This is a genomic window from Streptomyces sp. NPDC020681, assembly GCF_044334895.1.
In the GTDB taxonomy this organism is placed as follows: domain Bacteria; phylum Actinomycetota; class Actinomycetes; order Streptomycetales; family Streptomycetaceae; genus Streptomyces.
Map to the genome: position 1 here is coordinate 1 of NZ_JBIRTX010000008.1, position 57,148 is coordinate 57,148.

At 70.0% G+C, this 57,148-nt stretch carries 49 protein-coding genes (1 of these 49 cut by a window edge); 16 read left to right on the top strand and 33 right to left on the bottom strand.

Going from position 1 to position 57,148, the window contains the following annotated elements; translation table 11 throughout:
• Positions 1-413 precede the first annotated feature (413 nt).
• A complete protein-coding gene (locus ACH4YL_RS20225; RefSeq protein ID WP_398508756.1) occupies positions 414-1,421 on the bottom strand; it encodes a stage II sporulation protein M in 1,008 nt (335 codons plus the stop codon).
• A 121-nt stretch (positions 1,422-1,542) separates the two neighbouring features.
• On the opposite strand from ACH4YL_RS20225, the gene ACH4YL_RS20230 reads away from it, so the two are divergent.
• Positions 1,543-2,487, top strand: coding sequence for an RDD family protein (locus ACH4YL_RS20230; protein WP_398508757.1), 945 nt, complete (start codon positions 1,543-1,545; stop codon positions 2,485-2,487).
• 72 nt (positions 2,488-2,559) lie between these two features.
• Here ACH4YL_RS20230 and ACH4YL_RS20235 read toward each other — a convergent pair whose 3' ends face one another.
• The gene (locus ACH4YL_RS20235; RefSeq protein WP_398508758.1) at positions 2,560-3,174 is read right to left on the bottom strand and encodes a hypothetical protein; all 615 of its coding nucleotides are present in this window, start codon (positions 3,172-3,174) and stop codon (positions 2,560-2,562) included.
• A 170-nt stretch (positions 3,175-3,344) separates the two neighbouring features.
• Positions 3,345-4,802, bottom strand: coding sequence for an adenosylhomocysteinase (gene ahcY, locus ACH4YL_RS20240; protein WP_398508759.1), 1,458 nt, complete (start codon positions 4,800-4,802; stop codon positions 3,345-3,347).
• A gap of 400 nt (positions 4,803-5,202) precedes the next feature.
• Between ahcY and ACH4YL_RS20245 the strand changes: the two genes are divergently transcribed.
• On the top strand, positions 5,203-7,245 hold the full coding sequence (locus ACH4YL_RS20245) for a fructose-specific PTS transporter subunit EIIC (protein WP_398509085.1): 2,043 nt from the start codon (positions 5,203-5,205) through the stop codon (positions 7,243-7,245).
• 77 nt (positions 7,246-7,322) lie between these two features.
• Here ACH4YL_RS20245 and ACH4YL_RS20250 read toward each other — a convergent pair whose 3' ends face one another.
• The 6 genes from ACH4YL_RS20250 to ACH4YL_RS20275 form a co-directional block, all read right to left on the bottom strand.
• On the bottom strand, positions 7,323-8,300 hold the full coding sequence (locus ACH4YL_RS20250; RefSeq protein ID WP_398508760.1) for a cation diffusion facilitator family transporter: 978 nt from the start codon (positions 8,298-8,300) through the stop codon (positions 7,323-7,325).
• A 153-nt stretch (positions 8,301-8,453) separates the two neighbouring features.
• On the bottom strand, positions 8,454-9,617 hold the full coding sequence (gene manA, locus ACH4YL_RS20255) for a mannose-6-phosphate isomerase, class I (RefSeq protein WP_398508761.1): 1,164 nt from the start codon (positions 9,615-9,617) through the stop codon (positions 8,454-8,456).
• Between the two features lie 59 nt (positions 9,618-9,676).
• Positions 9,677-10,816, bottom strand: a complete 1,140-nt coding sequence (locus ACH4YL_RS20260; protein WP_398508762.1) for an SIS domain-containing protein — start codon at positions 10,814-10,816, stop codon at positions 9,677-9,679.
• Positions 10,817-10,862: 46 nt separating this feature from the next.
• Entirely contained in the window at positions 10,863-11,045 is a 183-nt protein-coding gene (locus tag ACH4YL_RS20265; protein WP_326650288.1) for a Trm112 family protein, read from the bottom strand.
• Positions 11,046-11,244: 199 nt separating this feature from the next.
• Positions 11,245-12,609, bottom strand: coding sequence for a phosphomannomutase/phosphoglucomutase (locus ACH4YL_RS20270; protein ID WP_398508763.1), 1,365 nt, complete (start codon positions 12,607-12,609; stop codon positions 11,245-11,247).
• Between the two features lie 92 nt (positions 12,610-12,701).
• Entirely contained in the window at positions 12,702-13,130 is a 429-nt protein-coding gene (locus tag ACH4YL_RS20275) for a metallopeptidase family protein (protein WP_398508764.1), read from the bottom strand.
• A 274-nt stretch (positions 13,131-13,404) separates the two neighbouring features.
• Between ACH4YL_RS20275 and ACH4YL_RS20280 the strand changes: the two genes are divergently transcribed.
• The gene (locus ACH4YL_RS20280) at positions 13,405-13,830 is read left to right on the top strand and encodes a DUF3499 domain-containing protein (protein WP_398508765.1); all 426 of its coding nucleotides are present in this window, start codon (positions 13,405-13,407) and stop codon (positions 13,828-13,830) included.
• Positions 13,831-13,851: 21 nt separating this feature from the next.
• Here ACH4YL_RS20280 and ACH4YL_RS20285 read toward each other — a convergent pair whose 3' ends face one another.
• From ACH4YL_RS20285 to ACH4YL_RS20295, 3 genes are all read right to left on the bottom strand, one after another.
• Positions 13,852-15,381: a DUF5719 family protein gene (locus tag ACH4YL_RS20285; RefSeq protein WP_398508766.1), complete on the bottom strand. Its 1,530-nt coding sequence runs from the start codon at positions 15,379-15,381 to the stop codon at positions 13,852-13,854.
• Positions 15,378-19,142, bottom strand: a complete 3,765-nt coding sequence (locus ACH4YL_RS20290; RefSeq protein WP_398508767.1) for a glycosyltransferase — start codon at positions 19,140-19,142, stop codon at positions 15,378-15,380. Before ACH4YL_RS20290 ends, ACH4YL_RS20285 begins: the two co-directional genes overlap by 4 nt.
• A gap of 220 nt (positions 19,143-19,362) precedes the next feature.
• The gene (locus ACH4YL_RS20295) at positions 19,363-19,626 is read right to left on the bottom strand and encodes a WhiB family transcriptional regulator (RefSeq protein WP_105871487.1); all 264 of its coding nucleotides are present in this window, start codon (positions 19,624-19,626) and stop codon (positions 19,363-19,365) included.
• 652 nt (positions 19,627-20,278) lie between these two features.
• On the opposite strand from ACH4YL_RS20295, the gene ACH4YL_RS20300 reads away from it, so the two are divergent.
• From ACH4YL_RS20300 to ACH4YL_RS20310, 3 genes are read left to right on the top strand one after another with little or no spacing between them, the layout of a single operon-like run.
• A complete protein-coding gene (locus ACH4YL_RS20300; protein WP_398508768.1) occupies positions 20,279-20,779 on the top strand; it encodes a cysteine dioxygenase in 501 nt (166 codons plus the stop codon).
• Positions 20,780-20,792: 13 nt separating this feature from the next.
• On the top strand, positions 20,793-21,749 hold the full coding sequence (gene cofD, locus ACH4YL_RS20305) for a 2-phospho-L-lactate transferase (protein WP_398508769.1): 957 nt from the start codon (positions 20,793-20,795) through the stop codon (positions 21,747-21,749).
• Positions 21,746-23,041: a coenzyme F420-0:L-glutamate ligase gene (locus ACH4YL_RS20310; RefSeq protein WP_398508770.1), complete on the top strand. Its 1,296-nt coding sequence runs from the start codon at positions 21,746-21,748 to the stop codon at positions 23,039-23,041. The genes cofD and ACH4YL_RS20310 overlap by 4 nt, the downstream gene beginning before the upstream one ends.
• Positions 23,042-23,051: 10 nt before the next feature.
• Here ACH4YL_RS20310 and ACH4YL_RS20315 read toward each other — a convergent pair whose 3' ends face one another.
• The 3 genes from ACH4YL_RS20315 to ACH4YL_RS20325 all read right to left on the bottom strand — a co-directional run bounded on the left by ACH4YL_RS20315 (position 23,052) and on the right by ACH4YL_RS20325 (position 26,581).
• Positions 23,052-24,050, bottom strand: coding sequence for a DNA-3-methyladenine glycosylase family protein (locus tag ACH4YL_RS20315; RefSeq protein ID WP_398508771.1), 999 nt, complete (start codon positions 24,048-24,050; stop codon positions 23,052-23,054).
• Between the two features lie 42 nt (positions 24,051-24,092).
• Positions 24,093-25,175, bottom strand: a complete 1,083-nt coding sequence (locus tag ACH4YL_RS20320; RefSeq protein ID WP_398508772.1) for a sugar phosphate nucleotidyltransferase — start codon at positions 25,173-25,175, stop codon at positions 24,093-24,095.
• Positions 25,176-25,261: 86 nt separating this feature from the next.
• Positions 25,262-26,581 carry a peptidoglycan recognition protein gene (locus tag ACH4YL_RS20325; RefSeq protein ID WP_398508773.1) on the bottom strand — a complete coding sequence of 440 codons (1,320 nt, stop codon included), beginning with the start codon at positions 26,579-26,581 and terminating at the stop codon, positions 25,262-25,264.
• A gap of 137 nt (positions 26,582-26,718) precedes the next feature.
• Here ACH4YL_RS20325 and ACH4YL_RS20330 point away from each other — a divergent pair, with 137 nt between their 5' ends.
• The 4 genes from ACH4YL_RS20330 to ACH4YL_RS20345 all read left to right on the top strand — a co-directional run bounded on the left by ACH4YL_RS20330 (position 26,719) and on the right by ACH4YL_RS20345 (position 32,802).
• The gene (locus ACH4YL_RS20330) at positions 26,719-27,471 is read left to right on the top strand and encodes a TIGR03089 family protein (RefSeq protein ID WP_398508774.1); all 753 of its coding nucleotides are present in this window, start codon (positions 26,719-26,721) and stop codon (positions 27,469-27,471) included.
• Positions 27,472-27,680: 209 nt separating this feature from the next.
• On the top strand, positions 27,681-29,096 hold the full coding sequence (locus ACH4YL_RS20335) for an LCP family protein (protein WP_398508775.1): 1,416 nt from the start codon (positions 27,681-27,683) through the stop codon (positions 29,094-29,096).
• A 220-nt stretch (positions 29,097-29,316) separates the two neighbouring features.
• The gene (locus tag ACH4YL_RS20340) at positions 29,317-31,026 is read left to right on the top strand and encodes an LCP family protein (protein ID WP_398508776.1); all 1,710 of its coding nucleotides are present in this window, start codon (positions 29,317-29,319) and stop codon (positions 31,024-31,026) included.
• A gap of 57 nt (positions 31,027-31,083) precedes the next feature.
• Positions 31,084-32,802 (top strand): LCP family protein, encoded by a 1,719-nt coding sequence (locus ACH4YL_RS20345; protein WP_398508777.1) that lies wholly within the window; start codon positions 31,084-31,086, stop codon positions 32,800-32,802.
• A gap of 255 nt (positions 32,803-33,057) precedes the next feature.
• Here ACH4YL_RS20345 and ACH4YL_RS20350 read toward each other — a convergent pair whose 3' ends face one another.
• Complete coding sequence (locus tag ACH4YL_RS20350; protein WP_398508778.1) at positions 33,058-34,101, bottom strand: glycosyltransferase family 2 protein; 1,044 nt, start codon at positions 34,099-34,101, stop codon at positions 33,058-33,060.
• A 206-nt stretch (positions 34,102-34,307) separates the two neighbouring features.
• Between ACH4YL_RS20350 and ACH4YL_RS20355 the strand changes: the two genes are divergently transcribed.
• Positions 34,308-35,678, top strand: a complete 1,371-nt coding sequence (locus ACH4YL_RS20355; RefSeq protein ID WP_398509086.1) for an LCP family protein — start codon at positions 34,308-34,310, stop codon at positions 35,676-35,678.
• A 16-nt stretch (positions 35,679-35,694) separates the two neighbouring features.
• On the opposite strand, the gene ACH4YL_RS20360 is transcribed toward ACH4YL_RS20355, so the two are convergent.
• Positions 35,695-36,243, bottom strand: coding sequence for an acyl-CoA thioesterase (locus tag ACH4YL_RS20360; protein ID WP_398508779.1), 549 nt, complete (start codon positions 36,241-36,243; stop codon positions 35,695-35,697).
• A gap of 118 nt (positions 36,244-36,361) precedes the next feature.
• Between ACH4YL_RS20360 and ACH4YL_RS20365 the strand changes: the two genes are divergently transcribed.
• Entirely contained in the window at positions 36,362-37,579 is a 1,218-nt protein-coding gene (locus ACH4YL_RS20365) for an LCP family protein (RefSeq protein ID WP_398508780.1), read from the top strand.
• A 55-nt stretch (positions 37,580-37,634) separates the two neighbouring features.
• Here ACH4YL_RS20365 and ACH4YL_RS20370 read toward each other — a convergent pair whose 3' ends face one another.
• Positions 37,635-38,792 (bottom strand): acyl-CoA dehydrogenase family protein, encoded by a 1,158-nt coding sequence (locus ACH4YL_RS20370; protein ID WP_398508781.1) that lies wholly within the window; start codon positions 38,790-38,792, stop codon positions 37,635-37,637.
• A gap of 163 nt (positions 38,793-38,955) precedes the next feature.
• Between ACH4YL_RS20370 and ACH4YL_RS20375 the strand changes: the two genes are divergently transcribed.
• A complete protein-coding gene (locus ACH4YL_RS20375) occupies positions 38,956-40,293 on the top strand; it encodes a UDP-glucose dehydrogenase family protein (protein ID WP_398508782.1) in 1,338 nt (445 codons plus the stop codon).
• An 18-nt stretch (positions 40,294-40,311) separates the two neighbouring features.
• Here the strand turns inward: ACH4YL_RS20375 and ACH4YL_RS20380 are convergent, their stop codons facing one another.
• From ACH4YL_RS20380 to ACH4YL_RS20395, 4 genes are all read right to left on the bottom strand, one after another.
• Positions 40,312-41,520: an HTTM domain-containing protein gene (locus tag ACH4YL_RS20380; RefSeq protein WP_398508783.1), complete on the bottom strand. Its 1,209-nt coding sequence runs from the start codon at positions 41,518-41,520 to the stop codon at positions 40,312-40,314.
• On the bottom strand, positions 41,517-42,191 hold the full coding sequence (locus ACH4YL_RS20385; protein ID WP_398508784.1) for a DUF5819 family protein: 675 nt from the start codon (positions 42,189-42,191) through the stop codon (positions 41,517-41,519). The genes ACH4YL_RS20380 and ACH4YL_RS20385 overlap by 4 nt, the downstream gene beginning before the upstream one ends.
• A gap of 85 nt (positions 42,192-42,276) precedes the next feature.
• The gene (locus ACH4YL_RS20390) at positions 42,277-42,624 is read right to left on the bottom strand and encodes a hypothetical protein (protein WP_398508785.1); all 348 of its coding nucleotides are present in this window, start codon (positions 42,622-42,624) and stop codon (positions 42,277-42,279) included.
• A gap of 111 nt (positions 42,625-42,735) precedes the next feature.
• Positions 42,736-43,248 (bottom strand): CGNR zinc finger domain-containing protein, encoded by a 513-nt coding sequence (locus tag ACH4YL_RS20395; protein ID WP_398508786.1) that lies wholly within the window; start codon positions 43,246-43,248, stop codon positions 42,736-42,738.
• Between the two features lie 94 nt (positions 43,249-43,342).
• Between ACH4YL_RS20395 and ACH4YL_RS20400 the strand changes: the two genes are divergently transcribed.
• Positions 43,343-43,705: a VOC family protein gene (locus ACH4YL_RS20400; RefSeq protein ID WP_398508787.1), complete on the top strand. Its 363-nt coding sequence runs from the start codon at positions 43,343-43,345 to the stop codon at positions 43,703-43,705.
• A 27-nt stretch (positions 43,706-43,732) separates the two neighbouring features.
• On the opposite strand, the gene ACH4YL_RS20405 is transcribed toward ACH4YL_RS20400, so the two are convergent.
• The 4 genes from ACH4YL_RS20405 to ACH4YL_RS20420 form a co-directional block, all read right to left on the bottom strand.
• A complete protein-coding gene (locus ACH4YL_RS20405) occupies positions 43,733-44,815 on the bottom strand; it encodes a dipeptidase (protein WP_398508788.1) in 1,083 nt (360 codons plus the stop codon).
• Positions 44,816-44,934: 119 nt separating this feature from the next.
• On the bottom strand, positions 44,935-46,131 hold the full coding sequence (locus ACH4YL_RS20410) for a dipeptidase (protein ID WP_398508789.1): 1,197 nt from the start codon (positions 46,129-46,131) through the stop codon (positions 44,935-44,937).
• 6 nt (positions 46,132-46,137) lie between these two features.
• Complete coding sequence (gene purE, locus ACH4YL_RS20415; protein ID WP_398508790.1) at positions 46,138-46,659, bottom strand: 5-(carboxyamino)imidazole ribonucleotide mutase; 522 nt, start codon at positions 46,657-46,659, stop codon at positions 46,138-46,140.
• A complete protein-coding gene (locus ACH4YL_RS20420; protein WP_398508791.1) occupies positions 46,656-47,807 on the bottom strand; it encodes a 5-(carboxyamino)imidazole ribonucleotide synthase in 1,152 nt (383 codons plus the stop codon). Before ACH4YL_RS20420 ends, purE begins: the two co-directional genes overlap by 4 nt.
• Before the next feature lie 160 nt (positions 47,808-47,967).
• Here ACH4YL_RS20420 and ACH4YL_RS20425 point away from each other — a divergent pair, with 160 nt between their 5' ends.
• Positions 47,968-48,480, top strand: a complete 513-nt coding sequence (locus ACH4YL_RS20425) for a GtrA family protein (RefSeq protein WP_398508792.1) — start codon at positions 47,968-47,970, stop codon at positions 48,478-48,480.
• A 9-nt stretch (positions 48,481-48,489) separates the two neighbouring features.
• On the opposite strand, the gene ACH4YL_RS20430 is transcribed toward ACH4YL_RS20425, so the two are convergent.
• Both ACH4YL_RS20430 and ACH4YL_RS20435 read right to left on the bottom strand, forming a co-directional pair.
• Positions 48,490-49,755, bottom strand: coding sequence for an ATP-binding protein (locus ACH4YL_RS20430; RefSeq protein ID WP_398508793.1), 1,266 nt, complete (start codon positions 49,753-49,755; stop codon positions 48,490-48,492).
• A gap of 266 nt (positions 49,756-50,021) precedes the next feature.
• Entirely contained in the window at positions 50,022-50,699 is a 678-nt protein-coding gene (locus ACH4YL_RS20435; RefSeq protein ID WP_398508794.1) for a response regulator transcription factor, read from the bottom strand.
• Positions 50,700-51,163: 464 nt separating this feature from the next.
• Here ACH4YL_RS20435 and ACH4YL_RS20440 point away from each other — a divergent pair, with 464 nt between their 5' ends.
• Positions 51,164-52,684, top strand: coding sequence for a peptide MFS transporter (locus ACH4YL_RS20440; RefSeq protein ID WP_398508795.1), 1,521 nt, complete (start codon positions 51,164-51,166; stop codon positions 52,682-52,684).
• Positions 52,685-52,748: 64 nt separating this feature from the next.
• Here ACH4YL_RS20440 and ACH4YL_RS20445 read toward each other — a convergent pair whose 3' ends face one another.
• From ACH4YL_RS20445 to ACH4YL_RS20465, 5 genes are all read right to left on the bottom strand, one after another.
• Positions 52,749-54,074, bottom strand: coding sequence for a hypothetical protein (locus tag ACH4YL_RS20445; protein ID WP_398508796.1), 1,326 nt, complete (start codon positions 54,072-54,074; stop codon positions 52,749-52,751).
• A 14-nt stretch (positions 54,075-54,088) separates the two neighbouring features.
• Complete coding sequence (locus ACH4YL_RS20450) at positions 54,089-55,165, bottom strand: hypothetical protein (RefSeq protein ID WP_398508797.1); 1,077 nt, start codon at positions 55,163-55,165, stop codon at positions 54,089-54,091.
• A complete protein-coding gene (locus ACH4YL_RS20455) occupies positions 55,162-56,076 on the bottom strand; it encodes a hypothetical protein (RefSeq protein WP_398508798.1) in 915 nt (304 codons plus the stop codon). The genes ACH4YL_RS20450 and ACH4YL_RS20455 overlap by 4 nt, the downstream gene beginning before the upstream one ends.
• A gap of 10 nt (positions 56,077-56,086) precedes the next feature.
• The gene (locus ACH4YL_RS20460; protein ID WP_398508799.1) at positions 56,087-56,752 is read right to left on the bottom strand and encodes a peptidase; all 666 of its coding nucleotides are present in this window, start codon (positions 56,750-56,752) and stop codon (positions 56,087-56,089) included.
• A gap of 222 nt (positions 56,753-56,974) precedes the next feature.
• Positions 56,975-57,148: the final stretch of an ATP-binding protein gene (locus tag ACH4YL_RS20465; protein ID WP_398508800.1), read on the bottom strand. It continues 339 nt past the right edge of the window; the window shows 174 of its 513 coding nt (coding positions 340-513); the start codon falls outside the window, past its right edge; its stop codon occupies positions 56,975-56,977.

Consider the following 57,148-nt stretch of genomic DNA (forward strand, 5'->3'; position numbering starts at 1 on the left):
TTGGCACGCTGTTGAGTTCTCAAGGAACGGACGCTTCCTTCGTACTCACCCTCACGGGCTTTCCTCCGGGCGCTTCCCTTCGGTCTTGCGTTTCCAACCTTACCAGACCGTTTTCCCTACCGTTTCCGGTTCGGAATTCAATCCAATGGCCGTTGGAGAAGCCATTTGCCTTTCGGCGAACCCGACTTTATCAGACCTTTTGGGCTGAGCTAATCAGCCTGCGAGATCCGGATAAGGGGTCAAATTGGCTCTGCGGAAATTGAATTTCCGTTGTGAGCGAGAGAGACACTAACCGTCACACTCGGACATGTCCAGTCCGAGGCAACCGTTCAAATCTACCTCCCCACACATGCCGTGTCAACGGTTTTTGTGGGCGGAGAGGAGACTAGCAGGTCAGATCGGGGCCTCGCACATCAGGCAGCGGCCGGGACTTCGGCGCTGCGGTCGGCAGTCTCGACGTCGCCCGTGTCGCCTGTTCGGGCCGCTCGGCCTCCTAGGACGTAGACGTACGCGAGGAAGGCCAGCTCGGCTGCGATGCCGATGGTGATGCGCGCCCAGGTGGGCAGTCCGGACGGCGTCACGAAGCCTTCGATGACGCCTGAGACAAAGAGGACGAGTGCCAGCCCGATGGCCATGCCGATCGCCGCGCGGCCCTGCTGGGCGAGGGCTGTGCGGCGGGACAGTGGGCCGGGGTCGATGACCGTCCAGCCGAGGCGCAGGCCCGTACCCGCTGCTACAAAGACCGCGGTCAGTTCCAGCAGGCCGTGCGGGAGGATCAGGCCGAGGAACACGTCGAGGCGGCCGGCCGAGGACATCAGGCCGATTCCGACGCCGACGTTCAGCACATTGACGAACAGGATCAGGATCACCGGGATGCACAGGAACGCGCCCAGGGTCAGGCACATGGCGGCGGCCTGGGCATTGTTCGTCCAGACCTGGGCCGCGAACGAGGCCGCGGGGTGGCTGGAGTAGTACGTCTCGTACTCGCCACCGGGGCGGGTCAGCTGGCGGAGCTCCTCCGGGGCGGCGATCGACGACTGGACCTCGGGGTGGGTGCCGATCCACCAGCCGATGATGGCGGCGAGGAGTGTGGACAGTACGGCTGTCGGTATCCACCAGTTGCGGGAGCGGTAGACGGCCGCGGGGAAACCGGCTGTGAGGAAGCGGACCGCGTCGCGCCAAGTGGAGCGGCGGGTGCCGGTGACAGTCGAGCGGGCGCGCGCTACGAGCTGGGTGAGCCGGGCAGTGAGGATCGGGTCCGGCGTACTGGACTGGATGAGCGAGAGGTGGGTCGCCGTGCGCTGGTAAAGAGCGACGAGTTCGTCGGCCTCGGCACCGGTGAGGCTGCGTCCCCGGCGCAGTAGGTGGTCCAGGCGGTCCCACTCCGGACGGTGGGCGGTGACGAAGACGTCGAGGTCCATGGTCGGCTGCTGCTCCAGGCACTGGGTGCGTACGGTTCGTACTACTGCGGCGCGCTGCGGGCCAGCTTGGCAGACTGAGGAACCAAGGGGCAGGGAAGGTCTAGGGCGAAGGGCGGCAGCGGTGAGTGCGCTTGTGACGGGGGATGCGGTCGTACTGGGGCTGCAGGCGGCGAAACTGCCGAGTCGGGCACTCGCCATAGTGATCGATCTTGTCGTCGTGTGGGCCGTGTATCTCCTGATCTCCATAGGCCTTGGGGTGGCGACTGCCTCGCTGGACGAGGCGGCTGTCACGGCTGTGGCGATCGCGACATTTCTGCTGGTGCTGGTGGGTGGGCCGATAGCCGTGGAGACCCTCAGTAATGGGCGCTCGCTCGGGAAGCTCGCGTGCGGGCTGCGGGTGGTGCGGGACGACGGAGGGCCGATTCGGTTCCGGCATGCGCTGGTGCGTGGGGCGATGGGGGTCGTGGAGATCCTGATGACGTTCGGTGTCATCGCGTGTATCGCTTCGTTGGTGTCGGCGCGGGGGCGGCGGATCGGCGATGTGTTCGCGGGGACGTTGGTCGTACGGGAGCGGATTCCGGCCGCGCGCGGGATGGTCGCTGTGCCGCCTCCGCCGCCGTGGCTGGTCGGACGGTTCTCGGAATTGGATCTGTCCGGTGTGCCGGACCATCTGTGGCTTGCGATACGTCAGTACCTGACGCGAATGAGGCAGCTGGATCCGGCGGTGAGCTGGTCGATGGCGGAACGCCTGGCCGGTGATCTGGCGGGGCGCACGGGAGCGCCGATGCCGCCGGGAGTCCCGCCGGCCGCGTATTTGGCGGCCGTCGTGAATGAGCGGCAGGCGAGGGACGCGCGGCGCGCTTTCGGAACGCGGGCTGCGGCTGGGGCCGGCGCCGTGGCCGGGATGCCCTCGACAGCGGGAGTTCCCGGGCTCGCCGCGCAGGTCGAGCCGGTACGGCCGTCAGTGGTCAGGGACCCGGCACGAGAGCCGGTCTCGGATACGCCGGTTGTCTCGGATGCGCCGGTTGAGGCGCCGCACACGACGGGATTCGCGCCGCCCGCGTAGAAGTGCCGGCCGCGTAGGAGTACCGACGAGCTGCTCGGGGCGCCCCGCAACGTGGTCCGAGAAGGTTAGGCGTCAGGGAAAGACAGACGGCGGCGACTCGAGGTGTTCGAGTTCGATGCCCGGTGCCGCGAGAACCACGTCGCCGGCGATGTGGACGGCGTGCTGTTCGCCCGTGTCCAGGGCGCTGACCTGGTACTCGTCCACGGTCAGCAGGCCATTGTCAGTGGCGTGCGCTTCACTCTTCATCAGGGCCCAGGACTGGTCGAGGGTGCGGGGAGCGAGGACGGGATCCGTGAAGGCGACAAGGCGTACGCGCGTCGCGGGGGAATCGGGGGTGAGGCGCAGCAGACGTGCGGTGGCGATGAGAAACGCGGGGGATGTGCCGGTGAAGGCGTGGGCGCGGACATTGCCTTCGGTGGCATGACTGCCGGTGGGGTCGGTGCGGACCCAGGTGACGCCGTCGATGGCGGCACCGCGGACCTGCCAGCTCGCGGCGTGGAGTTCGAGACGGATGGGGCGGCCGAGTTCGTCGAGGGCGAGGTCGACAGAGCCGGCGTGGTCGCCGGAGGGAGTGGTGATCTGGGAGACGTAGCGCCAGCCGGAGGGGCCGGGGGCGCAGTGGAAGTGTTCTTCGCCGAGGGGGGTGTGATCGTGCGGATCGTGGAGCGAATAACGGCCGCGGGGCATGGGGGCGTGGGTGTCCTTGTGCGGTGAGGCGGTCCGGTGGGCAGTGCCGTGAGGCTCTGCCGTGGAGCCGGAGCCGTGCGAGGACGGTACGGGGCAGGCCCCCGACACGGGGGTGCGGGGGCCTGCCTGGTACCGCGGGTACCTACTGCTGTCGGTGTGTCAGTAGCCGATCAGTAGCGGTAGTGGTCGGGCTTGTACGGGCCCTCGACTTCGACGCCGATGTACGCGGCCTGCTCGGGACGGAGCGTGGTCAGCTTCACGCCGAGCGCGTCCAGGTGCAGCCGGGCCACCTTCTCGTCCAGGTGCTTCGGCAGCACATACACGTCGGTCGGGTACTCCTGCGGCTTCGTGAACAGCTCGATCTGCGCCAGCGTCTGGTCCGCGAAGCTGTTGGACATCACGAACGACGGGTGCCCGGTCGCGTTGCCCAGGTTCAGCAGACGACCCTCGGACAGCACGATGATCACCTTGCCGTCCGCGAACGTCCACGTGTGGACCTGCGGCTTGACCTCGTCCTTCACGATGCCCGGAATCTTCGCCAGGCCCGCCATGTCGATCTCGTTGTCGAAGTGACCGATGTTCCCCACGATCGCCTGGTGCTTCATCTTGGCCATGTCGGCGGCCATGATGATGTCCTTGTTGCCGGTCGTGGTGATGAACAGGTCGGCCGTGTCGATGACCGCGTCCAGCGTGGTCACCTGGTAGCCGTCCATCGCCGCCTGCAGTGCGCAGATCGGGTCGATCTCCGTGATGATCACTCGCGCGCCCTGGCCGCGGAGCGACTCCGCGCAGCCCTTGCCCACGTCGCCGTAACCGCAGATCACGGCGACCTTGCCGCCGATCAGCACATCGGTGGCGCGGTTGATGCCGTCGACCAGCGAGTGCCGGCAGCCGTACTTGTTGTCGAACTTCGACTTGGTGACGGCGTCATTGACGTTGATCGCCGGGAACAGGAGGGTGCCGTCGCGGTGCATCTCGTACAGACGGTGAACACCGGTCGTGGTCTCCTCCGTCACACCGCGGATCTCGGACGCCAGGCGGGTCCACTTCTGCGGGGTCTCGGAGAGGGTGCGGTTGAGCAGCGTGAGGATGTAGCTGTACTCCTCGCTGTCCGCGGTCGACGGGTCCGGGGCCTTGCCGGCCTTCTCGAACTCGACACCCTTGTGGACGAGCAGGGTGGCGTCACCGCCGTCGTCGAGGATCATGTTCGGGCCGCCGGTGGGCGAGTTCGGCCAGGTGAGGGCCTGCTCGGTGCACCACCAGTACTCCTCCAGCGTCTCGCCCTTCCAGGCGAAGACCGGGATGCCCTGGGGGTTGTCCGGGGTGCCGTTCGGGCCGACGGCGATGGCGGCGGCGGCGTGGTCCTGGGTCGAGAAGATGTTGCAGGACGCCCAGCGGACGTCCGCGCCCAGCGCGGCCAGGGTCTCGATCAGGACCGCGGTCTGCACCGTCATGTGCAGCGAGCCGGTGATCCGCGCGCCGGCGAGCGGCTGCGTCGAGGCGTACTCCCTGCGGATCGACATCAGACCGGGCATCTCGTGCTCGGCGAGAGTGATCTCCTTGCGGCCGAAGGCGGCGAGGGAAAGGTCGGCGACCTTGAAGTCCTGACCGGTGGCGACAGTCGTCATTACGAGCTGCTCCTCGTGGTGGTTGGTCGAGGGTGGGTACGGCTGGCTCTGCGGCGGCGGGCACAAGAATGCCCGGGCACTCGCAGCGCAGTCCGTCGGAGGCCCTCTCTCCCTCGGTGGGTCCGCAGAACGGACCGCCCGACCGCCATCAGCAGCGACGTCTGACTCTGGTCACGAATCTACACCGATCGGTGCAGCGGGCCCCAGCCCGCCTGGGGTCGGGATCCGGACACATCGAGGGCCCGGGCCCGAAGAAGCAGGGTTACCAGGGCTTTTGATGTGGCGCATACGTGTTGCACGATGCTGGTCGATCGGGAGATCTGCTCGATCTGCGCCACAGCGTTAGGAGAAACACGTGACCAGTCCGGGAAGCGAGCGGCGGACGGTGAAGCTGCTCGCCGTGACCGCCTGTCCGACGGGCATCGCCCACACCTATATGGCGGCGGAGAAGCTGGCGCAGGCCGCGGACGCGCTCGGCATCGAGATGAAGGTGGAGACGCAGGGCTCCATCGGCGCCGAGAACGTTCTGACTGACAACGATGTCAGAGAGGCCGACGGCATCATCATCGCGGCCGACAAGGATGTCGACCGGAGTCGATTCGTGGGCAAGAAGGTGCTGTCCGTCGGAGTCGCCGAAGGGATTCGTCATCCGGAGAGGCTGATCGAGCAGGTGCAGAACGCGCCGGTGCACGCTCCGGGCGGCGGCAGCGGTGACGGTCCGGCATCCGGCGGAGCCGGAGCGGGCGGGGGCGGCAAGGAGCGCAGCATCGTCTACAAGGCGCTGATGAACGGCGTCTCGTACATGATCCCGTTCGTGGTCGTCGGCGGTCTGCTGATCGCCATCTCGCTGGCGCTCGGCGGCGACGCCACCGCCAAGGGCTACGCCATCCCCAAGGGGAGCTTCTGGGCAGATGTGTTCGAGATCGGCGTCATCGGCTTCACGCTGATGATCCCGATCCTGTCCGGCTACATCGCCTACGCGATAGCCGACCGGCCCGCGCTGGTTCCGGGCATGATCGGCGGCTGGATCGCCAACACCGGCTCGCTCTACGACTCCGAGGCGGGCGCGGGCTTCATCGGGGCCATCGTCACCGGGTTCCTGGCCGGGTATCTGGTGTTGTGGATCAAGAAGGTCAAGGTCCCCAAGTTCGCGCGGCCGATCATGCCGATCATCGTGATCCCGATCGTGGCGACGACGGCGCTGGGGCTCTTCTTCATCTATGTCATCGGCAAGCCGATCTCCTGGGTCTTCACGCACCTCACCGACTGGCTCAGCGGGATGACCGGGACCAGCGCGATTCTGCTGGGCGCAATACTCGGTCTCATGATCGCGTTCGACATGGGCGGGCCGGTCAACAAGACCGCGTTCCTCTTCGGGGCCGGCCTCATCGCCACCGGTAATCAGACCGTGATGGGTATGTGCGCCGCCGCGATTCCGGTCATGCCGCTCGGGCAGGGACTCGCCACGCTGCTGCGCCGGCGGCTCTACTCGGAGCAGGAGCGGGAGACCGGTATGGCCGCGCTGTTCATGGGCATGTTCGGGATCTCCGAAGGCGCGATTCCGTTCGCCGCGGCCAGGCCCGCGCAGGTGATTCCGGCGAACATGCTCGGCGGCGCGGTGGCCGGTGCGATCGCCGGTCTGGCGAGTGTCGAGGACGCGGTTCCGCACGGTGGGCCGATTGTGGCCGTGCTCGGTGCGGTCGGTGGAGTCCCGATGTTCTTCCTCGCCGTCGCCATCGGCACCGTCGTCACCGCGCTCACCACGAATGCGCTGATCGACATCAAGGGTCGGGCGGATCGCGGATCGGCGGCGCTTGCGCCTGCCGGTGGGGGTGGCGTTCCGGAGGCTGCTCTCGTTGGCGTCGGTGCAGCGGGCTCAGGAAGCGTAAGCACCGAGAAGGCCGTCGCTCCCCCGGCGCCCCCGGCCCCCGACCTGGACGCGGACCCTGACCCCGACCTGGCCCCCGACCCGGAGCCGGACGAGAACGAGGTGCTGTCCGGGTATCTCACCGCGCAGACCGTGAAGGTCCGGCTGGAGGCCGACACCAAGGACGCGGCCATCCGCGAACTGGCCTCGATGCTCGCGACCACCGGAAAGGTGACCGATCAGGACGCGCTCGTGGCGGCCGCGTTCGCCCGCGAGGAGCAGGGCACCACCGGGCTCGGCGAGGAGATCGCCATCCCGCACGCCAAGACCGACGCGGTCACCGCGCCGATCGTCGGCTTCGCGCGGTCCGCGGACGGCGTGGAGTGGGGTTCGCTCGACGGCACGAAGGCCAAGCTGATCTTCATGATCACCGTGCCTGAGGCGGCCGCCGGTGATGAGCATCTGCGCATTCTGGCCATGCTGTCCCGCAAGCTCATGGACAACGCCTTCCGCGACCGGCTGTCGGCCGCTCCGGACGAGGCGACGATCCTGAAAGTGCTGGGCGAGATCCAGTAGCCGGCAGGCATCAGCGGCCATGCGAAAGGCCCCCGGACCGACAACTCGGTCCGGGGGCCTTCGTCTGCGTGCCGACGTCAGTGAGCCGCGTCCGGGGACGGGCCGCCCGGGGCCTTGGCCGGATTCACACCCGCCGCGGCCGCCGACTCGCTGTAGATGTCCGGCTCGAGGTAGATCACGCGGGCGATCGGCACGGCCGCGCGGATCCGGTCCTCGGCCGCGTTGATCGCCGCGGCGACCTCCGCCGCCGTGTCGTCGCTCTGCACCGCGACCTTCGCCGCGACCAGCAGTTCCTCCGGGCCGAGGTGGAGCGTACGCATGTGGATGATGCCGGTGACCGTCTCACCGTCGACGATCGAGTCCTCGATCTTCTTCAACTCGTCGGTGCCCGCGGACTCGCCCAGCAGCAGCGACTTCGTCTCGGCCGCCAGGACGAGTGCGATGAGGATGAGCAGGATGCCGATGCAGAGCGTGCCGATGCCGTCCCAGACTCCGTCGCCGGTGGCCAGCGCGATGCCCACGCCACCCAGCGCCAGGACCAGACCGACCAACGCGCCGAGGTCCTCCAGGAGTACGACGGGGAGTTCGGGAGCCTTGGCGTGGCGCACGAACTCCTTCCAGGAGAGATTGCCGCGGATCTGGTTGGACTCCTTGATGGCCGTACGGAAGGAGAAGCACTCGGCGATGATCGCGAAGACAAGGACACCGATCGGCCAGTACCAGGCCTCGATCTCGTGCGGGTGCTTGATCTTCTCGTAGCCCTCGTAGATCGCGAACATGCCGCCGACCGAGAAGAGCACGATGGAGACGAGGAAGGCGTAGATATAGCGCTCGCGGCCGTAGCCGAAGGGGTGCAGCTTGGTCGCTTCGCGCTTGGCCTTCTTGCCGCCGAGGAGCAGCAGTCCCTGGTTGCCGGAGTCGGCGAGCGAGTGGACGCTTTCCGCGAGCATCGACGAAGAGCCGCTGAACAGGAACGCAACGAACTTCGCTACCGCGATTGCGAGGTTGGCGGCGAGTGCCGCGACGATCGCCTTGGTTCCGCCTGACGCGCTCATGAGTGCCGGATGTCCCTTCGTACCTGCTGTACCTGCTGTACCTGGCGTACCTGCTGTGCCTGGCGTACCTGCTGTGCCTGCCGTACCTGGCGTCCGGGCTTTGCCCGGCCTTTACGGTGCGCCATTGTTGCAGCCCGCCGCGGTGGCGCTGCGTCAGGCCACCACAGTTGCCCGGAAGAGGGTGCCGGCGCCGTCCGAAGCGCCCGAGATCTCCGCCTTGTCCCCGGCCGGAACGAACACCGACTCGCCCGGTCCGAGCGCCAGCTCACCGACCGTCGCACTGCCCGCGGTGCAGAGCAGGATCTGCGGAGTGAGGGCCGTGAGGTCGCGCGGCGCCGCGCCCGGCGCCAGCACGAAGCGCGAGAGCCGGAATTCGTCGATCGGAGTCGCGTAGACCTCCTCGCCCGACGGCGACGCCTCCGGGCGCAGCACGCCCGTGTCGGTCGCCTCGAAGCGGACGATACGCAGCAGTTCGGGGACGTCGACGTGCTTGGGGGTCAGTCCGCAGCGCAGCACGTTGTCGGAGTTGGCCATGATCTCGACGCCGAGGCCGTTGAGATACGCGTGCGGGACGCCTGCGCCGAGGAACAGGGCCTCGCCGGGCTGCAGTTGGACGTAGTTGAGCAGCATCGCGGCGATCACGCCCGGGTCGCCCGGGTAGTGGTGCGCGATCGCGGCGTACGGGGCGTAGTCACCGCCGAGCCGGTCCGCGGCTGCCGCGGCCTCGGTGACCGTGGCCGCCATCTCCTGCGGATCGGCGGTCAGCACCGCCGTCAGAACCTCGCGGAGCGCGGCCTCTTCCGGGTGGGCGTGCAGCAGGTCGACGTACGGCTTGAGCGAGTCCACGTCGAGTGCGGCGATCAGATCGGCGGCCGCGTCCGGTGCACGGAATCCGCAGAGGCCGTCGAACGGCGTGAGCGCGCAGATCAGTTCGGGCTTGTGGTTGGCGTCCTTGTAGTTGCGGTGCGGGGCGTCGATGGGGACGCCCGCGCTCTCCTCGGCGGCGTAACCCTCCTTCGCCTGGGCGAGGTTGGGGTGGACCTGGAGGGAGAGCGGCGCGCCCGCGGCGAGAATCTTGAACAGGAAGGGGAGGCGCGGACCGAACTTCTCGACGGCAGCGGCGCCGAGTTCGCGTACGGGGTCGGCGGCGACGACGTCGTTGAGCGCGCCGCGGCCGGTCCGGGACGGCGCTCCCGGGTGCGCGCCCATCCACATCTCGGCCTGGGGCTCGCCGGTGGGGGCGACGCCGAGCAGTTCCGGGATGGCGGTCGTGGAACCCCAGGCGTAGGGGCGCACGGTGTTGGAGAGCCGGTCCATGGTCTTCCTGGTTCTACGAGGGCGTACGGCGAGGGCGGGCTGCGGGGCGCTTGCGCGGGCTACGAAGGCGGGTTGACGGCGGACGCCAGCGACAGATACACGGCGGCGAAGTCGGTGACGGCGAGCAGTTCGGCGATCGACTCCAGCTCGGTGCCCTCCTCCGGCTCGAGCTCGCTGATCGCGGTGTCATGGCTGAGCGCAAGCTCGCGGGCGGCGGGCGCGGCCGTGAGACCGCCGATCGGACGGTCGCGCAGCAGGACGACGCGGGCGCGCAGCGCCTGCTGCTCCTCCACGCGGTCACGGAAGAAGTCCTCCGGGTCCGCGCCGGCGGCGAAGTCGCCGGCGAGCAGCACGCCGTGCGCGGGCAGCGCCTCCGGCAGTTCGGCGGCGAGAGCGGGGCGGCCGGCCAGCTCGGCCAGTACGGCGGCGAAGCGGCGGCCCGCCGGGGCCGCGCCGGTGCCCTCCGTCCAGATCAGCGGGAGGCTGTCGGCGAGCTCGGCGGCGAGTGTCTTGGCGGGATTGCTGTACGTGGCGATGGCCGGGCCGCAGCGTTCGGCGGTCTGGTCGAGGCGGTCGGCGACCTTGGCGAGCGTCTCCGGCGGCGCTTCCAGCAGGCCGACACGGTCGAGGAGCACGAGCAGCGGGGTGAACAGGGCCCACAGCGCGCCCGGGCTCGCCGTCACCGTCTCGTCGTACAGCTCGTGCGGGGCGGTGGCCATGGGGACGACGATGCCGTGCTGGTCGTCGACGGCCTCGGAGAGCGGGGAGCGCTGTGGGGCGACGGCGACGACGGTGCAGCCGCGGCGGTACGCCTGCTCGGCGAGGAGGGCGAGGCCGGGCTCGGAACCGTCCGTCGTCGCGACGAGCAGCAGGTCCACGGAGCCCGCCCAGCCCGGGAGGGCCCAGCGCAGTGCGCCGGCGGCGGGTGCGACGCCGGTGGGGTGGAGCCGGGCGACGGGGGCGCCCGCGCCGGCGAGCGCCTCGATCAGGTCGGCGACGCCGGTGGCGGCGGTGCCGGAGCCCGCGACGAGGACGGCGCGCGGCCGGCCCTCGGGCTTCAGCTCGGCGATGCCGGCCTCGGCGGCGTGCCGGGCGGCGGTGCGTACGCGCGCCCCGGCCTCGGCTGCGCCTCGGAGCAGACCACGACTATCGGCACGGGCCAGGGATTCCGGGGCGTCGAGGAGCGACTCGTCGAGCATGGGGTTGGGCCTCCTGGGGGTCAGGGCCTTTCGTCTGGGACAGGCCCTAGGCGGGTCGGCGTGCCTCGTCGACGAGGAGGACGGGGATGGCGTCCCGTACCGGGTAGGCCAGGCCGCAGTCCTTGCCGGTGCAGATCAGCTCGGGGGTGTCGGCTGCCGTGCGGTCGCTGAGCGGGGCGTGGCAGGCCGGGCAGGCGAGGATCTCCAGGAGACCGGCTTCGAGCGGCATGTGGTGGGGTGTCCCTTCGGGGCGGATCGCATGTCGAACATGCGGTCGCGGGCATGCGGATTGGGCCACGTCAGCGTACCGCCGGGGACAGGGGTGCGGCGCGTTCTGGGGTGCGCGGGAGGTTCCTCCGTACATCCCCTCGGGCGGGGGAACCGGCCCGAAGGAGGTGGGGGTACGGGGTACACCCACCTCCCCGGACTCACGCCCCGCGCACCAGCCCCAGTACCTCGTCCCGCACCTTCGCCATCGTCGGCTCGTCCCTCGCCTCCACGTTCAGGCGGAGCAGGGGTTCCGTGTTGGACGGGCGGAGGTTGAACCACCAGTCCTCGGTGGAGACCGTCAGGCCGTCGAGTTCGTCGATCGTGACGTCCTTGCGGGAGCCGTACGCCGACTTGACCGCGGCCGTGCGGGCCGACTGGTCGTCGACCGTGGAGTTGATCTCGCCGGAGCCCGCGTAGCGGTCGTACTGGGCCACCAGGGCGGACAGCGGGCCGTCCTGGGAGCCGAGGGCCGCCAGGACGTGGAGGGCCGCGAGCATTCCCGTGTCAGCGTTCCAGAAGTCGCGGAAGTAGTAGTGGGCCGAGTGCTCGCCACCGAAGATCGCGCCCGTGCTGGCCATCTCCTGCTTGATGAAGGAGTGGCCGACCCGTGTCCGTACCGGCTCGCCGCCGTTCTCGCGGACCACCTCGGGGACCGACCACGACGTGATCAGGTTGTGGATCACCGTGCCGCCGGGGTGCTTCGCCAGTTCCCGCGCCGCGACGAGTGCCGTGATCGCGGACGGCGAGATGCCCTCGCCCCGCTCGTCGACGACGAAGCAGCGGTCCGCGTCGCCGTCGAAGGCGATGCCCAGGTCCGCACCCTCGGAGCGGACGCGTGCCTGCAGGTCGACGATGTTCGCTGGGTCCAGCGGGTTCGCCTCGTGGTTCGGGAACGTGCCGTCCAGCTCGAAGTACATCGGTACGAGAGTCAGCGGCAGGGAGGAGAACACCGTGGGGACCGTGTGGCCGCCCATGCCGTTGCCGGCGTCCACGACCACCTTCAGCGGACGCATCGCCGACAGGTCGACCAGCGACAGCAGATGCGCCGCGTAGTCCTCGAGCGTGTCGCGCTCGGACACCGTGCCGGTCGTCGCGGCCGGGGCGGGCGCGCCCTCCTCCGACCAGGTCTCGACCAGCGCGCGGATGTCCGCGAGGCCGGTGTCCTGGCCGACCGGCGCCGCGCCAGCGCGGCACATCTTGATGCCGTTGTACTGCGCCGGGTTGTGCGAGGCCGTGAACATCGCGCCCGGCAGGCCGAAGCTGCCCGAAGCGAAGTACAGCTGGTCCGTCGAGCAGAGCCCGATCAGTGTGACGTCCGCTCCCCGCGCCGCCGCGCCCCGCGCGAACGCGCCCGAAAGACCCGGCGACGACGGCCGCATGTCATGGCCGACGACGATCGCCGACGCCTGCGTCACCTGGACGAACGCCGCTCCGAACAGTTCGGCCAGCGCCTCGTCCCACTGATCCGGCACCACCCCGCGAACGTCGTACGCCTTCACGATCTGCGACAGATCAGCAGCCACGGCCCAACCCTCCTGAAGTCTCTGCGGTCACCTCGGAACCTCAACGTACCCGCCCGGACCAAGGGATCATCCAGCCCGGTGAGTTGGGTCGCTCAGTCCTGGCCGTACCGCGGGTCCACCGACTCCGGAGCCAGCCCCAGCAGCTCCGCCACCTGCTCCACGACCACCTCGTGCACCAGCAGCGCCCGCTCGTCGCGGTTCTTGGTACGGATCTCCACCGGCCGCCGGTAGACCACGATCCTGGCCGGCCGTCCCTTGTCCGCGGGCAGCGAGCTGCCCAGCGGCACCGACTCGTCCGGCGCTCCCGGCACGTCCAGGACGAGGAAGTCGACGTCGGCCAGCTGCGGCCAGCGCCGTTCCAGCCGTTCGACCGAGTCCTGCACCAGGTCACGGAAGGACTCGGCCCGGCTCGCCGCGAGGGGCACCTGGGGCGGGGCGACCGGCCCGCGCATGCCGCGGCCGTGGCGGTCGCGACGGCGCGGCCGTGGATCGGTCGGTGGGGGCGGTACAGGACTGTCCATCACTGACGCAGGGTAGCTCTCCGGGGCGTGCATCCATCGCGCGCTCACGCCCGGGAGGCAGCATGTCGCTATTTGAACATTCCGGTCACGCTTGGGCCCGGTTGCCGACCCTCCAGCGATCGCACCTCGGACGGCGAATGACCTCATTTACGCCAAGTCATGACCGGATCACGGTTGGTCGCCGCCCGTGATCTTCTCTCCCCCTGCAGGTCAGGGCAGTTGCCCGGGGGAACGTTATGCCGGACCTCGCAGCACGACACGGTGGAGTGACCTGGTGGAGAGTCGTCGCAGCCCGCTCAAGAGTGCGGTACCGTCCAACGTCGTGAGCCCTGTACGTCGCTGTTCGCGCACCGCGTGCGGCCGCCCTGCCGTCGCGACACTGACGTACGTCTATGCCGATTCGACTGCGGTCCTCGGCCCGCTCGCCACCTACGCCGAGCCCCACTGCTACGACCTGTGCGCCGAGCACAGCGAGCGGCTGACCGCGCCACGCGGCTGGGAGGTCGTACGGCTCACGGACGGGTCCGCGCCCTCCCGTCCGAGCGGCGACGATCTTGAGGCGCTCGCCAATGCCGTGCGTGAGGCAGCTCGCCCACAGGGCAGGGCTGCGGAGGCCGCCGGACAGAACGGGCGGCGGACGGCGGACCCGATGGAGGTCGCGCGCCGCGGCCATCTGCGGGTGCTGCGTTCCCCCGACTAGTAGCAGCGACCCCGGCCGGCGTCAGTCGTCGAGCACCGACAGGTCCTGCTCCGCCGCCGGCACCGCCACCGTTCCGCGGTCGTCCGGCAGCGCCTGCACCGTGAACATCGGGATGCCGTCCAGCGGCAGTGCCAGCGTCCGCGAGGCGTGCACCGGGCCGCCCGACACCGTCTCCACCGTCAGCGCGTACGAGCCCTTCAGACCGGCCGGCACCGGCAGGTCGGTGATCGCCAGCGTCGTGCCCGCCTTGACCGTGTACGTCTTGACGGCCTGGCTGCCGCCCTCCGTGCCGGCCGACGCGGTGACCTTGACCTGAGCCGCGGTTCCCGGCGCGGTCAGCGAGAGCGTCGAGCCCTTGGCGCGGTTGTCGGCCACGGACGCCCGCTCCCCCACCGCGGCGGTCGCCGGGATGAAGGCGACCTCCTGCTTGTCGCCCTTGCCGCGGACGACCCGCAGCGCGGCCACCACCGGTGTCGCGCTGCTGCTCTGGGAGGGGCTGAGGATCAGCGAACCGGCCTCGCCCTTGGTCACGTCCAGCAGGTCGACGCTCGCCGTCATCCCGGACTTCACGTGCAGCGTCTCGTGCCCGGCCGGTGTGATCCGGCCGTCCGGCGTGGCGAGTTGGACCTTGAGGTCGGCATCGTCGTCGCCGGGCGCGAAGGCCACCAGGCGCACCGACGTCGCGTCCGCGGGAATGCCGGGCAGGACGGCGGTGCCTGACGGGTCGGCCGATGCCGTCAGCCAGTCGCTGCCGACCTTTTCGTCGGCGGCCCGTACGACGGCTCCGACCCTCCCCGTACGAGTGCTGACGTGGACCGTGACGTCCTCGGCGCGGTCGGCGGTCAGGGTGGAGAGCAGCACCGGCACGCTGGCTCCCGCCGGGACCGGAATGCCCTCGGTGAGCGTGGTCTTGAGCGCGCCGTCCTTGCCGTAGAGCTCGATGTCGGCGACGGCCGGGGTGTCGTCCGGGTTGGTGAGGTGGACGTAGTCCTGCCGGCTCTCCGCGATGGACGCGGCCGGGAACCAGAAGTCGGTGTCGGGCGCGGTACAGCTGACGCCGAGAAGGCCGCGTGCTCCGCCGACGGTGACCGTGGTGGTCTGCTGGGCGGTCCAGCCGGGCGCGAGGCGGCCGGTGGCGGTGCCGACGAGCGCGGGGGCGTCGCCGCCGCTCGCCTTGGCGGCGACGGGCTTGCCGGGCTCCTTCAGCGCGAGCACGGGCTTGTCCGCGCCCGGCTTCTTCACCGCACCCTCTTTCGTCTCGTCCTTCTTGGGCTCGGTGTCCACCAACACCGCCGCGGACGGCTTCAGTTCGGCCGCGCCGTCCTTCGCGCCGGCGGTCTTGCCCGCCGGAGTGAAGGAGGTGTACGCGGTCTCGGCGAGCTCGGAGCTGCTCGGCGCGGGGCAGAGCAGGCTGGAGCGTTCGACCGGGAGCCGCGCCGGAGCCGTCGCCTCGCTCGCGCCGGAGCTGTCGGGCGCCATGAGCGCGGCGAATCCGGTGACCGCGGCGAGAGCGGTGGCGGCGGCGAGCAGGGAGATGGTTGTGCGGTTCACTCTGAGTCGCCTCGGGTCGCGTTGCCGGGGTTGGCGTTCGGGTCGGGGGGCTGTTCGGTGTCGCCGTACGCGTAGGGGTCGTACTGCCCCTCCTGGTACTGACCCTGCTGGTACTGACCGTCCTGGTACTGACCCTCCTGGAACTGGCCGTCCTGGAACTGGCCGTCCTGGAACTGCCCCTCCTGGAACTGGCCCTCGTACGCCTGCGTTTGAGCCTGCGCCTGGTACTGATCGGCCTGATACGGCTGCTCGTACTGCTCGTTGCCGTAGTTCTGCTCGGTTCCGTACTGGTACTGGTCGTTGCCGTATCCGGCGTTGGTGTATCCGGTATCCGCGTACGTCTGCGCGTCCCACTCGCCGTACTGCTGTTGCTGCGGCTGCTGCTCCGGCACGGCCGCGTACGGCGCCTGCTGCTGCGCGAAGACGTCCTGGCCGGCGGAGACCTGGGCGTACGGATCGGCGTACCCGGCCGTCTCCTCAGGCTGCTCGGCCTGCTCGCCGGACGGCTCGGCCTCCGCCTCGGCCTGGGCGCGGAGCCTGCGTGCCCGGCGGCCCTCGCCGTCGACGGGCTGCGCCGGTACGGCGATGGCCTCCTCCGGCAGGTCGTCGTCGATCTGCACCCGCCGGCCTGGCAGTGCGAGCACCAGCAGGACGAGCGCGAGGAAGCCCTGCGCCCAGATCCAGGCGGTGTGACCGGTCGAGTTCTCGTACGTGAGGTCCAACCGGCCGCCCTCGGCCGGGAGTTGGAAGCCCTGTGCCCAGCCGTCCACCGTCGTCTTCGTCAGTGCGCGGCCGTCCAGAGTGGCCTGCCAGCCCTCGTCCGCGCGGTCGGCGATGCGCAGCACACGTCCATCCGCGCCCGCCGGGATCTTGGCGTGCGCCTCGACGGCGTCCGAGGCGACGGGCAGCGGATCGCCCTTGCCGCCGACGATGGTGGCGCGGGCGACCTGCCGGTCGACGCTCCAGAGCGCACTGCCGTCGAGCTGGCTGAGGCGGTTGAGTCCGGGGGTGGCGTCGAGGACGCGGCTGGTCTGGCGCGGCGCCTCGTCGCGTACCAGCACATAGCGGATCGCGAAGCCGCTGAGCTGGCTGGTCTGGTCGGCGCCGGAGCCCGCGACGAGATTGGCGACGATCTTGTCGAGACGGGCGTCGCTGCCGCCCGCCTCGGCCAGTTCGGCGTCGCCGAGGCGGCCGCCGGAGCCGCGTACGAGCGTGTACGAGACCTTGGCGGCCGAGCTGCCGCCGAGTACGAGCGTGCGCGGCTGGTCGCGGGTGTCGCTCTCTTCGGCGACGAACGCGGGCACCTGGACCGGGTCGCGGCGCGAGAGCGGGCCCGCGGCGCCGTCGAGCATCCAGCCGGCGGCGGCGAAAAGCGGTGCGAGTCCGGCGGCGAGCGCGATGATCGCCGCGACGGGCTGACGCCAGCCGAAGCTCTGGGCGGCGACGCGGCTGCGGCCGCCTTCCGCGCCGAGCACTGCGGCGGTGAGAAGCGCGACTCCGTAGACGAGCGTGGCGGGTCCGGCCCAGCCGGAGCCGTTGGCGATGGCCGCGAAGATCAGCGCGGTGAGCGCGACGGCCCAGGCGGTGCGGATGGCGAACTGCCGCTCCTCGCGCAGCAGAGCGGCCAGCGCGGCGAGCACGATGCCGATGAGGAGGAGTCCGCCGGCCGCCTTGGGGCCGCCGGGGCTCATGCCGAGGAGGTCGAGCGCGGAAGCGGCTCCGGAGCCGAAGTCCAGTCCGGCTTCGCGGAAGAAGCCGCTCGGGCCGGCCAGCAATGACAGCGACCAGGGCGCGAGGACGAGCAGCGGCGTGCCAATCGCGGCGAGGAAGCGCAGCCCGTGCGCGGTGATGTCGTCGCGGCGCAGCACGAGGACGGCTATGCCGATGACGAGCGCGAGCAGCCACACGATGGGCGTGAACGCCATCGCGAAGGTGAGCAGCAGCGTGTAGGCCCAGGTGGCCCGCCAGCTGCCGCGACCGGTCCCGCCGAGGCCGTGGGCCGCGACGCCCGCGCGGGCGATCAGCGGCAGCACGACGGCGAGCACGGCGGTGCCGAGCCGTCCGGTGGCGAGCGCGCCGGTGGCCGCGGGCAGGAAGGCGTACGCGATGCTCGCCCAGGCCCGCAGCAGCCGGGATTCGACGAGCGGGCGGGAGGCGAAGTACGCGCTGAGTCCGGCGAGCGGGACCGAGCAGACGAGCAGCACGGTGAGCGCGAAGCCGGTGGAGCCGAGGAAGACCGTGGACAGAACGGCCAGGATGGCCAGATAGGGCGGCGCGGTCTGGGTGCCGCCGGTGCCGAGCGGGTGCCAGCTCATCGCGTAGCGCGACCAGAGGTCGGAGACGTCGGCGGGTGCGGGCAGCAGTGCGCCGCCGGCCAGTGATCCGCCGCCGAAGAGTCCGCGGCAGGCGATGACGGAGATCAGCAGGAGGAGCGCGAAGAGTACGGGTCCGGGCTTGCGCGCGATCTTCTTCAGCCGGGCGAACTGCTCGATCTCCAGAAAGTCGGCGTCGTCGCCACCGGGTCCGGACTCGACGGCGCCGTGCCGGGAGCCGCCGGAGTCGGCTTCCTTTCCGGCGCCGAGGTGGCCCGCGACCTGTTCGACGGTGGCGCGTACGGTCGCGCCGGGCGGCGGGAAGAGCGGACGCAGTTCGCCCGCTTCGACGCCGCCGCCCTGTCTGGCCCGTCGGCGGCGGCCGGCGATGATCCGCTCCGGGCGCAGCAGGGTGCCGAAGAGCCCCATGACCTCGTCGACTGCCTGGCCGGGCACCTTGCCGACGAGATAGGCGAGGGTGCGCAGCAGGGTGCCGAACACGATGCGCAGCAGTACATAAGGCAGTGCGCGGCCGCGAGCGTTGGTGAGCAGCGTGTAGGCGGCGCCCGCCTTGTCGACGCGGTGCGGACTGGCGACCGACCGGCCCGCGCAGTCGACGGTGCGGCGTTCGCGGGCCGCGGCCTCGGCGTGCCGCAGGACGGCGTCGGGTGCGACGAGCACCCGGTGTCCTGCGGCGTGTGCGCGCCAGCACAGATCGACGTCGTCGCGCATCAGCGGCAGCCGGCGGTCGAAGCCGCCGAGCTGCTCGTAGACATCGCGGCGGATGAGCATGCCGGCGGAGGAGACGGACAGCACCGAGCGGATCTGGTCGTGCTGTCCCTGGTCCTGTTCGCGCCGGTCGAGTCCGGTCCAGCGGCGTCCGCTGTTGGCGATGGAGACGCCGGCTTCGAGGAGTTGCTTGCGGTCGTACCAGCCGCGGAGCTTGGGGCCGATGATCGCGGCGTACTCGTCCGAGTCGGCGACGCGCAGCAGTTCGGCGAGCGCGGTGGGCTCGGGCGCGCAGTCGTCGTGCAGCAGCCACAGCCACTGCACGGGCTCCCCGTAGGGCAGTTCGGGCATGTCGTACGCGTCGTCGCGCCAGGTCCTGGTGACCGGGTCCCAGCCGCTGGGCCGCTTCAGATACGGCAGGTCGTCCGGCGTGAGCACGCCGGCGGTACGGGCCGCTTCCTCGACGGCCGTTCCGAAGCCGGTACGGCGGGCGAGGTGGAGGACGCGTTCGGCGCCGAGTGCTTCGGTGATCAGCCGCGCGGAGTCGTCGGCGCTGCCGGTGTCGGCGGCGATGACGTTCTGTACGGGCCGTTCCTGGCCGATGAGTCCGGCGAGGGCGTCGGGCAGCCAGCGTGCGCCGTCGTGGGAGACGAGCACGGCGGTGACGACATGCCGCGCGAACTCGGGCGGCTGTGCAGGGGCGAACGCGGTGGCGGACATTGAGGTAACGGGCCCTCCGGCCGGGGGGGGGTCGCCCCGAAGGGGCGTGGGAGCGTCTCGGACGGGGCCCCACACTAACGGTAGGAAAAAGCGCCGGGGCGCGAAGCCTTGAGGCAGCGGCTGCGGCCGGACGCAGAACGGTCCGCCGGCTGCGGTGATGCCGCAGGCGGCGGACCGTTGTTCACGCTGTGTGGTCCTGCTGGGGATATGCGGTCGGTGTTCAGACGGCGGCCTTCTTCAGCCGGCGGCGTTCACGTTCGGACAGGCCGCCCCAGATGCCGAATCGCTCGTCGTTGGCGAGGGCGTACTCGAGGCATTCGGAACGGACTTCACAGGCAAGGCAGACTTTCTTCGCCTCTCGGGTGGATCCGCCCTTTTCGGGGAAGAAGGACTCGGGATCGGTCTGGGCGCACAACGCGCGCTCCTGCCAGCCGAGTTCCTCATCCGCGTCCTCGACCAACAGTTCTTCGAACAGCTCGGTCATGTGCGCCCCTCGTCTGTCTTTTACGTCCCCGTGATGTATGCCGTGATCGATTTCGGCCGAACGACACGAGTGAAATTACAAGTGCGTGGATCCGGGCCAGTCAAGCCGGGATCTGCTATTGGGCCTCGTATTCACTCTGCGGAACCAAGGCTATGCGGAAAGTGTTCAAATCACCAAAAACCTGACACATGCCAGTGGCCTGCCCCACACCCTCCCTCCCCGGACCCGTGCAGGCCTTGTCAGAAGGGAAGACGTCGCGGGGTTCGATCTTGTTGCGATCCAGCCAAACAAGCGATCCGGATCACAGTCCGATCACAGGACCGGCGCGACGTTTGCGAGCGCGGTTGGTGCGCCATGTCTCCGCGGCCACGACTGCACAAACCTTTCTCCGGACTCCGTAACCGGATGAGGTGAAACATTGCCGCCAAATCGGTCATCAAGTTGACAGTGGAGAGGCCGAACCGTCACCTTTGATGACATGCCAGCGACCTCAGCGCTCCTTGCGACCCACGTCCGTGGGTTCCGCAGCGCTGTCCAGGCGCGCTGTTGCTGTTCCAGCTGTTGATGCCGTAGTGCTCCAGCTCTTTCACCGCATGACCTGCGACACCCTCCCCCAGCACTGCACAGTCTCTGCCGAGGAATCACCGCACCCATGAACAGCGACAGCGACCTCCAGATCGCCGGCGACATCCTCGCCGTACAGCACCTTCTCCAGCCCGCCCGCGAGCACCCGGCCACCGTCGCCGACTTCGTCGGTCTGGCCCGCTCCATCGCCGCCGACCGCGCGCAGTGGGCCCATCTCGTCCAATACGACGCCGCCTCCCGCTGGTACCACCGGCTGCGCACCGGCCCCGGCTACGAGGTGTGGCTGCTGTCCTGGGTGCCCGGCCAGGGCAGCGGGCTGCACGACCACGGCGGCTCCTCGGGCGTGCTGACCGTCCTCGACGGTGAGCTCACCGAGCGCACCGAGCAGACGTCCCGATCCATCGGCGCGGGAGCGCAGCGGGTGTTCGCGCCCGGTTATGTGCACGAAGTCGTCAATGACTCGCTCGAACCGGCCGTCTCTCTGCACGTCTACTACCCGGGTCTGACCGAGATGCCGATGCACGCCAAGTGCTCGGCCCCGGCCGTCCGCGAGGTCCCCGTCGCCTGACAAACTGGGCCGCATGCGCATTGTGGTTCTGGCCGGCGGCATCGGCGGCGCCCGTTTTCTCCGCGGCCTCAAGAAGGCCGCGCCCGAAGCGGACGTCACGGTGATCGGCAACACCGGTGACGACATCCATCTGTTCGGGCTCAAGGTCTGCCCCGACCTCGACACCGTGATGTACACCCTCGGCGGTGGCATCAACGAGGAGCAGGGCTGGGGGCGCGAGGAAGAGACGTTCCAGGTCAAGGCCGAGCTCGCGGCGTACGGAGTGGGGCCGGAGTGGTTCGGCCTCGGCGACCGTGACTTCGCGACGCACATCGTCCGTACGCAGATGCTCGCCGCCGGCTATCCGCTCAGCGATGTCACCGAGGCCCTCTGTGCCCGCTGGAAGCCCGGCGTACGACTGCTGCCGATGTCCGACGACCGCGTCGAGACCCATGTCGCCGTCGAGGTCGACGGCGAGCGGAAGGTCATCCACTTCCAGGAGTACTGGGTGAAGCTGCGGGCGTCCGTGCCCGCGGAGGCCGTCGTGCCGGTCGGCGCGGACCAGGCGAAGCCGGCGCCTGGCGTGCTGGAGGCGATCGCCTCCGCCGACGTGATCCTCTTTCCGCCGTCGAACCCGGTGGTCAGCGTCGGCACGATCCTCGCGGTGCCCGGCATCCGGGAGGCCATCGCCGAGGCGGGCGTGCCGGTGGTGGGCCTGTCGCCGATCGTCGGCGACGCGCCCGTGCGCGGGATGGCCGACAAGGTGCTGGCCGCGGTCGGCGTCGAGGCGACCGCGGCGGCCGTCGCGCGGCACTACGGCTCCGGGCTGCTGGACGGCTGGCTCGTCGACACCGTCGACGCGGGAACTGTCGCCGAGGTGGAGAGCGCGGGAATCCGCTGCCGGGCCGTGCCGCTGCTGATGACGGACGTGGACGCGACCGCGGAGATGGCGCGGCAGGCGCTGGCGCTGGCCACGGAGGTACGGGCGTGACCGGGCCCTCGTACCGGGTGTGGGCGCTGCCCGGGCTCGGCGAGGTCCGGCCCGGCGACGACCTCGCCAAGCTGATCGCCGCCACGGAGCCGGGGCTGGTGGACGGCGACGTCCTGCTCGTCACGTCCAAGATCGTGAGCAAGGCGGAGGGCCGGATCGTCGCCGCGGCGGACCGCGAGGAGGCCATCGACGCGGAGACGGTACGGGTCGTGGCGCGCCGCGGCACGCTGCGTATCGTCGAGAACCGGCAGGGCCTGGTGATGGCCGCCGCCGGTGTCGACGCCTCCAACACGCCTGCCGGGACAGTCCTGTTGCTGCCCGCCGACCCGGACGCCTCGGCGCGGGCGATCCGCGAAGGGCTGCGGGAGACGCTCGGCGTGGACATCGGCGTCGTGGTCACCGACACCTTCGGCCGGCCCTGGCGCAACGGGCTGACGGATGTCGCGATCGGCGCGGCCGGCGTGCAGGTCCTGGACGATCTGCGCGGCGGCACCGACGCGCACGGCAATCCGCTGAGCGCGACCGTCGTCGCCACCGCGGACGAACTGGCCGCCGCCGGAGACCTGGTGAAGGGCAAGGCCGACGGCCTGCCGGTCGCCGTGGTGCGCGGTCTCGGGCATCTGATGGGCGGCGAGGCCGACGCTCGCGCGCTGGTGCGCGTCGCGGCCGACGACATGTTCCGGCTCGGCACGTCGGAGGCGGTACGGGAGGCGGTCACCCAGCGCCGCACGGTGCGGGAGTTCACGGACGAGCCGGTGGACCCGGGCGCGGTACGGCGAGCGGTGGCCGCGGCGGTGACGGCGCCCGCGCCGCACCACACGACGCCATGGCGGTTCGTCCTGCTCGAATCGCCCGCCGCGCGTACCGAGTTGCTCGACGCGATGCGGGACGCCTGGATCGCGGACCTGCGGCGGGACGGCAAGTCCGAGGAGTCGGTCGCCAAGCGCGTGCGACGCGGCGATGTGCTGCGGCGCGCGCCGTATCTCGTGGTGCCGTGCCTGGTCATGGACGGCTCGCACCACTACGGCGATCCGCGCCGGGACACCGCCGAACGCGAGATGTTCGTGGTCGCGACGGGCGCGGGCGTGCAGAACTTCCTGGTGGCACTGGCCGGTGAGCGGCTCGGCTCGGCGTGGGTGTCGTCGACGATGTTCTGCCGCGATGTCGTACGGGACGTACTGCGGCTGCCGGCCGAGTGGGACCCGATGGGCGCGGTGGCGATCGGTCACGCGGCCGAGGCGCCTCGGCCGCGGCCGGCGCGTGAGGCTTCGGCCTTCATCGAGGTCAGGTAGCCGGCAAGGCTCAGAGCTGCGCGATGTCCGCGCGGGGCATCTTCGGCTTGCGGCGGGGCGGGGTGCGGCCGCTGAGGAGGATGAGGCGGGCGGCGCGGTGGCGCTGGCCCGCGTAGGGCTCCAGAAGCTCCAGCATCGCCGCGTCGTCGGCGTTGCGGTCGCCGGCGAGCGCGAAGCCGACGATGCCCGGCAGGTGGAGGTCGCCGACGGTGACGGCGTCGGGTGCGCCATTGCTGCGCTGGACGGTCTCGGCGGAGGTCCACGGGCCGATGCCGGGGATCAACTCCAGCCGTTCCTGGGCCTGTTGGGGCTCCATCGCCGCCGCCTCCTCCATCCGGCGGGCCACCCGGACCACGCGCAGGATCGTGGAGGCGCGCTTGTTGTCGACGCCGGCCCGGTGCCATTCCCAGGACGGGATCAGCGACCAGGTGCGCGGGTCGGGCATCACACACAGCCGCGTTTCCGGGCCGGGCGCGGGCTCGCCGTACTTGCGCACCAGTAGCCGCCAGGCGCGGTAGGCCTCGTCTGTTGTGACCTTCTGCTCCAGGACCGACGGGATCAGCGACTCCAGGACCAGTCCCGTCCGGGTCAGGCGCAGGCCCGGGCGGCGGTGCTGCGCGAGCGCGACGAGGCGGTGGCGGGGTGCGAAGGCGTCGGGTTCGTCGGCGTCGCCGAGCAGTGCGGGCAGCCGGTCGAGCAGCCACTCGGCGCCCGGGCCCCATGCCTCGGCCTCCGCGGCGCCGCCGCGCAGACAGACGCGGACGGTGCCGGGTCCGGCGGGCGTACGGCAGGCGCGCCAGACGGATCCGTCCGGGGTGGTGCGGAAGGTGGGATCGGCCGGGCCTCGGCGCAGCGGCCCGAGAACCAGGCCGAGGTCGAGAGGGCCGGGAGGTGTGTAGCGGCGGGTCCGGGCCGCGGTGGCCTGCCGGGGGACGGCGTTGGGCACGGGCGTGTGACCACCGCGCACGGTGGTGCGGGTGGGTCGGTCGGGTGCGAAGCGTCCTGCCACGTGACGAGACTACGGGGCGGCGTCGCCTGCGGCGGGCTTTGCCTACTGGTCCGAGGAGAAGCGCACACAGCCGGCCGGGAGCACCGCGTCGCACCAGACCCGCGCGCCGTCGCGGAGTTCGTTGTCCGGGCCGACCGTCGCGCCGTCGCCGATCACCGCGCCCGCCAGGACCGTTCGCGCGCCGACGCGCGCGCCCGTGCCGATCAGCGAGGCGGAGACCACCGCGCCCTCCTCGACCGTCGCGCCCGCCAGGATCACGCTGCCGTCGATCCGCGCGCCGGAGTGGACCGTCGCGCCCTGGCCGACGACCGTGCCGCCGGTGAGCTTCGCGTCCGGGGCCACCGACGCGCCCTGGAGGACCAGCCGGTCGCCGCAGCGGCCGGGGACCGCCGGGGACGGGGCGCGGCCGAGGACCAGGTCGGCCGAGCCGCGGACGAATGCCTGCGGAGTGCCGAGGTCCAGCCAGTACGTCGAGTCGACCATGCCCTGCAGATGCGCGCCCGACGACAGCAGGTCGGGGAAGGTCTCGCGTTCGACGGAGACCGGGCGGCCCGCCGGGATCGCGTCGATGACCGAGCGGCGGAACACATACGCGCCCGCGTTGATCTGGTCGGTGACGATCTCCTCCGGCGTCTGCGGCTTCTCCAGGAAGGCCGTGACCCGGCCGTCCGGATCCGTCGGCACCAGGCCGAACGCCCGCGGGTCCTCGACCCGCGTCAGATGGAGCGAGACGTCCGCGCCCGACGACCGGTGGACATCGACCAGAGCGCCGATGTCCAGGCCGGTCAGGATGTCGCCGTTGAAGATCAGCACCGGCTCGTCCGGGCCCGATCGCAGCCGGGACGCGACATTTCGGATCGCGCCGCCGGTGCCGAGCGGCTCGTCCTCGGTGACGTACTCAAGGTGCAGACCGAGCGAGGACCCGTCGCCGAAGTACGGCTCGAAGACCTCCGCCAGGTAGGACGTCGCCAGCACGATGTGCTCGACGCCCGCGGCCTGAGCCCGCGCCAACTGGTGGGTGAGGAACGGGACGCCCGCCGCCGGAACCATGGGCTTCGGCGTGTTGACGGTGAGCGGACGCAGCCGGGTGCCCTTGCCGCCGACCAGCAGGATCGCTTCTGTCACCTTGTCGTCCCTGCTTCCTGTCCGGGCCGGAGTGGTCACTCGTTCGAGACCGGCCAGTGTATGCAGTGGGTGCGGTGCCCTCTCGGTCAGCCGCGTCCCTGGTACGAGGCCGAAGCGGTCCGGGCGGTGCCGAGCTTCGAGTAGAGCTTGCTTCCGGGGCAGTCGGTGAATACCCCGTCCCTGTGCCCGGAGATGACGTTGAAGCTGATCTTCTTGCCCTTCGCGTACTTTCCGCTGCCGCCGGACGTGAGCGTCGCCTTGCCCTTCGGGTTGGCGCCGAAGAGCCCGAGCTTCCATGCCGTCAGCTTGGCGACCGCGGTCACCGCCGCCGGCGGCGGAGTGGACGAACTGTACGTGCCGAGCACGGCGATGCCCATGCTGTTGGTGTTGAAACCCAGGGTGTGGGCGCCTTGCACCGCCTTGGCCACGCCTCCCGCGCGGCCTTCGTAGATGTTTCCGCACTTGTCGACGGCGAAGTTGTAGCCGAAGTCGCGCCAGCCGCTGCTCACCACGTGGTAGCGGTAGATACCACGGAGGACTGAGGGCGCCTGCGCACACGTATAGCTGTTGCCGGTGGCGCTGTGGTGCACGAAGGCGACATTCACCGACGAGGTGTAGACGAAGCCGCTCTCGCGCAGAGACTCGTCCGCGCCCCATCCCTTGCGCGTGATGATGGCCGGCCGGGGGCCGATGTACGGCGCTGCCGCGGCCGCGGCCGGGATCGCCAGGGCATCCGACTGCCCGTCGGCGTTCTCCTCCTCGGTGGTCCGGTCGTCGTCCTCGACCGGGTCCACGGCCACCGTCTCCGCCCGGGACAGAGCCGGGACCACGGTGCCGTCCGCCGGCAGCAGCGCGCCGCCCGAGCGGTCCACGGCGGGGGGTTCCGCGCCGGGGTCGACCAGTTCGAGACGCATGCCTGCCGGCAGTGGAAGCGGTTCACCCGCTTCGGACCGGACGCGTATCTCGACGCCGTCCGACGCCCCCACCCACAGCGGCGCGGTGGAGCCACGCGCCTTCGCCGACTTGCCTTCAGCGGTGCCCGGATCGGGCCCGTGGTCCTCGTTGTGCGTCTGCACGTCCTGCCAGGAGGACCAGGTGCGGGAGCCGATGGGGCGGGTCCGGACCTGGACGGTGCCGTGCAGTTCGGTACTCGCGTTGTCCCAGACCACGCCGACCAGAGAGAACGGCTTGACGTCCGGGTCGAGCAGTCCTTGTTCTTTCGCCGGTCCGAGCGAGCGGTCCTTCGGACCGATCGGTTGAAGGGGCAGCGACTGGGTCGAGCCGGGCAGGTCCGGTGTCGGTGGCGCCTCGGGTGGCGCGGCAGCCGCGCCGGCGGCCAGTGAGAGCGGGAGCAGGAGCGCGGCTGAGCACGCCACGCTTATCGAAGAAGCCAGGAATCCACGCATGAAGACGATGCTGAGCCGGGGCCGCCGACTCCGCCGCCCGGGAACGCGCCGGGAAACTGACGGCCCATCGGTCCGACCGGTGGACCCCGTCACCGGTACGGCGGTCCCGGCGACGCCCGCCGCGTACGCTTGCGCGGATGAACACCAGCGACCGCACCCCCGCCGACCTGCTGCGATCCGCGCTCGCCGCGGATCCCGCGCGCCCCTTGGTCACTTTTTACGACGACGCCACCGGTGAACGCGTCGAATTGTCCGTGGCCACCTTCGCCAATTGGGTGGCGAAGACGGCGAATCTGCTCCAGAACGATCTTGCCGCCGGGCCCGGTGACCGGCTCGCGCTGCTGCTGCCCGCGCACTGGCAGAGCGCGGTGTGGCTGCTCGCCTGTTCGTCCGTCGGCGTGACCGTTGAGGTCGGCGGAGACGCGGCGGACGCGGATCTCGTCGTCAGCGGCCCGGACACGCTGGAGGAGGCGCGCGCCTGTTCCGGCGAGCGCGTGGCGCTGGCGCTGCGGCCGCTGGGCGGTCGGTTCCCGCAGCCGCCGGCGGGCTTCGCCGACTACGCGGTCGAGGTGCCGAGCCAGGGCGACCGTTTCGCACCGTATGCGCCGGTTGACCCGGCTGCGCCCGCGCTCTCGGTCGAGGGCGAGGAGCTGACCGGTCTCCAGCTGGTTCAGCGCGGCCGTACGGACGCGGCGGAACTCGGCCTGGTGGGCGGGTCGCGACTGCTGACCGGGCACGGCTTCGACAGCTGGGAGGGACTGTCGGCCGGTCTGTACGCGCCGCTGGCGGCGGGCGCGTCAGTGGTGCTGTGCCGGAACCTCGGCGAGCTGTCCCCGGAGGGGCTCCAGAAGCGGATCGAGAGCGAGCGCGTCACCAATACCGCGGTGTGAGCGGCCCGCTCGGGCCGAGCAGGCCGAGTGGTACGACAAGCCTCTGAGGGCCACTCGTGTGGCGCACACCGTTGGCCGAGCCCCCCGGCTCAGGTCGGGCCTCCGGTGGATGATCGGCGATGACATGTGCTTCAACGCACAACCAAGCGCCAGGCTCAGCCGTCTAGTCCTGCGATCGGCGGCCCAGCGCGCCGCCGACGCCGTGAAGGATGGACTCAGACGTGACGGACAGCGCGCGGGGAGCCGGCTCACCGGCCGAACCGGACGGCCCGGACGGCCAGACCGGGGACGAGCCGGTGCCTCCGGAGAGCGCTCCCGAACCGCCCGAGCCGACCGCGCCCGAGCCCGCACCCGCCGCTGACCATGAGCCCGCCGCCGAGCCCGCATCCGTCGCGGAGCCGGAGGCCAAGAACGAGCCCGGGCTCAAGACCGAGCCGGAGCCCGCAACGGCGGCGACGGCCGACGGCGGCAGACCCACAGGCTGGGCCGCGCGTCCCGAGCTCCCCAACCGCAAGCGCCACTGGCTGCGTTGGGCCGCTCTCGGCACCGCCTTCGTCGTGCTGGCCGCGGCCGGTGTCGGGTGGTGGTTCTACCGGAAGCTCGACGGCAACATCACCACCGACACCACCGCCGCCTCCGAGCTCGAGACATACGAGAAGGAGCGGCCGACGCCCATCGCGCTCGATGCGCAGAACATCCTGCTCCTCGGCTCCGACACCCGCTCCGGCGAGGGCAACGACCAGTACGGCCGGGACGGTGGCAGCCAGCGGTCCGACACCACGATCCTGCTGCACATCGCCGCGGACCGGCAGAGCGCGACCGCGATGTCCGTGCCGCGCGATCTGATGGTGTCCATCCCGAGCTGCCGCAAGCCCGACGGCACCCGCACGCGGGAGCAGTTCGCACAGTTCAACTGGGCCTTCCAGTTCGGCGGCGCGGCCTGCACCATCCGTACCGTCGAGCGGTTCACCGGCGTCCGGATCGATCACCACATGGTCGTGGACTTCAGCGGCTTCAAGGACATGGTCGACGCGGTGCGCGGCGTCGAGGTCTGCCTCAAGGAGCCGATCGACGACGCCGACGCGCATCTCAAGCTGCCGGCCGGCAAGCAGACCCTCAACGGCGAGCAGGCCCTCGGCTACGTACGCGCCCGCAAGTCCATCGGAAACGGCAGCGACACCGAACGTATGGACCGCCAGCAGCAGTTCCTCGGCGCGCTGGTCAAGAAGGTGCAGAGCAATGGCGTACTGCTCAATCCGACACGGCTCTATCCGGTGCTGGACGCGGCGACCAAGTCGCTGACAACCGACCCGGGACTCGACTCGCTGAGGGACCTGTACGACCTGACGCGGTCGGTCCGCAGCATCCCGACGGAGAAAGTGCAGTTCCTCACAGTGCCGCGGCAGCCCTATTCCGCCGATCCGAACCGTGACGAGCTCGTCGAACCGGATGCCACGGAGCTCTTCAAGCGGCTCAGAGAAGACATCCCCATCAAGGTCGTCCCGGCGAAGGAGAAGACCAAGAACCAGGAGGCTGAGGGGAACCCGGACGGCACCGGTTCCGCGAGCCCGACTCCTTCGCCGACTTTCTCCGGCACGAATGCGGCCGAAGGCATGTGCGAGTAAAGCGATGACCAAGCTGAAGTACACAGCCCATACGGATTGGGCAGATTGCCCGGTTGTAAGGGCCGAGGAATTTGTCACGGACGTCGCCTCACGTTGAACTGGGCGGATAGTGTGACGCGATCCGGTGTTCAGACTTCGGGTCTCGCACTAGTGGATCGAAAGACCGAGCGCCCTTCGGGGGAGGCGCTTCGCGTGGCACCGACGGAGGATTCAGGCAACCGTGGATGCGCAAAGCCGTGGACGGGCGGACGAGATCGACCCCGCCGACCAGTGGGTACTCAACCCGCAGACCGGCAATTACGAATTGCGACTGAACCAATCCGCAGCGCAGTCGTCGCCGTCGGGATCCGCGGTTCCGAGAACGCCGTCTCCGAGAAATCCACAGCGGCGCAGGACCGAGGCTCCGGGCCGCGAAGTACCTCCGCAGCGTTCGCGCCGCGGGGGCGACGCCTCCGGCGGCAGTCCGGTCAATGCGGGCCGCCGCAAGCGCAAACAGCCCAAGTCGGGCAAGAAGAAGGCGCTGATGTGGACGGGCGGTGTGCTGGCGTTCGTATTGGTCGCCGCCTCCGCGGCCACGTACCTCTACTACCGGCACCTCGAGGGGAATCTGAACACCGTCGACGTCACGGGCGCGGGCACTGGTGGCTTCAAGAAGGACCAGGCCGTCAACATCCTGGTCATCGGCACCGACAAGCGCTCCGGCGAGGGCAACGAGTCCTACGGCGACAAGAACAGCGTCGGGCACGCCGACACCACGATCCTCTTCCATGTCTCCAAGGACCGGACGAACGCGACCGCGCTGTCCATCCCGCGCGACCTGATCACCGACATCCCGAGCTGCGAGACGAAGCAGCCGGACGGCTCGACGAAGGACATCAGGGGTACGAACAAGACCCGGTTCAACGAGAGCCTCGGCCAGTCGGGCCGCGACCCGGGCTGCACCATGCGGACGGTCAAGGAGCTCACCGGAGTCACCGTCGACCACTTCATGATGGCCGACTTCAACGCGGTGAAGACGATGACGACCGCGGTCGGCGGCGTCGAGGTCTGTCTCGCCAAGGACATCAACGACAAGGACTCCAAGCTCAATCTCCCGGCGGGCAAGCACACCATCAAGGGCGAGGAGGCGCTGGCCTTCGTCCGTACGCGCCACTCGGTGGGCTTCGGCGGCGACTTGAGCCGTATCGAGATCCAGCAGCAGTTCCTCAGCTCGCTGATCCGCAAGATGAAGTCGAGCGAGACGCTGTCCAGCCCGTCCAAGATGCTGGACCTGGCGGAGGCGGCCACCAAGGCGCTCACCGTCGATTCCGGCATAGGAAAGATCTCCAGGCTGCGTGATCTCGGCATGGAGCTGTCCAAGGTGAATCCGAAGAACATCACCTTCGCCACCGTGCCGGTCGTCGACAACACCGACGGCGCCACGGTGCTGCTGAACGAGAGCAAGGCCAAGCCGCTGTTCTCGATGATCCAGAGCGACACCTCGCTCACCGAGGTGGAGAAGAAGGCGCAGGACGCCAAGAACAAGCAGCAGGGTCTGCTGTCCGGGCCGCGGGCGGCCGCATCCGATGTACGGGTGGCGGTCTTCAACGGCGGCGACACTCCGGGGGCGGCGCTTGCGACGCTGACCTGGCTGCAGAACGAGGAAGGCGTACTGAAGTCGAGCAACGAGGGCAACGCGCCGCAGAAGCTCGCCAAGACGACGCTGGTGTACGCGCCGAACCAGGCGGATCAGGCCCGCAAGCTCGCGGACCTGATGGGCCTGCCGGCCACCGCGCTGAAGCCGGGCACCGCGGACGCCGCGGCACGTGAGGCGATGACGCTGACTCTCGGCGCCGATTACAAGGGCGCGGGAGTGCCCATCACCGGTCCGGCGAAGGCGCCGGAGGGTGTGCAGAAGGTCGAAGCGGACAAACAGGTGTGTGCCAAGTGACGCGGGAGCTCCGGGTCACACGGCAAGCCTGAACGACGGGCGACAGGGGGACCCGGGGTGGGGCAGAACAGCGTGCGGGGGAAAGGGACGCGGGAGAGCGTCCCGAACCCCCGCGAACTGGGGTGGGACGACGGACTGTACGGCGAGGGTGGCGGGGAGGCCGCCCAGGGCCGTACGGCTGTGGCGGTCGACGACGGCGAACAGCCGGCGACGTCGGCCAAGGATGGGGGCCGCCGGGCCGACCGGCGGCACAACGGCACGCGGCGGCGCGGAAAACGCGGCAAGCGCCGGATACTGCGCTGGGTCGCCTCCATACTGTCGCTGCTGATACTCGCCACGGCCGGGGCCGGTTACCTCTACTACGAGCACCTCAACAGCAAGCTCAAGAAGGACGATCTGACGCTCGGCGACAAGATGGCCGACCACAAGGCCAACGCCGCCGGGCAGACTCCGCTGAACATCCTGCTGATCGGCTCGGACGCGCGGGACTCCAAGGAGAACCAGGACCTGGGCGGCGCGAAGTCGACCTTCGGAGGAACGCCGCTCGCGGACGTACAGATGCTGGTGCACGTCTCCGCGGACCGCAGCAACATCTCGGTGATCAGCATGCCGCGCGACACGGTGCTCAAGATCCCCGAGTGCAAGGACCCGGACACCGGCGACACGTTCCCCGCGACCGGCTGGAAGCTCACCAATGAGTCGCTCGGCCGCGGCGGGCCCGGCTGCACGGTGGCGACCTGGTACGAACTCACCGGCATCACCATCGACCACTTCATGATGATCGACTTCGCCGGTGTGGTGTCCATGGCCGACGCCATCGGCGGCGTCCCGGTCTGTGTCGAGCAGAACATCCACTCGCGCAACCGGCAGGGCCAGGGCTCCGGCCTCAAGATGAAGGCCGGCACCCACCCGGTCAAGGGCGAGCAGGCGTTGCAGTGGCTGCGTACGCGCTACGGCTTCGACGACGGCACCGACCTCGCCCGGACGCGCGCACAGCACATGTACATGAACTCGATGGTCCGCGAGCTCCGCAAGAACACCAAGCTCACCGACCCCAACAAGCTGCGCAAGCTGGCCGAGGCGGCCATCGGCGCGCTCACCGTCGACAAGGGCATCGACTCGGTCAAGCAGCTCTTCGACCTGGGCGAGGAGCTCAAGAGCGTCCCGACCGGCCGGATCACGATGACCACCATGCCGAACTTCTACACACAGCGTCAGGGCTTCGCCGGCAAGGTCGAGCCCAAGCCGGGCGACGCCGAGCAGCTGTTCCGGATGGTCCGCGAGGACATTCCGCTGGACGGCAAGGCGTCGGCGAAGAAGAAGCCGGCCACCGCTCCGGTCGTGTCCAAGGACCCGGCGGCCGCGCCCGGCGAGATCGCTGTGCTGGTGCAGAACGGCACCGACGGCGACGGCCAGTTCGCCGAGCGGGGACGGGCGAATGCGGTCAAGGAGATCCTCACCGGGAAGGGCTTCGCCCAGGCCAAGGCGGACGCCACCAAGAACCCGCAGGAGAAGACGGTGATCCGCTTCTCCAACGCGGAGCTGGAGGGCGACGCGCAGGCCGTCGCCAAGTCCCTCGGGATTCCGCTGACTTCGGTGAAGAAGTCGACGGATGTCACCGGCATCAGCCTGATCGTGGGCGCGGACTGGCGTGAGGGCGACGCCTATCCGAAGTCGGCGGGGCAGCAGGACAACAAGACGCCGGTGTCGGCGAAGCCCCTTCGCGGCGACAACGAGGAGGCGTGCATGCCGGTGCAGGCCGGCTTCACCTTCTAGGGAGTGTCCGCAAAGTATCGCCGTCCGCCCGGAGGGCGGGGCATGCGGCGTCCGGTGCGTGCGATCGCAAGGCGCCGGTGCGCCCTCGTAGCGGAGCTACTTGGGCGTATCGGCAACGCAGCGAGCGTGCGTGCAGGGCGTCGCATGCCAGGCGAGACTTTGCGGACACGACCTAGCGCGTACGTGAAAGGGCCCCGGGTGCGCGTGCACCCGGGGCCCTTCGCGTATCAGGCGGTCAGGCCGGCAGGCCGGCGGTCAGGCCGACGCGGTCTTCACTGCGGGACGGCGGCTCGCGATGACCTTCTTCGCCAGCGCGCGCGGGCTGGTGAGGAAGCCGTATCCCCACGACATGTGCATGGTGGCGAGCGCGACCGGGATCTGCAGCCGGGCCTTCAGCGGAAGGCCCTTGCCGGCCGGGACGGATCCGGCGGCGATCGCGGCCAGATAGCCGGCCGGGACGACCAGGCCCCACGGCGTGAGCGCCACACCGGCCACGAGGCCCGCGGCGATGGCGCAGACCGCGGTCGGCGGCGCGAGGTAGCGCAGGTTGATGGAGCCCTGGTGGTAGCGGGCGACGACATGGCGCCAGCGGCCGTAGTCCTTGTACTGCTTGGCGAGCGCCTTGACCGAAGGCCGCGGGCGGTACTGCACCTTCAGCTCCGGCGAGAACCAGATCAGGCCGCCGGCCTCGCGGATGCGGAAGTTCAGCTCCCAGTCCTGGGCCCGGACGAACTCCTCGTTGTAGCCGCCCTGTTGCTCCAGCGCCGCGCGCCGGAAGACACCCAGATACACGGTTTCCGCGGAGCCTGCCGTGCCGCCCGTGTGGAAGGCCGCGTTGCCGACGCCGATCTTGGAGGTCATCGCCGCGGCGACGGCGTGCTCCCAGTCGTTCTCGCCCTCGGCGTGCATGATGCCGCCGACGTTCTGCGCGCCGGTCTCCTCCAGGAGGCGGACGGCGGTGGCGATGTAGTTCGCCGACAGCATCCCGTGGCCGTCGACCCGTACCACGATCGGATGGCTGGACGCCTTGATCGCGGCGTTCAGCGCGGCCGGCGTGCGGCCGGTCGGGTTCGGCACGGTGTGGACGCGCTTGCGCGGATCGGATGCGGTCTCGGCGACCAGCTCGGCGGCGATCTCGTCGGTGCGGTCCGTGGACGGGCCGAGCGCGATCACCACCTCCATCTCGCCGCCGTACTCCTGCTCGAGGATGTGACGGACCGAGTTGCGCAGATGCCGTTCCTCATTGAGGACCGGCATGATCACGGAGACGGGCGGCTGGGCGGCGGGAGTGGCGTTCATCGGTCGCCACGTTACCGCGAACGGGGGACACCGACGCGCGGCGGCCGGTCGGTGCGGGTGGCCGCAGATCGTATCGGCCTACGGTGTGCACGACCCCCTGTCGCCCGCGGAGGTACCTCCTCGTGCCCATGCCGCCCCGCTCACCCCGTCGCCGGCCGCACCCCAGGCCACGGACCAGACGGCCGGTCGAGCGTCCGCGCTGGGGCCTGCGGGTGGCCACCACGCTCTCGGTCCTCGTGCTGGGCGCCGGCGCCATCGGTCACGCGGTGATGACGAGCCTGGACACCGGGATCAGCCGGGTGGATCCGTTCCGCGACATGAAGAACCGGCCCGAAGACAGCCACGGCATGAATCTGCTGGTCGTCGGCACCGACAGCCGCGACAAGATCTCGCGCGAGCAGAAGCGGAAGTACAAGCTCGGCGGCGCGCCGTGCCGCTGCACCGACACGATCATGCTGGTGCACATCTCCCGCGACCGGGAACGGGCCAGCGTGGTCAGCCTGCCGCGGGACAGCTACGCCGAGATCCCGGAGCACACCGACGCGGCCACCGGCAAGCACTACCGCAAGCATGCGGTGAAGCTGAACGCCACGTACTCGGAGGGCGGTCCCGGGCTCACGGTGCGCACCGTCGAGCGCATGACCAAGGTGAAGATCGACCACTATCTGGAGGTCGACTTCACCAGCTTCATGAGGACGGTGGACGCGCTCGGCGGGGTCGAGGTCTGCACGCCTCGCCCGATGAAGGACAGTTACTCGGGCCTGGATCTCGCTGTCGGCACACACAAGCTGAACGGCGGTGAGGCGCTGCAGTATGTGCGCTCGCGCCATGTCGACGGCGCGGCGGACCTGGGCCGGATGCAGCGCCAGCAGCGCTTTCTGGCGGGCCTGATCCATCAGGGGACCAGCACCGGAGTGCTGCTGAATCCGGTGAAGTTCCGCCAGGTCGCCTCGACGATGCTCAATTCCGTACGGGCCGACAAAGGCTTCGGCGCCGACGAGATGGTCGCGCTCGGCAGGGCGATGCGGGGCTTCTCGGCGGCGTCGTCGGAGTTCACGTCCGTGCCGCTCGGCAAGATCGGCTCGGTCAAGGGCCTCGGTTCCACGGTGAAGTGGGACGAGGCGAAGGCGGCGAAGCTGTTCCGGATGATCCGCGAGGACCGGCCGCTCGCGCCGCTCCGCCCGAAGCGGCCGAGGGCGACGCTGGTGGATGTGTCGCCGCAGCAGATCCGCGTACAGGTCTACAACGGGACGCGCGGCGACGGCCTCGGCAGAAAGGTCGACTCGGCGCTGCGGGCCACCGGTTTCAACACCACGCGCGCACCACTGAACGCCGTCGGCCCCGAACTGCGCCGCACCCTTGTGACGTACGACCCACGGTGGGACCGCTCGGCGCGGTCGCTGGCGGCGGCACTGAAGGGGTGCGAGCTGCGGGCCGTCAAGGGACAGGGCGCGACGCTGCGGGTGACGGCGGGCACGGACTACAAGGGTGTGACGGCGGTACGGGCCGAGGACGCGTACCAGGGCGAGTTCGGCGCGGTGACGGGCGACCAGGTCGTCTGCAACTCCGGAACCTAGTCCCCAATGTCATGACTTAGTCGCCCATACCCTCCGCCGCGCGCTTCTCCCGAAGCTCCTTGATCGCCCGGCGGCGCGCCAGCCGGTGCGTACGCCGGATCTGCGCCTCCTGGTAGCGGCGCTGGTCCCGCTCGGTCTCCGGTATCACCGGCGGCACCCTGCGCGGCTTGCCGTCCGCGTCGACCGCGGCGAAGACCAGATACGCGCTGCCGACCTGCGTCGCCGGCGTCGACTCGTTCCAGCGCTCGGCCAGCACCCGCACGCCGACCTCCATCGAGGACCGGCCGGTCCAGTTCACCTGGGCCTTCACATGCACCAGATCGCCGACCCTGACCGGCTCCAGGAAGACCATCTCGTCCATGGAGGCGGTGACCGCCGGCCCACCGGAGTGGCGGCCCGCGACCGCGCCCGCCGCGTCGTCCACCAGTTTCATGATCACGCCGCCGTGCACCGTGCCGAGGAGATTGGTGTCACTGCCGGTCATGATGTGACTGAGGGTGGTACGGGACGCCGAAGTGGGCTTGCCCGGAATCTCGGACTCCGGACGCTGGGCCTGATCTGTCATGCGCTCCACCATATGCGGGGGCTCCACGGCGGTCGCATTGCATCAGCTTGGCAACAGCACCGGTCCTATTTACCACCCGGCCTGTGAGGCCGAGGGGCGCGCCTGCACACTGGTCGGCATGAACGATTGGCCCGAAGGATACGGACGCGGCAGCCAGGGCTCGCAGCCCGAAGGCGCTCGCGCGATGCGCCATGTGCAGCGACGACCGGTCCCGCAGCAGCAGTCGCAGGGGTACGACGACTATGCCTCCCCTGGCTATGACAGCGGCTACAACACGGGCCAGGTCTACGGCCAGCAGCCCGGCGACGGCCAGGGCGGCCCTCCCTACGGGTCGGACCCGGCGTACGGCCGCCCGGCCCCGAACTGGCGGCGGCGGATCAAGATAGGTTCGCTGACGCTGGTGGTCGTGCTGCTCGCCGTGACCATAGGCACGTACTTCTGGGCCGACTCCAAGCTCCAACGCGAGGTCGACCTCTCCAAGGTCATCGAGCGGCCGGGCGAGGGCGACGGCACGAACTACCTGATCGTCGGCTCCGACAGCCGTGAAGGCATGTCGGACGAGGAGAAGAAGAAGCTGCACACGGGCTCGGCCGACGGCAAGCGGACCGACTCGATGATGATCCTGCACGACGGCTCCAACGGCCCGACGCTGATCTCGCTGCCGCGCGACTCGGACGTGGAGATCCCGTCCTTCAAGGGTTCGGAGTCCGGCAAGCTTTTCCCGGCCGAGGGCCGCCGGGTCAAGCTGAACGCGGCGTACGCGGAGGACGGCCCGGAGCTGCTGGTCCGCACGGTCGAGCACAACACCGGCCTGCGCATCGACCACTACGTCGAGATCGGCTTCGCCGGGTTCGCGAACATCGTGGACTCCATCGGCGGCGTCGAGATGGACATCCCGAAGGCCTTCAAGGACAAGAAGTCGGGCGCGGACTTCCAGGCGGGCAAGCAGACGCTGGACGGCGAGCAGGCGCTGGCGTTCGTACGGACCCGGTACGCCTTCGCGGGCAGTGACCTGGACCGTACGAAGAACCAGCAGAAGTTCCTCGCGGCGCTGGCGAGCCAGACGGCTACGCCCGGCACGATCCTGAACCCCTTCAAGTTCTATCCGACGATGGGCGCCGGCCTGGACACGCTGATCGTGGACAAGGACATGTCGCTGTGGTCGCTGGGCAACATGTTCTTCGCGATGAAGGGCGTCACGGGCGGCGAGGGCACGTCGATGAACATCCCGATCTCGGGCAGCCGGGGCGGGAACCTGGTCTGGGACAAGGCGAAGGTGAAGCAGCTCGTGGAGCAGCTGAAGAACGACGAGAAGGTCACGGTCACGGAGAAGTGAGCACAGCGTTGGGGCCCGCACCGGAATCCGGTGCGGGCCCCAACGCATGTCTGTCCTACGGCAGGTTGCGCGCCATCACGATGCGCTGGACCTGGTTCGTGCCCTCGTAGATCTGCGTGATCTTGGCGTCGCGCATCATGCGCTCCACCGGGTAGTCGCGCGTGTAGCCGTAGCCGCCGAGCAGCTGCACCGCGTCCGTCGTGATCTCCATCGCGGCGTCCGAGGCGTAGCACTTCGCCGCCGCGCCGAAGAACGTCAGGTCGGCGTCGACGCGCTGCGACTTGGCCGCCGCGGCGTACGTGAGCTGACGTGCGGCCTCCAGCTTCATCGCCATGTCGGCGAGCATGAACTGCACGCCCTGGAAGTCCCCGATCGGCTTGCCGAACTGCTTGCGCTCCTGGACGTAGCCCTTCGCGTAGTCCAGCGCGCCCTGGGCGATGCCGAGCGCCTGCGCCGCGATGGTGATGCGGGTGTGGTCCAGCGTCTTCATCGCGGTGGCGAAGCCCGTGCCCTCCTCGCCGATCATGCGGTCGGCGGGGATGCGGACGTTGTCCAGGTAGACCTCGCGGGTCGGCGAGCCCTTGATGCCGAGCTTCTTCTCCGGGGCGCCGAAGGACACGCCCTCGTCCGACTTCTCGACGACGAAGGCCGAGATGCCCTTGGAGCGCTTCTCCGGGTCCGTGACCGCCATCACCGTGTAGTACTCGGAGACGCCCGCGTTCGTGATCCAGCGCTTCACGCCGTTCAGGACCCAGAAGTCGCCGTCGCGGACGGCCTTCGTCTTCATGCCCGCCGCGTCCGAGCCCGCGTCCGGCTCGGAGAGGCAGTACGAGAACATTCCGTCGCCCTTGGCCAGCAGGCTCAGGTACTTCTTCTTCAGGTCCTCGGACCCGGAGAGGATCACCGGGAGCGAGCCCAGCTTGTTCACCGCCGGGATCAGCGAGGACGAGGCGCAGACCCGGGCGACCTCCTCGATCACGATGACCGTGGCCAGCGCGTCGGCGCCGGCGCCGCCGTACTCCTCGGGGACGTGGACCGCGTGCAGGTCGTTGGCGACCAGCGCGTCCAGCGCCTCCTGCGGGAAGCGGGCCTGCTCATCGACCTCTGCGGCGTACGGACCGATCTTCGCCTCGGAGAGCGAGCGAATCGCGTCACGGAGCATGTCGTGCTCTTCGGACGGGCGGTACAGGTCGAAATCAGCCGATCCGGCCAAGGTTTCTCACTCCCCAAGACGCTAACTACCGTTAAGTAACCTAATTTTAGAGGCCGCTCACCTCCAGGCATACGTGACCTTGGCGACAGGGGCAAACGTGCCTCTGCGAACGCGCGGCTATGCTCGGGTCGCATTCCCAGCCCGTACTTCTCTGGAGCACCGCATGGCCCTCAAGATCACCGTGATCGGCACCGGCTACCTCGGCGCAACGCACGCCGCGGCCATGGCCGAGCTGGGCTTCGAAGTGCTCGGCCTCGACGTCGTGCCCGAGAAGATCGAGATGCTCTCGGCCGGCAAGGTCCCGATGTACGAGCCGGGGCTGGAGGAGCTGCTCGCCAAGCACGTCCAGGGCATCGAGGGCTCCAGCGGCCGGCTGCGCTTCACCACCTCCTGGGAGGAGGTCGGCGAGTTCGGCGACATCCACTTCGTCTGCGTGAACACCCCGCAGAAGCACGGCGAGTACGCCTGCGACATGAGCTACGTCGACGCCGCCTTCACCTCGCTGGCGGCCCAGCTGAAGCGGCCCGCGCTGGTCGTCGGCAAGTCGACCGTGCCGGTCGGCTCAGCCGCGGGGCTGGCCCGGCTGCTCGCGGAGCAGGCGCCGGGCGAGGTCGAGCTCGCCTGGAACCCTGAGTTCCTGCGCGAGGGCTTCGCCGTGCAGGACACGCTGCACCCGGACCGGATCGTGGTCGGCGTGGAGAGCGAGCGCGCCGAGAAGCTGCTGCGCGAGGTGTATGCGACGCCGGTCGGTGAGGGCTCGCCGTTCGTGGTGATGGACTTCCCGACCGCCGAGCTGGTGAAGACGTCCGCCAACTCGTTCCTCGCGACGAAGATCTCCTTCATCAACGCGATGGCCGAGGTGTGCGAGGCAGCCGACGGTGACGTGGTGAAGCTCGCCGAGGCGATCGGCTACGACGAGCGCATCGGCTCCAAGTTCCTGCGGGCCGGGATCGGCTTCGGCGGCGGCTGTCTGCCGAAGGACATTCGCGCCTTCATGGCGCGGGCCGGCGAGCTGGGCGCGGACCAGGCGCTGACCTTCCTGCGGGAGGTCGACTCGATCAACATGCGACGCCGCGGCCACATGGTGGAGCTGGCGCGTGAGGCGCTCGGCGGCGGCGGGTTCCTGGGCAAGCGGGTCGCCGTGCTGGGTGCGTCGTTCAAGCCGGACTCGGACGATGTGCGGGACTCGCCCGCGCTGAACGTCGCCGGGCAGATCCACCTCCAGGGCGGCCAGGTCACGGTGTACGACCCCAAGGGCATGGACAACGCGCGGCGGCTCTTCCCGACGCTCGGCTACGCGGACACGGCGCTCGACGCGGTGCGCGGCGCGGATGTGGTGCTGCATCTGACGGAGTGGCGCGAGTTCCGCGAGCTGGACCCGGCGGTGCTGGGCTCGGTCGCGTCGAGCCGGATCATCCTGGACGGACGGAACGCGCTGGACGCGGCGACGTGGCGCGAGGCCGGCTGGACGTACCGCGCGATGGGCCGCCCGCGGGCCTGAGGCCGGCGGCGGGCGGTGTCAGCGCCCGGGTCCGCCGGACGGTGCCGGTGCCCGCGCGGGCTCGGGACTCCTGCTGTCCGGGATGGCAGGAACGGCCGCCGGGACCTCCGCTGCGCCCCCGGGCCGAAGAACCCTGCGCCTGACCCGGGCGTCGATCCCGAGCAGCAGCGCGGTCGGCAGGAACAGGGCGTCGCAGACGATCATCGCCGCGGACAGGAACGGCAGCCCGAGGACGATCGCGATGCCGGCATGCTCGGCCATCATCACCGCGAGCAGGACGTTCTTGATCTTCCGGGAGGCGAGCGTGAAGGGGAAGGCGACCTGGACCACGACCGTCGCGTAGGCGAGCAGGACGACCGGAATCATCCCGGCCGCCAGCAGGTCGGAAAGCGCCGGCCACGGCCGGAAGTGGTCGAGGTGCAGCGCGAAGTGCAGGGCGCTGCCGTCCTGCCAGCGCGAGCCCTGGATCTTGTACCAGCCGGCCGTGGCATAGATGAAGCAGATCTGTACGGCGATGACGAGCATTCCCGCGTTGTGCAGCATGGCCGCCAGACCGTCCAGCACGGTCCGTGCCTCGTGCCGGGGGAACCAGCGGTCGGCCGCGAACCGCAGACCGGATGCTGCCCACAGCGCCCAGAGCAGCCCGGTCCATCCCAGGTCGGGAAGACCGAGCACCAACCCCAGCAGTACGCCCGCCAGTTGCCACAGCAACGGACCGGACCGGTCGGCGGCCCCGGTGCGCCGACGGCGCGCGTCCAGTGACCAGACCTGGCCGCAGCGGGTGAGGACCAGATAGATCGCCATGGTGATGAAGACGCTGTCGCCGCCGTCCCCCAGATAGGGGGCGCGGAACTCCAGGGACAGCACGCCGACCATGAAGAACGCAGACGTGGCGCGGGTACGCCAGCCGACCATGAGCAGCAGGGCCGCCACGAGAGTGCCGTGGTAAACGGTCTCGAACCACCAGTGACCGGGCCACCAGGCCAGCGCGGTGAAGGCCTGGTCCTCGCCGATGACGCGCAGAGCCATCTCCTGTGACCAGGGGTTGTGGTCTCCGTAGAGGGTCCGGCGATGAGGCCATTCCCGAAGCAGGAAGGCCGCGAAGACCAGGGAGAAGCCGATCCGGACTGTGGCGGCCTGGTACGGGAACCGGGTCCGGGTGGCGAGGTCGGTGAGGCGCGTGATGCTCTCGGTGAGATCGGTGAGATCGGTGAGGCGCTTGGTCACAGCCCCAGCCCTTCGTAGTCGTGCTCCCTCACCGGCCACCAGGGCTGCGTCGCGGGAGCGACCGCGCGGACCCTGCCGTCGGTGCCCGCGTCGCGCGTGTCCCAGCGGGGTGGCTGCACGGGTGACAGCTGTTGCCGGAACTGGATGGCGACGGTTTGTGTGCCGCTGCTGTCCCCGCGGCCGAAGCGCTGGAGCGCGATCCGCTTCAGGTACTGCTCCGACAGGTCACCTCGCCGGTCCACGCGGCGTCCGTCGCGCAGGTCGTGCGTCTTCGCGTAGAAGTCCCAGGCCCGGCGGAGCAGGTTCTGATGGACGTGGCTCGGGAGCGGGTTGCCTCTGATGGCCGCGACGTCCTGCCCGGTGAGGTCGACCCAACTGCCGATCTGGCGACGGCCGTCGGGGGACTGCGACTCGACGCGCGCGGAGACCAGAGTGTTCTCCTGGAGGGGGTTGGGGGCGAACAGTTTCCAGTCCCTGGCGAATGCGGGTCTGGCGTATTCGTCGATCTGTTCTTTGTATCTCTGCGAGATCCCGTTCTCGGGCGCGAGAGAAAGGAAGACCGCCGCTGCGTGCCAGGCCACGGCTCCCAGCATGATCACGGCGGCCGAGACCAGTACCGCCGTGGCCGGTCCGGACCGGACCCGGGAAGAATTGCTCTGAGTGCCCGTCATTCTCCTGCGCTCCGTTGTTCGCCGGGTCCGGATTCCGCTGTGTCGTCACGGCCGGACTGTCGCCCGTGTTGCCGCTGGGCGCTGTTCAGCCAGAGGAGGCGCTGCTGCTGCCGGAAGAGCCGCTGCTGCCGGAGGAGCCCGAAGAGCCGCTGCTGCCGGAGGAGCCGGAGCTGCCGGTGTCGCCGTTTTCATTCCCGCTGCCCAGCAACAGGTCGCGGATGCTCAGATTCACCACGGGGTTGAAGGTGTTGGTCTGGTTGCAGAATCCGTTGCGGAACGGGCCACAGTTGTGGTCCAGGTTGTTCGACGTCGAGTTGTTGATGGAATCGCCCTGGTGGAACGTGTTGCCGTCATCGGCCGTCGCGACTCCGCCGAACACCGCGGCGCCAACGACTGACGCCACGACAAATGCAGTCCGGAAAATCCCCTTCATGAAACCGCCTTCCCTTCGGGCAGCGCCGCATCGGTCGCCGCTGCCGCGCCCAACGGGGCGAAATCGGGGAGGTAACGAATCCTCGGCCCTCAATGGACCAACCGGGTTGCGCTAACGCGAACCGCCTTGCTTCGCGCGGTACGTACGCATCTTGGCGCGCGCGCCGCACACCGACATCGAGCACCAGCGGCGGCGGCCCGCCGGGCTGCGGTCGTAGTACGCCCACCGGCAGTCCTCGGCCTCGCACGCCTTGAGCCGCGCCCAGGTGCCGTCGGCGGCCGCCAACGCGATCGCCTGCGCGATACGGGAGACCAGGGGCGCGGGGTCCGCCGGACGCAGCGAGGCAGTGCCGTCCGCGTCGACCGTGACCAGCAGCGGGGCCTTGGCGAGCAGGTCCGCGAGCGGAGTGGCCGCGCCCTGCGCGGGGTGGCCCGCGTGAGCCAGACAGGCGGCGCGCAGAGCCTCGCGCAGTTCCCGGGCCGACGGCACGTCCCGCTCGTGGAGTCCGAAGCCGGCGCGGCCCTCCGCGGTGTCGAGCCGGTCGGCGCCGGTCTCGACGTCCAGCGTGTTCACGAGGGCCTCGACCAGCGCGAGGCCGCCGGGCGCGGAAACCCTGTCATTCATGGTTGCGACGTTACCTCCGATGCGGGAGCATGCAGTAACGGTTACCGGTAGAGCCTCTTTAACGGTAACGCGCATCGAACAACGAGGAGGAGCCATGACCATCGCCACCCTGGGGACCGTCGTGCTGGACTGTCCGGACCCGGTCGCTCTCGGCCGCTTCTACGCGGCGGTGCTGGGCGGTGACATCGAGAAGGACGGCGAGGACTGGGTGAACCTCACGGGAGCGCCCGGCGTGCCACTCGCCTTCCAGGCGGCACCCGGCTTCGTACCGCCGAAGTGGCCCGCGCCGGACAGCTCGCAGCAGTTCCATCTGGACCTGACCGTGGACGATCTGGACGCGGCCGAGGAGCAGGTGCTGGCGCTCGGTGCGAAGCCGCTGGAGGCGGACGACAGGGCGCGCGGCTGGCGGGTGTACGCGGACCCGGCGGGCCACCCGTTCTGCCTCTGCGCCTGCTGACGGAGTACGCCCGGGCGGGCAGCGGCGTCAGGCGTCCAGCGGCGGCAGCAGCCGTGCCACGGACGGCGGGCGTCGCGACTTCGTCGCCCGGGCGACGAAGTCGGCGTCCCGCAGCACCCGCGCCACGTTCGACCAGGTCAGGGCCGCGATGTCCGGCTCGGACCAGCCGCGGGTGAGGAGTTCGGAGATCAGCCGCGGGAAGCAGGACACGTCCCCGAGGCCCGGCGCGTGCGGCGTGCCCGTGTCGTAGGCGCCGGTGAGCGCCGTGGACTGCGGGCCCGCCGTGGTGCGGACGTGGTCCAGGCGGTCGGCCGCCTCCCGGATCGAGGATTCGGTGCAGGCCACCATGCAGACGCCGCCGTTGGCGCGCAGCTGGCGCAGTACGTCGTCGGGGACCGGCGTCGGATGGTGCGAGATGACGGCCGGGGCGTTGGTCACCACCAGCGTCCGGCGCATCGTCTCGGGCGTGCAGCCGGAGAGGTCGACCAGCATGCCGAGCCGGTTCATCTCGCGCACGACCTGGTGGCCGAAGGGCGTCAGACCGGTGCGCTGGGTCCAGCGGGTGCCGGCGATCGTGACGCTGCGGACCCCGAGCGCGTAGTACGCGCGCAGCGTGCCGAGCGAGTCGCCGAGCGCCGGGCCCGCCACCGGGCCGAGCACGCACGCGATGCGGCCGCAGTTGCGCGCGTCCGCCAGATCGTCGGCGCCGAGCGCCAGTCGCAGGCCCTCGGGCCAGCTCTCCACCAGTGAACGGACCAGGTCGAGCTGTTCCAGGCTGGCGGCGACGGCGCGGTCTCCGGTGAGTTCGAGCGGCACGTGAAGCGACCAGAACTGTGCGCCGACGCCACCGTCCCGCAGCCGCGGGATGTCGGTCTCCAGCAGGCCCTCGCCCGCTTCGAGGTCGTACAGGACGGACTCGCGCAGCGCCTGCGCCACACCGCTGTAGCCGTCGGCTATCGGGTGCGCGGCGAGCAGCTCACGGGCCTGTTCCAGGGTCTGAGCACCGGACTCCGGGCGCGTCTTCGGCGCCTTGTCGGGACTCGGCCCCGGGTCGTCGAGGCCGCCGACCGCTATGAGTGCGGTGTCGGGGTCGTCTTGGAGGTCTGCCATGTCGTGCTCCGAGCGTCGACGGCGGTGCCGTACGGCCACGGTGGCACGGGAGCGCCGAGGGTTCTCGGCGGGTGGAGCGTTCGGGGTACGGCGGGGGCCCGGGGCCCCCGCCGCACTCCTCAGCCGTCGAGCTGGGCGATCGTCGCGTTCGACGGGCCGCGGCGGGACTGCTCGTCCCGCGCCACCGACTCCGCGTCCCGCAGCATCCGCACCGCGTTCTGCCAGGTCAGCTTCGCCAGGTCCGGGGCGGACCAGCCGCGGCGCAGCAGCTCCGCGATCAGGTTCGGATAGCCCGCGACATCCTCCAGGCCGTCCGGTGTGAAGGCCGTGCCGTCGAAGTCGCCGCCGATGCCGATGTGGTCGACGCCCGCGACCTCGCGCATGTGGTCGAGATGGTCGGCGACCGTCGACGCCGTGGCGACCGGGCGCGGGTGCGCCTCCTCGAAGGCCGCGTGGAGCTTCATCGCCTCGGGCGTGGTGTCCAGGTGGTGCAAGCCGTGCGAGCGCAGGTTCTCGTCGGCGGCCCGGGTCCACTCGACCGCCGCGGGCAGGATGAACTTCGGCACGAACGTGGCCATCGCCACGCCGCCGTTCGCCGGGACCCGCTCCAGCACGTCGTCCGGGATGTTGCGCACGTGGTCGCAGACCGCGCGGGACGAGGAGTGCGAGAAGACGACCGGCGCGACGCTGGTGTCGAGCGCGTCGTGCATCGTCGACGGCGCGACGTGCGACAGGTCGACCAGCATGCCGGCGCGGTTCATCTCGCGGACGACCTCGTGGCCGAAGGCAGAGAGACCGCCGACGCCGGCCTCGTCGGTCGCCGAGTCCGCCCACGCCACGTTGTCGTTGTGGGTGAGGGTCATATAGCGCACGCCCAGGGTGTGGAGCGCACGCAGCGTGGCGAGCGAGTTGTTGATGGAGTGGCCGCCTTCGGCGCCCATCAGCGAGGCGATGCGGCCCTCGCCGCGCGCCTCTTCCATGTCGTCGGCGGTCAACGCCCGTGCCAGGTCGGCGGGGTAGCGCTCCAGGAGCTGGCGTACGCCGTCGATCTGCTCCAGCGTCGCGCTGACCGCGTCCTCGCCGGCCATGTCGCTGCGTACGTAGACCGACCAGAACTGCGCGCCGACGCCGCCGGTGCGCAGCCGCGGGATGTCGGTGTGCAGCCGGCCGCGCTGGTCGGCGGCGATGTCGAGGCGGTCGAGGTCGTAGCGGACGTGTTCGCGCAGCGCCCAGGGCAGGTCGTTGTGGCCGTCGACGACGGGGTGGGCGGCGAGCAGCTCGCGGGCGCGGGTGAGGTGGTCCGTGGGGGATTCCATCCGGAGTTACTTCCCGAAGCCGAAGGACTCCGCACCTGCGACCTTGGTGCGCAGCCGCTTGCCCTTCTCGGTGGCCTGGTCGTTCAGCTCCTGCTGGAACTCCCGCATCCGCGTGAGGAGTTCGGCGTCCTGCGTGGCGAGGATGCGCGCGGCCAGCAGTGCGGCGTTACGGGCCCCGGCGACGGAGACCGTGGCGACCGGCACGCCCGCGGGCATCTGCACGATCGACAGCAACGAGTCCATGCCGTCGAGGTACTTCAGCGGGACCGGGACGCCGATGACGGGCAGCGGGGTGACGGAGGCGAGCATGCCGGGCAGATGGGCCGCTCCCCCGGCGCCCGCGATGATCACCTTCAGTCCGCGGCCGTCGGCCTCCTCGCCGTACGCGATCATTTCGCGCGGCATGCGGTGCGCGGAGACGACGTCGACCTCGTACTCGATCTCGAACTCGTCCAGGGCCTGCGCGGCCGCCTCCATGACGGTCCAGTCGGAGTCGGACCCCATGACAATGCCAACGACAGCGCTCATTCGGTGATCGTTCCTCTGAGATAGCCGGCTGCGTGACGGGCGCGCTCCAGCACGTCGTCCAGGTCTTCGCCGTAGGTGTTGACGTGCCCCACCTTGCGGCCGGGTTTTACGTCCTTGCCATACATATGGATCTTGAGCTGCGGATCGCGGGCCATGCAGTGCAGATAGGCGCCGTACATGTCGGGATAGTCGCCGCCCAGCACATTGCACATGACCGTCCAGGTGGCGCGCGGGCGCGGGTCGCCGAGCGGGAGGTCGAGTACGGCCCGCACATGGTTGGCGAACTGCGAGGTGATCGCGCCGTCCTGGGTCCAGTGGCCGGAGTTGTGCGGGCGCATCGCCAGTTCGTTGACGAGGATGCGACGCCTTCCGTCGGCGTCCACCGCCTCGAAGAGCTCGACCGCGAGATGGCCGATGACGCCGAGCTCGCCCGCGATCCGCAGCGCCAGCTCCTGCGCCTGGCCGGCCAGCTCGGAGTCCAGACCGGGCGCGGGCGCGATGACGGTGTCGCAGACGCCGTCGACCTGCCGCGACTCGACGACGGGATAGGCGACGGCCTGGCCGTGCGGCGAGCGGACGACATTCGCCGCCAGCTCGCGGACGAAGTCGACCTTCTCCTCGGCGAGGACCGCCACTCCGGCGCGGAACGGGTCCGCGGCCTCCTCCGGCGTCCGTACGAACCAGACGCCCTTGCCGTCGTAGCCGCCCTGCACCGTCTTGAGGATGACCGGGAAGCCGCCGACCTCCTCTGCGAACGCCGTCACATCGGCCGGGTCCGTCACGATGCGGTGGCGCGGGCACGGCGCCCCGATCTCCATGAGCCTGGCGCGCATCACCCCCTTGTTCTGCGCGTGCACCAGGGCGTCGGGCCCCGGCCGGAGGACGACGCCGTCCGCCTCCAGGGCGCGCAGGTGCTCGAAGGGGACATGCTCATGATCGAAGGTGATCACGTCGCAGCCGCGCGCGAACTCACGCAGCGTGTCCAGGTCGCGATAGTCGCCGATGACGACATCGCTGACCACCTGGGCCGCGGAATCCTGCGGGGTGTCACTGAGGAGCTTGAAACTGATGCCGAGGGGGATGCCCGCCTCGTGGGTCATACGGGCGAGCTGACCGCCGCCGACCATGCCGACTACCGGGAACGTCACCCACCTAGGGTATCCGCCGCCCCGGACGCCCCCGGCCGCCCTCCGCCCGCCCGCGTCACAGCCTCGCCACACCATTGTGGACGTCCCCGCGCAATGCCCCGGGAGGCTGGTTAGCATGAGTTGGTTGACGCTGCCGATCTGATGGGGCTGGACTCTCACTATGAGTGAACGAGGCGGAGGGCTGCGTGAGCGGCTCCACCAGCTCACGCGCGAAGTCGCGAAGTTCGGCGCGGTCGGGGGCGCGGGCCTGCTCGTGAACCTCGCGGTCTTCAATCTTCTGCGGCACACCACCGAGATCCCGGTGGTACGCGCGTCCATTCTGGCCACCGTGATAGCGATCGCCTTCAACTATCTGGGCTTTCGCTACTTCACCTACCGGGACCGGGACAAGAGCGGCCGCACCAAGGAACTCACGCTCTTTCTGCTGTTCAGCGTCGTCGGCCTGGTGATCGAGAACGGCATTCTGTACGCCGCGACCTACGGCTTCGGCTGGGACAGCCGGCTGCAGAGCAATGTCTTCAAGTTCCTCGGCATCGGCATCGCGACCATGTTCCGCTTCTGGTCGTACCGCACCTGGGTTTTCCGCGCGCTGCCCGCACGGGAGGCCGTGCACACGGCGGAGTCGTTCCTGGGACAGCCGCGGGCCGCCGAGCCGGACCGCGTAGGCCGCTGACCTGCCGGTTCACCTGACGGTCGGCGGATCGTCCTTGCGACTGCGCGCCACCCGGCTCAGGAACAGCGCGAACACCGGCGGATGCTGCTGCAGCAGCTCGAGCCGGCCGCCGTCGGCCTCCGCCAGATCGCGGGCCACGGCCAGTCCGATGCCGGTGGAGTTGCGGCCGCTGATGGTCCGCTCGAAAATCCGCGCGCCGAGATCGGCCGGTACGCCCGGGCCCTCGTCGGTCACCTCGACGACCGCCTGATTGCCGGTGACGCGGGTACGCAGCGCCACCGTGCCGCCGCCGTGCATCAGCGAGTTCTCCACCAGCGCGGCGATGACCTGCGCGACGGCTCCCGGAGTGCCGACGGCCCGCATGCCCTGCTTGCCGGAGCAGACGATGGCCCGGCCCGCGCTGCGGTAGGCCGGGCGCCACTCCTCGATCTGCTGCTTCACCACCTCGTCGAGGTCGAAGACGACCGCGGATCCGGTACGCGGGTCGCGCGAGTTCGTCAGCAGCCGCTCCACGACGTCGGTGAGCCGCTCCACCTGTGTGAGCGCGACGCTCGCCTCTTCCTTCACCGTCTCGATGTCCTCGGTGGTGGTGATCTCCTCCAGCCGCATGGACAGCGCGGTCAGCGGCGTACGGAGCTGGTGCGAGGCGTCCGCGGCGAGCCGGCGCTCGGCGGTGAGCATCCGCGCGATGCGCTCGGCGCTGGAGTCCAGGACGTCGGCGACGCGGTCGAGCTCGGGGACCCCGTAACGCCGGTGGCGGGGGCGCGGGTCGCCGGAGCCGAGTCGTTCCGCGGTCTCGGCGAGATCGGTGAGCGGGGAGGCAAGCCGGTTGGCCTGCCGTACGGCGAGAAGGACGGCGGCGATGACGGCGAGCAGCGCGACGCCGCCGATGATCAGCAGGGTCCGGCCGACCTCGCGGGTCACCGAGGAACGGGACTCCTCGACGGTGACGGTCTCGCCGCGCTCGCCCTGCTTGACGCCGCGGATGACGCTGTCGGTGGGGCGCTCGCCGATCTCGATGGGCGGCCGGCCCGGGATCTCGATCAGGGCGTACCGCTTGGCGCCGCTCTGCTGGGCCAGGATGCCCGGATTGACGGGCTCACCGCCGATGAGCCGGCTGTCGACGATGCTGACGAGCCGGACGGCCTCGGAGTCCACGCTCTCCTGGGCACTGCTGCTGATGGTCCGGGTCTCGACGAGAACGAGAGAGACGCCGAAGACGGCGATGACGACGAGGACGACGGCGAGGGTTGAACTGATCAGTCGTCGACGCACTGTGTGCTCCGGGGTGCTGGTACGGGTACGGGTCCTGGGCCCCGCGGCCCGTGGGTGCGGGTCGCTGTCGAGCTAGGGTCTGTCGTCTGGATCAAGCCGGGTCAGTGAGCGGGTCTGGTGTCATGGGGCCTCCCCGGGCCCCCAGGGCCCAGGGGACGGATCGCAAGGCGGAGGAGGGAGGCATGGCGGAGCCATGCCGACTGACGACAACGCGGCGAGGCGCGGTGCCAGGGCACGCGAGCCCGGCAAGACCCAGACGACAGGCCCTAGCTCTTCTCGAAGCGGAAGCCGACGCCCCTGACCGTCGCGATGTACCTCGGGTTCGCCGCGTCGTCGCCGAGCTTCTTGCGGAGCCAGGAGATGTGCATGTCCAGCGTCTTCGTGGACGACCACCACGTCGTGTCCCAGACCTCGCGCATCAGCTGGTCGCGGGTGACCACCCGCCCCGCGTCGCGGACCAGGACGCGCAGCAGGTCGAACTCCTTTGCCGTGAGCTGGAGTTCCTCCTCGCCCATCCACGCGCGGTGCGACTCCACGTCGATCCGCACACCGTGCGTCGACGGCGCAGGCGCCGGTTCCGTCGCGCCGCGGCGGAGCAGCGCCCGTACCCGCGCGAGCAGTTCGGCCAGCCGGAACGGCTTGGTCACATAGTCGTCCGCGCCCGCGTCCAGGCCGACCACCGTGTCCACCTCGTCCGCCCGAGCGGTCAGCACCAGGATCGGGATGGTGTGGCCGTCGGCCCGCAGTCGCCGCGCGACCTCCAGGCCGTCCATGCCGGGCAGTCCGAGGTCGAGCACGACCAGGTCGACTCCGCCCGCCAGTCCGGCGTCGAGTGCCGCCGGTCCGTCCTCGCGCACCTCGACCTCGTACCCCTCTCGGCGCAGGGCGCGTGCCAGCGGCTCCGAGATGGAAGCGTCGTCCTCGGCGAGCAATACACGGGTCATGCGCTGATGGTAGTCCGCGGGATGCGGCGCTTGGGACTTGATCGTCAAGCCCTGCGGGTCTGGGATGAGATCCTGACTAGGACCTTCGAATCAGGGCGGACAGTTCCATGATCGCCTGTGATCCATCTCTCAAGTCCTTCCATATCCCTCTGTGTCATGCCGTATGGTGACCAGACGCCTGTAGCACTACACGGGACCTTTGGCACGCGAACGCGAGCCAAGGGTCTCTTTTCTGCGCGGGGCCGGCTTGCCGGCCCCGAAGACAGTGAATGACCTTCTGGCCGGGCCCCGGACGCGAAGTTGTGTCCGTGGCGTGGATCCCGGTGCGGACTGTCCCGCGTCTCCACAAACGGAGCGAACCCCTCAGGCGTGGGGTGGGATTGATCCCTTGCCGGTGCCGGCCACCCCCCACCGGGCGCGTACCGCTCACGAGGCAGCGCGTCCCGAGCAAGCAAGGATCGACCATGGCGTCCAGCCTGACGAAGGACTCGGCCGACTACACGGCTTCCGAGAGCACCTTCCTCGGCCACCCCCGCGGCCTGGCCACACTCTTCATGACCGAGATGTGGGAGCGCTTCAGCTACTACGGCATGCGCGCCCTTCTCGTGCTCTACCTGGTCTCCGGCGGTGCCGACGCGGCAACCGGCAGCCAGGGCGGCGGCCTCGCGATGACCGCGGCCACGGCATCGGCGATCTACGCCGTGTATGTCTCGATGGTGTACCTGATGGCCCTGCCCGGTGGCTGGTTCGGTGACCGTGTCTGGGGCGCTCGCAAGACCGTCACCATCGCCGGTTCCGTGATCATGGCCGGTCACCTCTCGCTGGCCGTCCCCGGTCAGGCGATGTTCTTCGTCGGCCTGATCCTCGTCGCGGTCGGCTCCGGTCTGCTGAAGGCCAACATCTCCACGATGGTGGGTCACCTCTACGACGGTCCGGACGACCCGCGCCGTGACGGTGGCTTCACGATCTTCTACATGGGCATCAACCTCGGTGCCTTCGTGGCGCCGCTGGTGATCGGCACCGTCGGCGAGAAGCACAACTGGCACTTCGGCTTCGCGCTCGCCGCGCTCGGCATGGGCCTGGGTCTGGCTCAGTTCCTGATCGGCACCCGGAACCTGAGCCCGAAGAGCAACATCGTTCCGAACCCGCTCGACGCCGCCGAGCGCAAGAGCATCCTGCTCAAGGTCGCCGCCGCGGCCGTCCTGATCGCCGGCTTCTACGGCGCCGTGGTCATGGCGGGCAAGTACACGCTGAACTGGGCGCTCGTCCCGCTGACCCTGGCGGGCCTGATCATCCCGGTCGCCGTGCTGGTCCGCATCAAGCGCGACCGGAGCCTGAGCCGCGCCGAGCAGTCGAAGATGAGCGGCTACATCTGGTTCTTCGTGGCCGCCGCCATCTTCTGGATGATCTACGACCAGGGCGGCTCCACGCTGTCGCTGTTCGCGGACGGCAAGACCGGCGACAGCCTGTTCGGCTTCGCCTTCCCGGCCACCTGGTTCCAGTCGCTGAACCCGCTGTTCGTCATGGCGCTGGCCCCGGTCTTCGCCTGGATGTGGCTGTGGCTGGCTCGCAAGAACCAGGAGCCCAGCACCATCGTGAAGTTCGGGATGGCCCTGGTCCTGGTGGGCGCCTCGTTCTTCGTCTTCATCGTGCCGATGGGCATGGCCGGCGACGGCACGAAGGTCAGCCCGATGTGGCTGGTCTCGATCTACATGATCCAGACGATCGCCGAGCTGTGCCTGTCCCCGGTGGGCCTCTCGGTCACCACCAAGATGGCGCCGCAGAAGTACGCGAGCCAGATGATGGGTGTCTGGTTCCTGGCCGTGACCGCCGGTGACTGCACCACGGGTCTGCTCTCGCTCGCGGGTGTGGACCTGAACGGAACGTCGATCATCGCCATGCAGGCGCTGCTCGCCGCCGCGGCCGGCTTTGCGATCTACATGTACCGCAAGAAGGTCGAGACGCTGATGGGCAACGTCCGCTGACGTAGCTCGAACGCGCACGCAAGGGCCGCCGCACCGGATTCGGTGCGGCGGCCCTTCGTCGTACCTATCGCGTGCCGCGCAGGCGGCGCCACGGTGTGAACGTGAACACCGCGCCGCCCAGCAGGATCACCGTGCCGGCGACCAGGGACAGGGCGCGCAGGGCACCGTTGTCCTCGGCGCCGGTCTGGGCGAGGCCGCCACTCGTGCTCGTACCGCCGCTGCTTCCGGCGGCACCGCTGCCGCTGTCACCGCCCGAAGCCCCGCCCGGCTGGGCCGAGGTGTCGAGCTCGAGCGAGGCGGTCGCCGTGCCCTTGACCGTGCACGGGATGTTGATCTTCTGGCCGCCCAGGGTGACGTCGATCGTCAGAGTGCCGGGGCTGAGCGTGGACTTGCCGCTGGCGCCCGGCTTGTACGTGCCGGTCATGTCGGACAGGTCCACCGGCTTGCCCTGCTCCAGCGGTTCGGGGTTGGCGGGGCCCGTGACAGGGACCGTGCCCTTGTCGGCGCCGCCGAGAAGGACCGCCATGGACGGCTTGAGGGCGCCCGCGGGGAGCGCGGCCGGGCTGTTCATGACGCCCTTGGCGGTCTTGACCACGAGGTCGTAACTGCCGCCGTTCTTCTTGGCGTTGATCGTCACCTTGGAGTTGATGCTCGCCGGTCCCGGCGACTTGCACTCGAAGGTGACGGTGACCTCCTTGCCGGGGAAGTCGGTCTGGCCGTCGCCGCCGCCGGTCGTTCCTCCGGAGGTCGTGCCTCCGGTGGTGGTGCCGCCAGTAGTGGTCCCGCCCGTGGTGGTGCCTCCGGACGTGGTTCCGCCGCTCGTCGTCGTACCGCCCGTCGTGCCGCCCGTCGTGCCCCCTCCGCCCTCCGTCACCTTGATCGTCGCCGCGGCCTGGACCGTCTCCTTCGGCGCGCACTTGGTGTCCGTCGAGATCGGCTTGGAGACGTTGATGTTGTACGCGTCCGGCGTCAGCTTGATCTCGCCCGCCGCGGTCAGCTTGATCTTGCCCTTCATGTCGGACAGCACCATCGGGCTGTTCTTGGGGATCGGCGGGTTGGTCCGCGGCCCGTCCATGGCGATGTTCGCGGTCTGCGCGCCGGACGCCTTGAGCGTGCCGGTCGGCTTGACCGTGTCCTTCTCGAGGTCGAGGACGTCGGGGTTCTTCGAGGCGGCCTCGACGAACTTCCACACCACCTCGACCTCGTCACCGACCTTGGCCTCGGCGGGCGCGGTGATCTGCACCTTGGTGGTGCCCTGCACGGGTGGCAGGCCGGAGATGGGCGGTGGGATGCACTCCGTCTTGTACGAGATCTCGGCTGCGTGGGCGGGGCTCGCGGCCAGCAGAATCCCCGCGCCGCCGAGCATCAGCGCGACCCCGGCCGCGCTCATCCTCCGTTGCGTACTCACGAATGTCCTTTCGTCGTGGATCGGTTCTCTGACGGTGCGGAGTCAGGTGTGAACCACGGCAGTGCCGTGGTGGTCGTGGTGCTCTTCGGCGCGGCAGCCGGTTCCGTCACGGGCGGCCGGTGCGTACGCGACCATGCGCCCGGGAGGCGCAACTTCGGCAGCTGCGCGGTGCGGTGGCGGTGGTTGCCGCGCGGCCGGAGCCGGTCGACGACCGCCATGCCGATACGGAACACGGCGGCGGGCACGACGACGGCGAGCAGAATCCAGAAGATCGTGACGCCCCACGGGCGGCCAACGCCCCACGGCTGCTCGATGAGCACCTTGGTGCCGTACTTCACGGAGATCTGGTAGTCGCCGTGCGCGCCGGCGGACAGCTGAACGGGCAGCGTGACCAGCGCCTTCTGGCCGGGCGCGATCGTGCCGCGCCACTGCTGCTCCTCCCACTGCGGCGAGAAGACGCCGTGCGCGGTGCCGACCTGGAAGACGGGGTCCTTCACCGGGGCCGAGCCGAGGTTGCCGACGGTGAACTCGAGCCGGCGGGACGGCGGGGCGCCGAAGAAGACGAGGATGCCGGAGTCGCCCTCGAGCCGGGTGGCGGCGAGCACGGCGAGCTTGCCGCCGCCGGTGGGCTCGGGCAGCGGCGCGGTGGGATGGCCCGCGACGGTGAACGGGGCGTCCACGACGGCCTGTTCACCGGTGACGGTGGCGACGTGCACCACACACGGGCAGGGCTTGGGCGGCTCGGCGACCGGCATCTTCTTGCTGAACGCGCCCTTGGAGTCGGTGGTGACGGCGCGGCCGTCGGCGTTGGCGCAGGAGTTGGTCCCGCCGATCACACCCTTCTCGGGGGTGGCCTGCCCGCAGATCAGCATCATCAGCAGCGTGCCGGGCCGCCATCCGCTGCCGCTGACGGTGATGTCCCCGCCCTTGCCCGCCTGCTGCTGGGAGAGCTTGACCTCGGGTTTCGCGTCGGCGGCTGTGGCGGTGGCCGCAGGAAGCAGGAGGAGTAGCGGAAGCAGAGCAAGCAGCAGCAGAAAAGGAGTCCGGGAAGCGGGGACCTTGTCCATCGTCATGATCCTGACCTCGCCAAGTGCCGTTCGCCGTCGGTCTGTTCAGTTACGGCCGCAAGAGTTCGGACATGCCGGCGGCGGAGCATGACCAGCGCGCCGCCCGTGGCCGCCAGCGCACCGGCCACGCCCGCCACCGTCCCCCACGGCACGAACGTCACCGACGCCGTGGCCCGGGAGGCGGCCGCGCCCGGGGCCGTGGCGTCGACGCGGATGTCCGCCGAGTCCAGCGACGGGCGCCCCGGCCACTTCTCCGTGAGCGTGACGCGCTGGGCCGGAAGCAGTTCCAGCGGGAGCGTGCGCGGCGGGCGCCGCAGCAGCTCGCCGAGGAGGCCGTCCGCCGTGATGGTGACCTGCGGCGTCAGGGCCGTATTGCCGCGGTTGACCAGGGTGTAGCGGATCGCGCCGCCCGCGAGCGAGACGTCCTCGACCGTGAGCGCCGCCAACGTGGGCCCGCTGACCCGCAGATGGATCCGGACGCCCGCCTCACGGCCGCCGGACGCCGCCACGACCGCGCCCGGATGGTCGCCGGGCAGCGCACCCGGCGGGACGGTGACCGAGAACGGGACCTCCGCGCGGGTCCGCGCCGGCACCGTGACCTGGTTCGCCGCAAGCGTGATCCAGGTGCCCGCGCCCTTGGACTGCCGCGCGCCGCGCACCGCCAGCGCGCCCGTCTCCGTGTTGTACGCGTCGGCCGGCCGCAGCCGTACGGTCAGCGGCTTCGACCCCGGGTTCGTCACCGACAGCCTGTCCTCGAGCACCGTGCCCGGCACGCCTTCCAGATAGATGTACGGTCTGCCTCCGCCCACCGACGCCGGCTGCACCGTCCACGACGGGCCGTCCGCCGCCCGCGCCAAGGCGGGCAGCCAGAGCGCACACAACAGCGCGGCGAAGGAGACAAGGAGGCGTGCCGCCACGGTCGGCCCGTCAGCCCGCGGCCCGCTGACCGCGCCGGGTCAGCCAGAGCACACCGGCCGCGCCGGACAGCAGCACCGTGCCGCCGAGCGTGCCGAGCGCCACGGCCGAGTCCAGCGGACCGGTCTTGGGCAGTTCGTTGGAGCCGGACGGCGTGGTCTGGGAGCCGGTGGCGCCGGTGACGTCCAGTTCGAGCGACGGCTTGGGGTTGTTCTTGGGCGTGCAGGTGGTCGTCGTGCCGAGCGCCTTGATGGTCAGCACGCCGGCCGTGAAGGTGACCTTGCCGTTCTTCTTCGGTGTGTACGTGCCGCTCAAGTCATTGATCTTGATGGGCGTGTTGGCGGGCACGGCCGCCTGGTTCGCGGGCCCGGACACCGAGACCGAGCCCTCGTCCGCGCCGCCCAGCACGATCTTCGCGCTGGGGTTCATCGCGCCCTTGCCGAGCTCCACCGGGCTGGAGGAGACACCCTTCTGGAACGACATGGTGAGCTTGTAGGAGCCGCCGCTCTTGACGGCCTTGATGTCGATCGGCGAGACGGCCCCCTTGGGGCCGATCGGTGTCACGCACTGGTAGTTGACGTCCACGACGGTGGCATGTGCGGCGGGGGCGGCCATCAGCACCACCGAGCCCGCGACCGCCGCTGCCAGCGCGAGAGCCGTCCGTTTCTGGTACTGCACCTTGTTTTCCCCTCATGCCGGAAAGTCGCCAGGAGTTGTGACCGCGAGATGTCGCCAAAGTTACTGACGGCACATCAGATCGGGCGCTCAAGGTACGCCTGGGACCTTGGGGAGGGAAGACAAAGAGCACGCCGTATTGACGTGCTCTACAAGAGATTCAAAACCTGCCGGGAACCCGGCCGTACACCCATGCGAAAGGGGCTCGTATCGGCCAGGTCCGGGCTACGAGGGTGCGGCGAGCTCGGCCCACACCGTCTTGCCCGGTGCGCCCGGCACCCGTACAACTCCCCAGTCCAGACAGAGCCGCTGGACGATGAACATGCCGTGGCCGCCGGGCCGTCCGGCCCGGTGCGGAGTGCGCGGCGCGGGCTGACCCGTACCGCGGTCCGTCACTTC

Excerpts from the sequence above, each read along its gene's own strand:
- ACH4YL_RS20390 (WP_398508785.1), bottom strand. The coding sequence starts at position 42,624 with ATGAAGGGGATTTTCCGGACTGCATTTGTCGTGGCGTCAGTCGTTGGC.
- ACH4YL_RS20365 (WP_398508780.1), top strand. The coding sequence starts at position 36,362 with ATGAACGATTGGCCCGAAGGATACGGACGCGGCAGCCAGGGCTCGCAG.
- ACH4YL_RS20450 (WP_398508797.1), bottom strand. The coding sequence starts at position 55,165 with ATGACGATGGACAAGGTCCCCGCTTCCCGGACTCCTTTTCTGCTGCTG.
- ACH4YL_RS20265 (WP_326650288.1), bottom strand. The coding sequence starts at position 11,045 with ATGCCGCTCGAAGCCGGTCTCCTGGAGATCCTCGCCTGCCCGGCCTGC.
- cofD (WP_398508769.1), top strand. The coding sequence starts at position 20,793 with ATGCGCATTGTGGTTCTGGCCGGCGGCATCGGCGGCGCCCGTTTTCTC.
- ACH4YL_RS20445 (WP_398508796.1), bottom strand. The coding sequence starts at position 54,074 with ATGAGCGCGGCCGGGGTCGCGCTGATGCTCGGCGGCGCGGGGATTCTG.
- ACH4YL_RS20325 (WP_398508773.1), bottom strand. The coding sequence starts at position 26,581 with ATGCGTGGATTCCTGGCTTCTTCGATAAGCGTGGCGTGCTCAGCCGCG.
- ACH4YL_RS20385 (WP_398508784.1), bottom strand. The coding sequence starts at position 42,191 with ATGACGGGCACTCAGAGCAATTCTTCCCGGGTCCGGTCCGGACCGGCC.
- ACH4YL_RS20290 (WP_398508767.1), bottom strand. The coding sequence starts at position 19,142 with ATGTCCGCCACCGCGTTCGCCCCTGCACAGCCGCCCGAGTTCGCGCGG.
- ACH4YL_RS20275 (WP_398508764.1), bottom strand. The coding sequence starts at position 13,130 with ATGGACAGTCCTGTACCGCCCCCACCGACCGATCCACGGCCGCGCCGT.
- ACH4YL_RS20400 (WP_398508787.1), top strand. The coding sequence starts at position 43,343 with ATGACCATCGCCACCCTGGGGACCGTCGTGCTGGACTGTCCGGACCCG.
- ahcY (WP_398508759.1), bottom strand. The coding sequence starts at position 4,802 with ATGACGACTGTCGCCACCGGTCAGGACTTCAAGGTCGCCGACCTTTCC.
- ACH4YL_RS20225 (WP_398508756.1), bottom strand. The coding sequence starts at position 1,421 with ATGGACCTCGACGTCTTCGTCACCGCCCACCGTCCGGAGTGGGACCGC.
- ACH4YL_RS20300 (WP_398508768.1), top strand. The coding sequence starts at position 20,279 with ATGAACAGCGACAGCGACCTCCAGATCGCCGGCGACATCCTCGCCGTA.
- ACH4YL_RS20425 (WP_398508792.1), top strand. The coding sequence starts at position 47,968 with ATGAGTGAACGAGGCGGAGGGCTGCGTGAGCGGCTCCACCAGCTCACG.
- ACH4YL_RS20295 (WP_105871487.1), bottom strand. The coding sequence starts at position 19,626 with ATGACCGAGCTGTTCGAAGAACTGTTGGTCGAGGACGCGGATGAGGAA.
- ACH4YL_RS20405 (WP_398508788.1), bottom strand. The coding sequence starts at position 44,815 with ATGGCAGACCTCCAAGACGACCCCGACACCGCACTCATAGCGGTCGGC.
- ACH4YL_RS20410 (WP_398508789.1), bottom strand. The coding sequence starts at position 46,131 with ATGGAATCCCCCACGGACCACCTCACCCGCGCCCGCGAGCTGCTCGCC.
- ACH4YL_RS20335 (WP_398508775.1), top strand. The coding sequence starts at position 27,681 with ATGGACTCAGACGTGACGGACAGCGCGCGGGGAGCCGGCTCACCGGCC.
- ACH4YL_RS20435 (WP_398508794.1), bottom strand. The coding sequence starts at position 50,699 with ATGACCCGTGTATTGCTCGCCGAGGACGACGCTTCCATCTCGGAGCCG.
- ACH4YL_RS20375 (WP_398508782.1), top strand. The coding sequence starts at position 38,956 with ATGGCCCTCAAGATCACCGTGATCGGCACCGGCTACCTCGGCGCAACG.
- ACH4YL_RS20260 (WP_398508762.1), bottom strand. The coding sequence starts at position 10,816 with ATGCTCGACGAGTCGCTCCTCGACGCCCCGGAATCCCTGGCCCGTGCC.
- purE (WP_398508790.1), bottom strand. The coding sequence starts at position 46,659 with ATGAGCGCTGTCGTTGGCATTGTCATGGGGTCCGACTCCGACTGGACC.
- ACH4YL_RS20235 (WP_398508758.1), bottom strand. The coding sequence starts at position 3,174 with ATGCCCCGCGGCCGTTATTCGCTCCACGATCCGCACGATCACACCCCC.
- manA (WP_398508761.1), bottom strand. The coding sequence starts at position 9,617 with ATGGACCGGCTCTCCAACACCGTGCGCCCCTACGCCTGGGGTTCCACG.
- ACH4YL_RS20395 (WP_398508786.1), bottom strand. The coding sequence starts at position 43,248 with ATGAATGACAGGGTTTCCGCGCCCGGCGGCCTCGCGCTGGTCGAGGCC.
- ACH4YL_RS20350 (WP_398508778.1), bottom strand. The coding sequence starts at position 34,101 with ATGAACGCCACTCCCGCCGCCCAGCCGCCCGTCTCCGTGATCATGCCG.
- ACH4YL_RS20360 (WP_398508779.1), bottom strand. The coding sequence starts at position 36,243 with ATGACAGATCAGGCCCAGCGTCCGGAGTCCGAGATTCCGGGCAAGCCC.
- ACH4YL_RS20440 (WP_398508795.1), top strand. The coding sequence starts at position 51,164 with ATGGCGTCCAGCCTGACGAAGGACTCGGCCGACTACACGGCTTCCGAG.
- ACH4YL_RS20330 (WP_398508774.1), top strand. The coding sequence starts at position 26,719 with ATGAACACCAGCGACCGCACCCCCGCCGACCTGCTGCGATCCGCGCTC.
- ACH4YL_RS20250 (WP_398508760.1), bottom strand. The coding sequence starts at position 8,300 with ATGAGCGCGTCAGGCGGAACCAAGGCGATCGTCGCGGCACTCGCCGCC.